Consider the following 57,445-nt stretch of genomic DNA (forward strand, 5'->3'; position numbering starts at 1 on the left):
GACACGGGGTTCGTGGCCATGCCGTGGGCGGGAGACGCCGTGAGCCGCTCGTGGTACATGACGCCGATGTCCCGTGCTCCGCTGAGCAGGTGTGCCCGCCCGCGCGGGGGCGAGATCAGCTGGGTCACGGACGCCTCCTCCAGGCCGCGGATCTGCGGGGCCCAGTGGCGCAGGTCGCGGGTGCCGTAGAGGGTGGCGCCGGTGCCGTACACGAGGTGCTCCGAGTCGTACGTGTCGACGGCGACGGCCTGGATCCACCAGCCGAACTTGGGCTGCTCCTCACCCCACTTCAGGTACGGGGTCTCGGAGACGTCGAGGACGGCCGAGTCCTTCAGGGACGTCCAGGTGCGGCCGCCGTCGGTGGTCCGGTACAGGGTGTCGACGGCCGCCCAGCGGTTGTTGGTGGAGACGACGGCGGTGCCGGGGCGGCGGGCGTCGACGGCGACTCCGCCGTAGCCGAAGGTGTCGGCGCCGCCCGGCTCGACGGGCGTGACGTCGGCCCAGCCGTCGTCGGTCGTGCGCAGCTTGTGCACGCTGCCGGTGGACTGGCCGTTCGGGCCCGGTGCGTCGGCGTAGGTCACGTACAGCTCGCGGGTGTGCCGGTCGCAGGCGGCACGGACCGGGACCCTGGCCGCGCTGCCGGAGGGCTGCCCGGGGACGGACTCCCAGGTGGTGCCGTCGGTCGTGCGGAACAGGTTCGGTGCGGTGCCGTCGGCGTCGCCCCAGCCGGCGTAGAGGGTGCGGCCCGCGGCCACCAGGAGGGTGACGCCCTGACCGGTGGGGGTCGGGGCGGCGGGGAAGCCGGGGGCGGCGGCCCAGGTGACGCCCCGGTCGGTCGACCGCCACAGGCCGTCGTGCCGGGTGCCCAGCCACAGGGTGTCGCTGTCGCGCGGGTCGACCAGGAGCCGCTCGCCGGTGCCCCGGCCGTCCTCGTTGGCGCCGAGCTTCACGGGGAGGTCGGTGCGCTGCCAGGTCCTGCCCCGGTCCTCGGAGCGCAGGATCGCGCCGTTCGCCGACCACGCCTGGGTGTAGGTGCCGCAGGCCAGGTGGAGCCGGTCCGGGTGGGCGGGGTCGACGGCCATCGCCTCGACGCCGAGCAGGTTCCAGTCGTCCCAGCCGAGGTGGTCCAGGAGCGGGATCCAGCGGTCGGCGCGGTCGTCCCAGCGGTAGGCGCCGCCGATGTCGGTACGGGCGTAGGCGAGCCCGCGGACGCGGGGGTGGAACAGGACACCGGTGATGAAGCCGGTACCGCCGATGACGACGTTGCGCCAGCGGTAGGCGGGGGCGGCGTCCGCCGTGTCCTCGGCGGCGTGTGCGCGCCCGGGAGCGAACGGAACGGCGGTGAGCGCGGCGGCGGCCGCGGTCCCGGCGAGTACGGCGCGCCGGCTCGGGCTGCGTGACACGGACGCATGCATGACATACCTCGTTCTGTGCGGCTCGGGGCGGATGTGTACGGGGCCGGAGGGGAGGGCGTCAGCCCTTCACCGCGCCGGTCAGCATGCCCTTCTTGAAGTGGCGCTGGACGAAGGGCGACAGCACGGCGACGGGCAGCAGGGCCATGACCATGACGGCCATCTGCACGGCCAGGCCGGACAGCTCGCCGGTCTTGATCGCCTGGCCGAGGCCGACCGGCGCCTCCTGCTTCTGCACGAGCTGGATCATGACGTTCTGCAGCGGCAGCATGTCCTGGTCGTTCAGGTACAGGGAGGCGTTGAACCAGGCGCTCCAGTAGCCGACGGCGTAGAACAGGGTGATGACCGCGACGACCGCGCGGGACAGCGGCAGGACGATCTGCCACAGGATGCGCAGGTCCCCGGCACCGTCGATGCGGGCGCTGTCGATCAGTTCCTGCGAGATGCCCATGAAGAAGCCGCGCAGCACCAGGATGTTGAAGACGCTGATCGCGCTGGGCAGGATCAGCGCGAGGTAGCTGTCCGTCAGGCCCAGGGACTGCACCAGCAGGTAGGTCGGGATGAGTCCCGCGCTGAAGAACATCGTGGCCAGCAGCACCATGAGGATCCAGCGGTGGCCCAGCGAACCGCTGCGGGACAGCCCGTAGGCGCACAGCACCGACACCGCCATCGAGAAGAGGGTGCCGACGAGGGTGATGCCGACGCTGACGAGCGCGGCGCGGGTGACCTGGCCGCCGCTGAGCAGTTCCTGGTAGGCGACGAAGGTGATGTCCGTCGGGATCATCACCAGTCCGCCGGCCTCGTCGATGGCCTTGCGCGAGGAGAGGCTGGTGACGACGACGATCCACAGCGGGAACAGGATGGCCAGGCAGGCCAGGAGCAGGACCAGGCCCTTGCCGGCGAGCCCGGCCCGGCTGGGTTTCTCCTCCCACACCGGCCGGGGCGGGGCCGCCCACCGGCTCGGCCTGCGCGCGGGCCCGCCGGTCGCTTCCCGCGCGGCGGTCGCTTCTTGCACGGCGGTCACTTCTTGTACACCCCCTGCTCGCCCATGAGGTGGGCCACCTTGTTCGCTATCAGGACCAGGCCGAGACTGATCACGCCCTTCACCAGCCCCGCGGCGGCGGCGTAGCCGAAGTCCTGGTTGCGCACGCCGTTCCACCACACGAAGGTGTCGAGGACTTCGGCGGCTCCCGGTCCGACGGCGCCGCGTTGCAGGAGGATCTGTTCGAAGCCGACCGTCAGGGCGTCGCCGACGCGCAGCACCAGCAGCAGGGCGATGACCGGACGCAGCGCGGGCAGCGTGACGTGCCACATGCGGCGCCAGCGGTTCGCGCCGTCCATCGCGGCGGCCTCGTACAGGTCGGGACTGACGGAGGCGAGCGCGGCGAGGAAGACGATGATCCCCCAGCCGGCGTCCTTCCACACGCTCTGCGCGGTGACCAGGAACTTGAAGGTGTCCGGGTCGGTCATGATGCTGAGCCCGTCGTACCCGTGGTCGCGCAGCAGCTGGGAGAGGAGTCCCGCGCCGCCGAACATCTGCTGGAAGACGGCGATGACCAGCACCCAGGAGAAGAAGTGCGGCAGGTAGAGGATGGCCTGCGAGATCGCCCGGACGCGGGGCCGGACCACGCTGTTGATGAGCAGCGCGAGCAGGATGGGGACGGGGAAGTAGAGGACCAGCTGGAGCACGAAGAGCACCAGCGTGTTCTGCACCGCGTTCCAGAAGGCGGAGTCCTCGAAGATCCGCTGGAAGTTCTCCAGCCCCACCCAGGGGCTGTGCAGGATGGAGACGATCCCGTTCTCACTGATGTAGGGGTCGTACTCCTGGAAGGCGACGACGTTGCCGAGGATCGGAACGTAGTTGAAGAGCAGCACCAGCAGGACGGCCGGCAGTGTCATCAGCAGCAGTACGCGGTCGCGCCGGAACCTCAGCCGCAGACTGAGCTTCCCCGTGTTCGTCTTGCCCTTCCCCGAGCCGGTGGCGTCGCCGGACGCCACCGGGGTCTTCTTCGTCGTATCGGCCTCGGTCCTGGTCCGAGGCACCGTGCTGTTCGACACGGCCGTTCTCCTCGCCTCGGTACCGGTCAGCCCGCCGCCGTGCCGTTCTCGTCGAGCAGCTTCTTGTACCAGTCGCGCAGTTTGTCGCCGCCCTTGCTCCGCCAGTCGGAGACGGCCTGCTGCACGTCGCCGATCTTCTTGCGGCCGCGGACGACGTCGTCCTCCAACTGCTCGAAGTCGTTGGAGAGGTTGGTCCAGCGGGCGGGCTCGACGATCTGCATGCCGTAGAAAGTGGGCTTCTTGGTGAAGGCGCCCATGCGCTGCTGCCACTCCACCTGCCCCTTGGCGACCTCGGGGAAGTCGGGGTGGGCGATGGTCGGAGCGGGGCTCGCGATCATCACGTAGGCGTTCATCACGTCGATGTTGCCCTGCTCGGTCTTGGTGGGCACGCCGTCCTCGACGGTGTAGTGGGTGCCCTCGACGCCGTAGTTGGTGGCCATGTACTCCTTGGTCCCGTACGGCGCGGCGGTGACGTTGGCGACGGCCAGCACGTCACGGACCACGGACTCCGGGGCGTCCTTGTTGACGAAGGCGAAGATGCCCGCCGGGTTCTGCGCCCACAGGGTCGGGTCGCCGCCGTCGTGTCCCCAGATGTCCATGCCCCAGATCTTGAACTCGGGGTTCTGGGTGGCCTGTTCGGCGGTGCGGCTCCACCACTGCGAGGAGTCCTGGTTGTAGACGAGGAACTCGCCGGCCGCGAACTTGGGCCCGGGGTCGGCGGCGTTGGACTTGCCGAGCCTGGCGTCGGGGTGCACGACCCCGGCGGCGAACAGTTTGCGCGTCCACTCCAGGGCCTCGAGGTACTCCTCGGTCTCGATGCGGTAGACCAGTTTGCCGTCGGCCTCGTTCCAGCCGAGCGACTTCTCGTTGCCGGAGAGCACACCGAAGGCGTTGAAGGCGGTCCACTTCATGTCCAGGCAGGCCCAGCGCTTGGCCTTCGCGTTGGTGGCGTCCTTGGCGAACGCCATGAACTCGTCGCAGGACCGGGGGACGTCGTAGCCCTCCTTCTCGAAGACGTCCTGCCGGTACAGCGGCACGATGCCGGTGACGTACGAGGCCGGCATCGGCAGGCCGCGCAGTTTGTCGCCGAAGATGGACCGCCGCCAGGCGTCGGTGGGGATCGCCGCGAGGTTGGGGTACTCCTTGACGGCGTCCCCGGACAGGTACGGGCCGAGGTCGGCGAACTTGCTGATGATGGCGCTGGGTATCCTGCCGGTCATGTTCCAGCCGGGCACGACCACCACGTCGGGCACCTCGCTGGAGGCGAGGACCGCGCCGAGCTTCTGGTCGTAGGTGTTGCCGTCCTGGTTCTGCCAGACCACGTCGACGCCGATGAGCTCGTTCATCGCCTTGTAGTAGGCGTTGCCGTCCTTCGGCGGGGAGCCCCAGAACGGCGACATGACGGTGACCTCGCCGCCCTTGCCGAGCTTCTTGGGCACCGAGGTCTTCAGGTCCGCGAGGTCGAGCTTGCCGGTGAAGCCGACCGCGGAGCCGTTCTTGCTGGGGATGTCGGGGGTGACCACGTTGCCGGCCACGTACGCCGGCAGCAGCTTCTTCGCGTCCTTGCCCGACGTGGTGCCGTCGCGCGAACCGCCGTCGGACCCCCCGCCGCAGGCGGAGAGCAGCGGCATTCCTCCCGCCACCGCTGCGGTGACGGCCGCGGAGGAGGCGAGGAATTTTCTCCGGCTGGGACCGGAGGCGGCGTTCGGCGTCATTGCGTCAACCCTTCATGGCGCACCAGGACACCCGGCGGTGGCCGTCGGCTGCGGTGTCTTCACTGGAACTGGCTGAGCTGAAGCGGTCGTCGGAGGAATACGCGGTTCCGGATGCACCTACGGGTGCGTCCTTGGGTCACCGCCCCGTAGTCGAAGCGCTTCGATGTTGCTGCGAGGTTAGGTGAACCCCTGGGGCCGCACAAGGGTCGCTTCCAAGATTCCCTGACGTCTTGACACCCACCCATGCGGCGAATGAGCATCGAAGCGCTTCGAAAGCGTTCGCCGCTCCATCGCAAGGGGAACCTCACGTGACCGCACCCACGCCGCCCACGCCGCCTTTCCGCGATCCGCACCTGCCGTTCGGGAAGCGCGTCGACGACCTGCTGTCGCGGCTGACGCTCGATGAGAAGACCGCTTTCCTGCACCAGTTCGCCCCCGCCGTCGAACGCCTCGGCATCGCCGCGTTCCGCACCGGCCAGGAGGCCCTGCACGGAGTGGCCTGGATGGGCCCGGCGACCGTTTTCCCGCAGGCCGTGGGCCTGGGCGCGACCTGGAACGAGGGCCTGGTGCGCCGCGTCGGCGAGGCGGTGTCCAAGGAGGCCCGCGCGATGCGCGCCCGGGACGAGCGCGTCGGCCTCAACGTCTGGTCCCCGACCGTCAACCTGCTGCGCCACCCCCTGTGGGGCCGCAACGAGGAGGGCTACTCCGAGGACCCGAAGCTGACCTCCGCCATCGCGACCGCGTACACCCGCGGCCTGCGCGGCGACCATCCGGTGTACTGGCGCACCGCACCGGTCCTCAAGCACTGGCTCGCGCACAACAACGAGACCGACCGGGACACGTCCTCGGCGTCCGTCCGCCCGCGCGTGCTGAACGAGTACGACCTGCGCGCCTTCCACGAGACGGTCCGGGCGGGCGCGGTGGCCGGAGTGATGCCGGCGTACAACCTGGTCAACGGCCGCCCGAACCACGTCTCCCCGTACCTCGGGCGCCACCTGCGCACCTGGACCGAGGACGACCTCCTGGTCTGCTCGGACGCGGGCGCGCCCTCCAACCTGGTCGACTCCGAGCACTACTTCGACACCCACGAGGAGGCGACCGCCGCCGCGCTGCGGGCCGGCGTGGACAGCTTCACCGACCACGGCACGGACTCCTCGAAGATCGTCGCGCGGGTCCGGGGCGCCCTGGAGCAGGGCCTGCTGACCGAGGCCGACATCGACGCGGCGGTGCGCCGGCAGCTCTCGGTCCGGTTCCGGCTCGGCGAGTTCGACCCGGCGCGGGACCCGCACGCGGGCACGGACGACTTCGACACCCCGGGACACCGCGCGCTCGCCCTGGAGGCAGCCGAGCAGGCGGTCGTCCTGCTCGCGAACGACGGTGTGCTGCCTCTCGCCCCCGACACCCGGATCGCCGTCGTCGGTCTGCTCGCCGACGAGTGCAAGCTCGACTGGTACAGCGGCACGCTCATCCACCGCTCGACTCCGCTGGAGGGCCTGTACGAGCGGTTCGGCGCCGAACGCGTGAGCTTCGCGGAGGGCGTGGACCGGGTCCGGCTGCGCACCGGTGCCGGCAGGTTCCTGCACGTGCTCCCGGCGGAGGACTCGGCGGACTCCCCCGCCGGGTCCCCGGGCTCCGAGGGTGCCCTCGACCCGGCGCTGCTCGCCGGCCGCACCGACCTGCCGCCCCTCACCACCGACGCCGACGGCACCGAACTCGCGCTGGCCGACTGGGGCGAGGGCGTCCTCACGCTGCGCGCACCGGACGGCCGGTACCTGTCCGTCGCCGAGGACGGCTTCCTGCGCGCCTCCGCCGACCAGCCCGGCGGCTGGGTCGTGCAGGAGACCTTCCGGCTGGAACCGCATGGGAACGGTCACCTCCTGAGGCACTTGGGAACGGGGCGCCCCGTCTGTGTCGCCGCCGACGGCGTGAAGGTTGCCGCCGACGACGCGGGCGGCGCAGACGGTTCGGGCGCCGAGGTCTTCGAGCTGGTCGTCGCCGAGCGCGGCGAGGACGCGGTGGCGCGGGTGGCGGCGGAGGCGGACGTGGTCCTGGTGGTGGCGGGCAACGACCCGCACATCAACGGCCGAGAGACCGAGGACCGTACGACGCTGCGGCTGCCCGCCCACCAGGAACGACTGCTGCGCGCCGCCCGCGCCGCCAACGACCGCACGGTGCTGACGCTGGTCTCCGCCTACCCGTACGCCGTCGACGCCGACGCGCTCCCGGCGGTGCTGTGGACCGCGCACGGCGGCCAGGCGGCCGGCACCGCGCTGGCCCGGATCCTCGCCGGCGACGCCTCCCCCGCCGGGCGGCTCCCGCAGACCTGGTACGCCGACGACGCCGACCTGCCCGGTCTGCTCGACTACGACGTGATCGGGAGCCGCCAGACCTATCTCTACTTCGAGGGGACCGCGCTGTTCCCGTTCGGGCACGGCCTGTCGTACGCGTCCTTCGGCTACGCGGACCTCTCCGCCCGGGTGGGGGACGACTCGGTGCGCGTCTCCTTCACCGTCACCAACACGGGGGACGTCACCGCCGACGAGGTGGCGCAGCTCTACACCCGCGCCGAGGAGCCCTCGCTCCCGCGCCCGCGCCGGGAGCTGCTGGCCCACCGGCGGCTCACGCTGGCCCCGGGGGCGACGGAGGAGGTGTCCTTCGAGGTCCCGCTGTCCGCGTTCGCGTTCTGGGACGTGGCCCACGGCCGGTGGCGGCTGGAACCCGGCCCGTACGCGCTGCTGGTGGGCGCCTCCAGCGAGGACGTACGGCTGACGGCGACCGTGCGGCTCGACGGAGACCCGGCCGCTGCCCGCCCGGTACGCGAACACGGCCTCGACGCGGCCGACTTCGACGAGCAGAGCGGCACGGAGATCGTGGACCGCACGAAGGTGGCGGGCGACGCGGTGACACCCGTGACGGGCGGCTCCTGCGAACTCCTCTACCGCTCCTGCGACTTCGGCCGGGGCGTCGCGGGGGTGACCGTGACGGTGGCGGGCGAGGGCAGCGTGGAGATCGCCCTCGACGGCGGCCCGTCGGTGGCGGTGCTGTCCCCGGACACGCCGACGCCGGGCCCGTACGACTACGTGGAGACCGGCGCCGTGATGGCCGCCGAGGGCGTGCACGACCTCCGCATCACGCTGCGCGGCGCCCTGCGGCTCGCGCACGTCGGCTTCTCCGGTTGAGGGTCCGGAGCAGGCCGGCGCGGTGAAGGGGCCCAGTGCCGGTGGCTACCGGTGCCGGGCCCCGGACTCGCCGCCCGGGTCTTCCACCTCTCGGTGCCCGGCATCCGGTCCGGACCAGGTACGGCCTTGGGCCACCGCCCGGTGATCCTCTGCACGGCCCGGCTGGTCCCGCGCAAGGGACAGGACACCCTGATCAGGGCGTTGCCCTGGGTGCGCAGGGCGGTCCCCGACGTGGTGCTCCTCCTGGTCGGCGACGGCCCGTACGCCCCCGCGCTGCGCCGGCTCGCGCTGGACGAGGGGGTCCTGGACTCGGTCGTCTTCGCCGACGGCCACCCCCACCACGCGCTCCCGCCGTTCTACGCCGCCGCCGACGTCTTCGCCATGCCCTGCCGGACCCGGGGCGGCGGCCTGGAGGTGGAGGGCCTGGGCATCGTCTACCTGGAGGCCGCCGCTTCCGGGCTCCCGGTCGTGGCGGGCGACTCGGGCGGTGCCCCGGACACCGTGCGGGAGGGCGAGACGGGGCACGTAGTGGACGGCCGCCCACCGGCGGCGACGGCGGACCGGCTGATCCGGCTCCTGCGCGACCCCGGGCTCACCCGCGCGATGGGTGCGAGGGGACGCGACTGGGTGCGCTCGGAGTGGAGTTGGGACCGCTACTGGGCGGTGTTGCGGGACCTGCTGTCGGGGGAGCCGGCGCGTTCCGGCACAGTTGACCCTCCGCCCCCGCCCGCACACCGGCCGGCGGCTGACGACTGACGGCCGACGGCTCCGCGCCGCCCCGCACCTGACGAAGGCAGGACGATGACCACGCAGCTCCACCCCGTCGACCAGGAACTCGTCGAAGCCGCGGCCCACGTGGCCCGCACCCGTTGCCGGGGCGACAACCACACCATGGCGGCCGCGGCCCGCGCCCGGGACGGCCGGATCGTCACGGCGGTGAACGCCTACCACTTCACCGGCGGGCCCTGCGCCGAGCTGGTCGTCATCGGCGCGGCGGCGGCCCAGGGCGCCTACGAGCTGGACACGATCGTCGCCGTGGGCGACCGCGACCGGGGCATCGTCCCGCCGTGCGGCCGGTGCCGCCAGGTCCTCCTCGACTACTTCCCCACCCTGAAGGTGATCGTCGGCGGCGGCGACCGTGCCCGGGCCGTTCCCGTCGCCGAGCTGCTCCCGGAGACCTACGTCTGGGCCGACCACCAGCTGGACGCCGGCTGAACGCCGCCGCTCGTCACCGGAACACGCCGGCGGCCCGAACCCCCGCACAGTGGGTTCGGGCCGCCGGCCTTCTCGGGGTGGGTCAGAGGGCGAGGCCCGTCAGGACCAGCACCCGCTCGTAGGTGTAGTCGTCCATCGCGTACTTGACGCCCTCGCGGCCCACGCCGGACTGCTTGGCGCCGCCGTACGGCATCTGGTCGGCGCGGTAGGAGGGGACGTCGCCGATGACGACGCCGCCGACCTCCAGGGCGCGGTGGGCGCGGAAGGCGGTCTCCAGGTCGTGGGTGAAGACGCCTGCCTGAAGGCCGTACTTGGAGTCGTTGACGGCCGCGAAGGCCTCGGCCTCGCCGTTCACCTTCTGCACGCTGAGGACCGGGCCGAAGACCTCCTCGCAGGCGAGGGTGGTGCCGGCCGGCAGGTCGGTGAGGACGGTCGGCGCGTAGGAGGCGCCGTCGCGCTTGCCGCCGGTGTGGAGGGTGGCGCCCGCGGCGACCGCCTCGTCGACCCAGGACTCCACGCGCTCGGCGGCGGCCTCGCTGACCAGCGGGCCGACGTCGGTGGCGGCGTCGTTCGGGTCGCCGGTGACCTGGGCCTCGACGGCGGCGACGACGCGCGGCAGCAGGCGGTCGTAGACGGCGGCGTCGGCGATCACACGCTGTACGGAGATGCAGGACTGGCCGCCCTGGTAGTTGGAGAAGGTCGCGATGCGCTGCGCGGCCCGGTCCAGGTCCGCGTCGCTCGCCCAGTCGCCGAGGACGACGGCCGCGCCGTTGCCGCCCAGCTCCAGGGTGCAGTGCTTGCGCGGGACCGAGTCCATGATCGCGTAGCCGACGGTCTCGGAGCCGGTGAAGGAGATGACCGGCAGGCGCTCGTCCTGGACGAGGGCGGGCATCTTCTCGTTCGGCACCGGAAGGATGCTCCAGGAGCCGGCGGGCAGCTCGGTCTCGGCGAGCAGTTCGCCGAGGATCAGGCCGGAGAGGGGGGTGGCGGGGGCCGGCTTGAGGATGATCGGCGCGCCGGCGGCGATCGCGGGGGCGATCTTGTGGGCGCACAGGTTGAGCGGGAAGTTGAAGGGCGCGATGCCCAGGACGACGCCCTTGGGGAAGCGGCGGGTGAGGGCGAGGCGGCCCTGGCCGCCGGCGTCGGTGTCCAGGCGCTGGGCCTCGCCGCCGTTGAAGCGGCGGGCCTCCTCGGCGGCGAAGCGGAAGACGGAGACGGCGCGGCCGACCTCGCCCCGGGCCCACTTGATCGGCTTGCCGTTCTCGGCGGAGATCAGGCGGGCGATCTCCTCGGTGCGCTCGGCCAGCCGGCGGCTGACGTGGTCCAGGGCGGCGGCGCGGGTGTGGGCGGGGGTGGCGGCGAACTCGTCCCGTACGGCGTACGCGGCGGCCACGGCCTCTTCCACCTGGGCGTCGGTCGGGAGGCTCACCGTGCCGACGTGGCTGCCGTCCCAGGGGGACGTGACGTCGAAGGCGGCGTCGCCGGTGGCCTGGCGGCCGGCGAGCCAGAAGGCGTGGGTGGAAGTCATCGTGGAGTCCCGGCCCTTCCGCGTTGGGGGTGTGCGTACGTCTGTACGGGGTGCGGGGTCCACGGTAGGGCGGGGGGCGGTGGGGGGTGTTTGTCCGGGGTGTAGTGGTGGGGGTGGGTTGTTCGACGCGGTGGCCAGGTGGAGGTCGGCGGGATGTGAGGAGGGGTCGTCCTCGAACGCGGGCGGGGCCTCACGACCCCGCGTCGGCCTGCCGCCCTCGGTCGGCCGAGACCCGGGCCACTTCGGCGTCGTACTGACCGGCGTCGAAGTGGAAGGCCGAGGGACGCACCTCGCCGTCGGGGACCTGCCAGTCGGACCACTCCACGATGCCTCCGTGCCGTTGCACGAACACGGAGAGACAACCGCAGCATCCGCCCGTGCACTCGGGCTCTCCCAGCACCACACGCCGCCCTCGCTCGGTCGCCCACAGGAGGCTGGGACCGTCGGCGGGCAGGATCTCGTGCGCCAACGGGCCGCGTCCGCCCTCGCCGACCGCCTCCGCGACCACGTCTTCGCCGTCGACCCGCACCTGCCACTGGGCAGCCCATCGGGGGCCCGGCGGCAACGCGCCGATCTGGAGTCGATTGAGCATCCGCTCACCCTACGGGCGCGGCGGCCCCGGCGACTCGGGCTGCACGCACGACGACACGGAAGTTCTAGTCGGTCGAGGTTGCCTTCAGAGCGAGCCACAGCTCCATCCGCACGTCCGGGTCGTCCAGGGAGCGGCCGAGGATCTCCTCGACCCGGCGCATGCGGTAGCGCAGGGTGTGGCGGTGGACGCCGAGGTCGGCGGCGGCCGCGTCCCACTGGCCGTGGCGGGAGAGCCAGGCGCGCAGGGAGGCCACCAGGTCGCCGCGGCCGGTCGCGTCGTGGTCCCGCAGGGCGCGCAGGAGTCCGTCGGCGAAGGCGCGTACGGCGTCGTCGGCGAGGAGGGGGAGGACCGAGCCGGCCGCCAGGTGTTCGTGTTCCACACAGACGCGTCCTCGGCGGCGGGCCACCGAGAGGGCCTGTTCGGCCTGTTTGTAGGCGGTGGAGGCGGCGATGGGCCCGGAGGGCGCCGAGAGGCCGACGACCAGGCCGTCGACGTCGCCGTTCGGCATCGGTTCGGGTGCCGGGCGGGCGGTCTCCAGCGCCGTCGCGTACTCGGCGCAGGCGGCGACGGCCGCGCCCTCGTCCGTGGCCAGCACCACCAGCCGCTCGCCCTCGGGGACGACGAGCACCGCCTCGCCGGAGCGGGCGGCCGCCGACTCCACGACCTCGGCGAGCGCGCCGAGCGGGTCACCGTCGGTGTCGGCGGCGGGTACGCGAGCCTGTGGACCGGCGTGCGCCCGTGCGGCGGACGCCGAGGCCGGCTCGGCGACGATGATGCGGAAGGGGGCGTCCAGCAGGCCGCCGTAGAGGTCACCGGCGACCGTGCGGGCGTGGTCGGGTTCGCCGGCCAGCAGCATGCGCAGGACCGCCGCGTCGATGCGCAGCCCGGCCTCGTGGAGCGAGCGCGAGCGTTCGGTGGTCAGGGTCAGCAGGGCGATGGCCGAGTGGACGGCGTACCGCTCGGCGGTGCCGGGGGCGGCGGCGGTGCCGACGGCGAGGGCGGAGCGGGGCCTGCGGGAGGTGCCGAGGGAGTGGAGTTCGACGCGGTCGGCGTTCTCCGGGTGGTCCGAGGACTCGGCCCCGCCGACGACGGAGGAGGCGGGGGCCGGGCGCTCCCGCAGCCGCTGGACGTCGGCCGTGAGGCGTGCCGCCCGGCGGCCGGCCCACTCCGGGGCCGCGGCGACGACGGCGCCCGAGGCGTCGTAGAGCGCCGCCCAGCCGTCGACCTGGGCGGCGAGCGCGGCCAGCAGCCCTTCGGGGCCGTCGGTGAGCGCCTTCCTGGTCAGTTCGCGCTGGGCCGCGAAGCCCGCCGTGACCGCCCGGTACTGGTCGGCGGCGATCGCGGCGGACACGGCCTTGCTGATGGCGAGGAAGGGGGTGCGGCGGGGCACCTCCAGCAGCGGCAGCCCTTCCTTGCGGGCCGCTTCGACCAGTGCCTCGGGGATCTCGTCGTAGTTGACGCCGACGGCGAAGCCGAGCCCCACCACTCCGGCACCGGCCAGCCGCTTCACGTACCGGTGCATCGCCTCGGGGTCCCCGGCGTCGAGCTTGAGCGCGGTGATCAGCAGCAGTTCCCCGCCCTCCATGTAGGGCACGGGGTCGGCGAGCTCGCTGACGTGGGCCCAGCGCACCGGTACGTCGAGGCGGTCCTCGCCCGCGCGCACGGTCAGCTTGAGCGCGGAGTGGTGGACGAGCGAGGCGAGCGTGGGGGGCATGGGGGCCTGGGCCTTCGGGTCTGCGTCGGTGGGAAGGGCGGGGCGGGGTGGGCGTGCGGTGAGGCGTCTGTGATCTTTTGGCCGTCGCGTATGAACGACCTGTGCCGATTCTGCCTCACTGTACGGTCCCCGGGCGCCCGCCCCGGACGGGTCACCCGCGCAGGTCCACCAGGAGCGGCGGCGTGTGCTCGCCCTTGACGCTGGTCAGTGACAGCACGGCGTGTCCGGCGGGCACGGCGTGCGCCAGCTCGGACGCCGACCAGCGTTCCCGTTCGACCTGGCGCACGGTGACGGCCTCGGTGGTCACCGCCTTGCCGGTGACCAGCTTGCGCAGGGCGTGCATGGCACGCGTGATCGGCTGGTCGGCGAAGACGGTGTGCTGGGCCACCTCCGTCGTCTCCACCCACTCGGTGCCCCAGGCCTCCGCGAAGGCCCGCCCGTCCCAGGTGGTGACACCGGAGAACACCGCCCGGCAGCCGACCGCTCCCAGCAGGGGCCCGTGCAGCGCCTCGGGAACCTCACTCAGGCTGCGCAGACCGAGCACGACACCGGCGTTGTCCGACCGAAGCCGCTGAACGGCCCGTACCGTGCCCGGGGTGACGGCACCGGAGGCGTCGTCGAGCACGAGGCAGACGAAGTGCGGGCGGTCGCCGCTGGAGCGGGCCACGGCGAGGAACTGGGCCAGCACCAGCCGGGCCAGCATCTGCGCGGCCTCGTCGTGCCCGTGTCCGGGCAGATCGATGCGCACCCGCAGGGGATGGTGGCGCAGCGCCCGCAGGGAGAACGGGCGCTCCGTGTCCTCTCCGGCCTCCGCCGCCCCCACGCCGAGGAAGTCCCTGAACGCCGGACGGTCCAGGCGCGAGAGCCGGTCGGCGAGAACGGAGCCGACGTCGAGCGCGGTGCCGGTCCGCCGCACCCAGGGGTCCAGCTCCCGGCGGAGCGTGGGCGCCTCCTCGGGCGGAAGCGCCTCCAGCAGCGCGGAGACGGCCTCAGGGCGTCCTTCCAGGAGTTCCCGCAGGGCCGGCACGGCGGGAAAGTGACCGTGCGCGGCCTGGTACGGGCCGAGGAGCTGGGCCAGCACCGTGGCCGCCCGCCCGGTGTCGAAGCCCTGGAGGTCGCCGACCAGGCACTCGGCGAGGACGGCCGCCGCGTCGTCGGGGTCGGTGGTCTCGCCGTACAGGTGCAGGTCGTACGGGGAGGCCGGGTCCCCGGGGCTGATCACCACGTCGAACGCCCCGTCGGGACCCGCGGGGCGGCCGGGCCCGCTCACCGCGACCAGCGCGCAGGCGCCGGTGAGCGCCTCGAGGGCGAGGGATTCGACGACCGGCGCGGTCAGCCGCTCGCTCCTCCCGGATTCCGGCGGCCCGACGGCGAGCAGGGACGTACCGAGTGCCGCGAGGTCGAGCGCCACTCCCGCGCCCCGGTACGGGGCGGGGGTCCCCTCCTCGGTGCCACAGCGTCCGATGCGTACCTGGCCGGCCAGCAGGTCGTGTGTCGAGGTACGCAGTGGCAGGTCGCGGCAGCCCGAGGGATGCGTCCAGGCAGCGGCACCGTGACGCCGCACCGTGTCGGTGAACGTGGCGAGACGCCCTTCGCCCCGCAGTACGTCCCAGGCCCGGCGGACCCGTGCGCAGTCCACGTCGTTCATCCGCCCGGTGAGGACTTCGGCGGTCAGCAGGTCCGCCTCGTGCGTGTTCCCCGCCGCCCGCAAGAGCGGCCACTGGGAGGGAGGGGCCGTGGCGGCGGGCTCGTCCTTGGGGCGGGGCCCGGCCCGGCGGGCGGCCTGCCACTGCCGGAACAGCGGAAGCCAGTCGCCCCAGCGCGCGCACGGCACCACGACCGCGAGGGTGATGCAGGCGTCGACCAGGAACATGGCCACTGGCGATCCCAGTACGTCCCAGCCGCCGTTGAGCAGGGCGATGACGACGACGACCGTGGTGTAGACGGGGAGCGGGTCACTGTCGAAAACGGGGAAGACCAGGAGCAGGCCGAGCACCGCACCCGCGGCGGTGGCGGCCGCACGGGTCGGCTGCTGCCAGCGGCCGAGCCAGTGACGGACCAGGGTGGGCCAGCTTCCCAGGTAGCCCATGGTGCACAGGAGCAGGACGAAGACGGTGTTGTCGATGGCCATCAGGGCGTACCTGGCCTGCCACACCGAGTCGACCGGCCACAGGGTCCCCGGGTACCACCAGTCGTCGGGGGTGACGAGTCCGACCAGCACCGTCTTGTAGGGGAACACGCCCTGGACCCACATGGACCACAGCACGATTCCGATGACCAGGGGGATGGCGGCTCCCGCCACCGACGCCGGGGCCAGTTTCGGCCTCCGCGTGGCCAGCTTCGGCGGGACGTGGCCGAACCGCCAGACTCCGGTCGCGGCGTCCGGCCTGGGAGCGTCGAGCCACGCCGCCAGGGACGGCGACGCCTGCGGGGCCCGCTCGGCCGGCGGCGCCACCGAAGGAGGCCCCTGCGGCATCGGCGGCGGACCGCTTGCCGGGCGCGGTACCGCTCGCCGCGTGCCCCGCGCGTCCCGCATCCCGTCGCTGTCCATCGCCCTTTCCCCCTGACCAGCCGCTACGTCCACCGTCCGCGAGCCAATCTAACGCCCTCCCAGGGGGAGTTCACCGCTTACGCGGCCGAGCCCGCGCCGACGTGTCCACAGGCCGCCGTGTCCGCCACATGTCCATCACGGACAACGGACACCGCGGACAACGCCCACATGGAGCATGCCCGCTCCCCCGTCCCGGTCCTAGCCTGCGAGAAAAGAAGGCAAGCGTCCGTAAGATCCCGCAGATCGCGCAAGACCCAGGAGCCCCCATGACCGCACTTGAGCAGGAGCGCCGCGTCGTCACCGCCATCCCCGGCCCGAAGTCGCAGGAGCTGCAGGCCCGCCGCACGGCCGTGGTCGCGCAGGGTGTGGGCTCCACGCTTCCGGTGTTCGTCACCCGCGCCGGCGGCGGCGTCATCGAGGACGTCGACGGCAACCGCCTGATCGACTTCGGTTCCGGCATCGCCGTGACCTCCGTCGGCGCCTCCGCCGAGGCCGTCGTACGCAAGGCGTCCGCGCAGCTCGCCGACTTCACCCACACCTGCTTCATGGTGACGCCGTACGAGGGCTACGTCGCCGTCGCCGAGGCGCTGGCCGAGCTGACGCCGGGCGACCACGCCAAGAAGTCGGCGCTGTTCAACAGCGGCGCCGAGGCGGTCGAGAACGCCGTCAAGATCGCGCGTGCGTACACCAAGCGGCAGGCGGTGGTCGTCTTCGACCACGGCTACCACGGCCGCACCAACCTCACCATGGCGCTGACCGCGAAGAACATGCCGTACAAGCACGGCTTCGGTCCCTTCGCGCCCGAGGTGTACCGCGTCCCGGTCGCCTACGGCTACCGCTGGCCGACCGGCGCCGAGAACGCCGGCCCGGAGGCCGCCGCCCAGGCGATCGAGCAGATCAGCAAGCAGGTCGGCGCGGAGAACGTGGCCGCGATCATCATCGAGCCGGTGCTCGGCGAGGGCGGCTTCATCGAGCCGGCCAAGGGCTTCCTGCCCGCGGTCCGCCAGTTCGCCGCCGACAACGGCATCGTCTTCGTCGCCGACGAGATCCAGTCCGGCTTCTGCCGCACCGGCCAGTGGTTCGCCTGCGAGGACGAGGGCATCGTCCCGGACCTGATCACCACTGCGAAGGGCATCGCGGGCGGTCTGCCGCTCGCCGCCGTCACCGGCCGCGCCGAGATCATGGACGCCGCGCACGCGGGCGGCCTCGGCGGCACCTACGGCGGCAACCCGGTGGCCTGCGCGGGTGCGCTCGGCGCCATCGAGACGATGAAGGAGCTGGACCTCAACGCCAGGGCGAAGAACATCGAGGCGCTCATGAAGGCGCGCCTGTCCGCCATGGCCGAGAAGTTCGACGTGATCGGCGACGTCCGGGGCCGCGGCGCGATGATCGCCGTCGAGCTGGTCAAGGACCGTGCCACCAAGGAGCCGAACCCGGAGGCGACCGCCGCGCTGGCCAAGGCCTGCCACGCCGAGGGCCTGCTGGTCCTGACCTGTGGCACCTACGGCAACGTGCTGCGCTTCCTGCCCCCGCTGGTGATCGGCGAGGACCTGCTCAACGAGGGCCTCGACATCATCGAGCAGGCCTTCGCCCGCGTCTGAGCGAGCACCCCGGGAAGGGCGCCGGGCGCGCACGTGCGCGAGGACCCGAACGCGCATCTGAGCTGCGTTTCGCACGCCTGGCGCGGCGAACCGCAGAGCGTGTGAAGAACGTGTGCGGGGTGGATGGCAGGACGCCTATGGCCCTGTCCTCGGCCCACCCCCTGCCGTAGGTTCTACGCAGATGAGAGATACACCCGCCCACAGGGGACTGTGGGCGGATCTCAGGACGAGGCCTCCCCAGCTTCGACCTGGTCGTGCCTCGCGCACACAACCGGAACCCGCGGGTTCCGGGTCTCCTCACCGATCGGACGGTCGCCCGCCCCAAACCCCCCGGGGCGCGCGGCGTTCCGGTCAGGACGGCCGCCTCGGCACCCGGGACGGTGGTTCACCGAAGGGCCGGCACACTCCCCCCCTTGTGCCGGCCCTTCGGTGCGTCCGGCGGGCCTGCGAAGCTGGGCGTCATGCCGGTCTCCCCACCTCGCGCGCTGCCCGCCCTCCTCGCGCTGCCCGTCCTCCTCTTCGCGCTGATCACCTGGCAGGTCCTCGCCGACGGCCCGCTGATCGGCGTGGACGAGCGGCTGAGCAGGGCGCTCGTCCACCCCGACCGGCTTTCCGAGCTGCTGGCCGACCTCGGCAACGTGCCGGTGGCCGTGCCCGTCCTCGCCCTCGCGCTGGCGTACGTCGCGTGGCACGGGCGCGCCCATGGTGTGCACCGCTGGTGGCTGCCTCCGCTGGCCGGGGCGGTGGCGATGGCCCTGGTGCCGGCGCTGGTCGCCCCGCTGAAGGCGTGGACCGACCGCCCTGGCACGCCGGCGGTGCCGCCGGCCGTCGGCTACTACCCCTCCGGCCACACGGCGACCGCGGTCGTCGCGTACGGCGCGGCGACGCTGCTGCTCCTGCCGCTGCTGCGCTCGCCGGCCGCCCGCCGGGTGCTGGTGGCGCTGTGCGCGGCCCTCGTCCTCGGCGCCTCCTACGGGCTGGTGCGCCGCGGCTACCACTGGCCGCTGGACGTGGTGGCGAGCTGGTGTCTGGGCGCGGTGCTGCTGGCCGGGGTCGCGCTGACGGCCGGCCGCACCGCGCCGCCGGTCACCCGAAGTACGCGTCGAAGTTCTTCTGGAACTCCCAGTTCGAGTAACGGTCCCAGTTGATCGACCACGTCATCAGGCCGCGCAGGGCCGGCCAGGTGCCGTGGGTCTCGTACGAGCCGCAGTCCGTCTTCTTGGTCAGGCAGTTCAGCGCCTTGTTCACCTCGGCCGGGGGGACGTGGCCGTTGCCCGCGTTGGTGGAGGCGGGCATGCCGATGGCGACCTGGTCCGGGCGCAGGGGCGGGAAGACGTTGGCCGTGTCGCCCGCGACGGGGAAGCCGGTGAGGAGCATGTCGGTCATGGCGATGTGGAAGTCGGCGCCGCCCATGGAGTGGTACTGGTTGTCCAGGCCCATGATCGGGCCCGAGTTGTAGTCCTGGACGTGCAGCAGGGTCAGGTCGTCGCGCAGGGCGTGGATGACGGGCAGGTAGGCGCCCGCCCTCGGGTCCTGGCCGCCCCACTTGCCGGTGCCGTAGTACTGGTAGCCGAGCTGGACGAAGAAGGTCTCGGGGGCCATCGTCAGCACGAAGTCGTCGCCGTACTGGGCCTTCAGCGTCTTCAGGGCCGAGATGAGGTTGACGATGACCGGGGTGGTCGGGTTCTTGAAGTCGGTGTCGTCGGCGTTCAGGGACAGCGAGTGGCCCTCGAAGTCGATGTCGAGGCCGTCGAGGCCGTACTCGTCGATGATCGCGGAGACGGACGAGACGAACTTGTCGCGGGCGGCGGTGGTGGTGAGCTGCACCTGGCCGTTCTGACCGCCGATGGAGATCAGCACCTTCTTGCCGGCCGCCTGCTTGGCCTCGATCGCCGCCTTGAACTCGGCGTCGGACTCCACGTTCGGGCACTCGGTGACCGGGCAGCGCTCGAAGCGGATGTCGCCGGAGGTGACCGAGGTGGGCTCGCCGAAGGCGAGGTCGATGACGTCCCAGCTGTCGGGTACGTCGGCGAGGCGCGTGTAGCCGGAGCCGTTGGCGAAGCTGGCGTGGAGGTAGCCGACCAGGGCGTGGGCCGGGAGGTCGGAGCCGCCGCCGTCCGACTGCTCGGCGGTGGTCGCGGTGACCGTGGCCGAGCGCGCGGACTCCCCGGCGTCGTTGACGGCCGCGACCTGGAAGGCGTACGCCGTCGAGGGCGTCAGGCCGGTGACGGTCGTGGAGGTGCCGGTGACGGTGCGGACCTTGGTGCCGTCACGGTAGACGGCGTAGCTCGTCGCGCCCGGGACGGGCGACCAGGACAGGGCGACGCTGGTGGAGGTGACCGAGCCGGTCGCCAGGCCGTCGGGGGCCGCCGGGGGCTGTCCCGTCTCCCCTCCCGGGCCGGTCAGCGAGATGTCGTCGGCGTGGTAGGCGCCGGTGCCGTACCAGCCGTGGGTGTAGATGGTGACCCGGGTGGTGGACGGGCCGGTGCGGAAGCCGGTCGTGAGCCGCTGCCAGTCGGGGGCCGACTGGGCCCAGGTGGAGACGTCGGTGGTGCCGGTGCCGCTCGCGCCGAGGTAGACGTAGGTGCCGCGCACGTGGCCGGTCAGCGTGTACTGGGAGTCCGGTTTCACGGTCACCGTCTGCGCGCAGCGGGCGTTGTCGGCGCCGGCCGGGGTGGCCTCGAGGGCGGCGGTGCCGCCGTGGACGGGCGCGGTCACCGTCTTGCCCGCCGTGCAGGTCCAGCCGTCGAGGCCGGACTCGAAGCCGCCGTTGCGGGCGAGGTCCGCGTCGGCCGCACGGGCGGCCGACGAGAGCGCGGTCATGCCGGACGCGGCGAGCGCGGCGGCGGTGAGCAGGGTGATGAGCGGGCGACGGGCGAACGGTCTGGAGCGTTCCACAAGTGCCTCCGGACATGGGGGAGATGGGGAGGGTGGAGCGCGCCCAACTTGGTCCAGACCAATTCCGTTGTCAACCCCTCGCGCACCTCACCCGCCGCCGTCCTCCACCGCGAGAGCCGCCGCCGCCTCGTGCATGGCCAGTTCGAGCAGCGACGGATCGGTGAGGGTGCCGGTCCCGTCGGGCGGGATCAGCCAGCGGACGCCACCGGACGGCACACCTCCGGGGTACGGCACCACGATCCAGGTGCCGAGCCCGGCCGTGCGGACCCCGGTGCCGAGCCAGCGGGCCGCCGTGCCGGCCGGCACGAAGAAGCCCGTGCGCGCGTCGCCGAAGTCGACCAGCACCGGGCCCGGTTGGTCCAGGACGCGGGAGAGCACGTCGAGGGTCGGATAGCCGAGCCGGCTCGGCACGATGAGCACGTCCCAGGCCTTGCCGGCGGGCAGCAGCGCGACCCCGAGGGGGTTGCGCTCCCACTCCCGCCGGCAGGACTCGGGATCCGGTGCGACGGATGCCAGCCACGCGACCGCCGTCTTCGCACCAGGCATATGAAGACCTCCCTCTCACTCGTGGACGCGGGGTGCGTCACGAGGGAGAGGGAGGTCTCCGGCGTGCATTACGCCGGTTGTGGCGCCTCGTCGGGGTGAACCGGGTCACACCCGCCCCCGGGTTCAGCTGTCGAAGCCGAGCCCCAGCCTGTCCATGGTCCGCAGCCACAGGTTGCGCCGGCCGTCGTGCGCGTCCGCGCGGGCCAGCGACCACTTGGTGAGCGCGATGCCGGTCCAGGCGAAGGGCTCGGGCGGGAACGGCAGCGGCTTCCTGCGGACCATCTCCAGTTCGGTGCGCTCGGTGCGCTCCCCCGACAGCAGGTCGAGCATCACCTCGGCGCCGAACCGGGTCGCGCCCACGCCCAGGCCGGTGTACCCGGCCGCGTACGCCACCTTCCCCTGGTGGGCGGTGCCGAAGAACGCCGAGAAGCGGGAGCAGGTGTCGATCGCGCCGCCCCAGGCGTGGGTGAAGCGGACACCCTCCAGCTGCGGGAAGCAGGTGAAGAAGTGCCCGGCGAGCTTGGCGTAGGTCTCCGGTCGGTCGTCGTACTCGGCGCGCACCCGGCCGCCGTAGGGGTAGATGGCGTCGTAGCCGCCCCACAGGATCCGGTTGTCGGAGGACAGCCGGAAGTAGTGGAACTGGTTGGCGCTGTCGCCGAGGCCCTGCCGGTTCTTCCAGCCGATCGAGTCCAGTTGCGCGTCGGTGAGCGGCTCGGTCATCAGGGCGTAGTCGTAGACCGGGACGGTGTACGAGCGCACCCGCTTGACCAGGTTCGGGAAGATGTTGGTGCCGAGCGCGACCGTGCGGGCGCGGACGCCGCCGTACGGGGTGCGTACGGCCATGCCGGCGCCGTACTGCCGCAGGGTCAGCGCCGGGGTGTTCTCGTGGACGCGGACGCCGAGGTCGAGGCAGGCGCGCTTGAGGCCCCAGGCGAGCTTGGCGGGGTTGACCATGGCCACGCCCCGGCGGTCCCACAGTCCGGCGCGGAAGGTCGGGGAGTCGACCTGTTCCCGTACGGCCTCGGCGTCCAGGTACTCGACGCCGTCGGCCAGGCCCTTGCCGCTGATCTCCTCATACCAGTCCTTCAGCTCCCGGGCCTGGTACTCCTCGGTCGCCACGTCGATCTCGCCGGTGCGCTCGAACTCGCAGTCCAGGGAGTGGCGGGCGACCGCCTCCTCGATGGCGTCGAGGTTGCGGACGCCCAGCTCCTCCAGCTGGTGGATCTCGTCGGGCCAGCGGGTGAGTCCGTTGGAGAGGCCGTGGGTGAGGGACGCGGCGCAGAAGCCGCCGTTGCGGCCGGAGGCGGCCCAGCCCACCTCGCGGCCCTCCAGCAGCACCACGTCCCGCCCCGGGTCGCGCTCCTTGGCGATCAGCGCGGTCCACAGTCCGCTGTACCCGCCGCCGACGACCAGCAGGTCGCAGGTCTCGGGGCCGGTGAGCGCGGGCTGCGGGCGGGGGCGGCCGGGGTCGTCCAGCCAGTACGGGACCGGCTGGGCGTCGGAGAGGGATTTCGTCCAGTCGTTGCTGCGGCTCATGGCGCTCGGGGCCATGATTTCAACTCCCTACGAATACACAGATGTGCTTTATGCCTTGCGGCGGTTTCGGCGGTTGCCGATGACCATGGAGGCCAGGACGAACAGTACGGCGATCACGAACATGGCCGTACCGATCACATTGATCTGGACGGGCGTGCCACGCTGGGCCGATCCCCACACGAACATGGGGAAAGTGACGGTGGAGCCCGCGTTGAAATTGGTGATGATGAAATCGTCGAAGGAGAGGGCGAAGGCGAGCAGCGCGCCGGCGGCGATTCCGGGGGCGGCGATGGGCAGCGTCACCCGGACGAAGGTCTGGAAGGGACCGGCGTACAGGTCCTGCGCGGCCTGTTCCAGCCTCGGGTCCATCGACATCACGCGTGCCTTGACGGCCGTCACGACGAAGCTGAGGCAGAACATGATGTGGGCGATCAGGATCGTCCAGAAGCCCAGCCGGGCACCCATGTTGAGGAACAGGGTGAGCAGCGAGGCGGCCATCACGACCTCGGGCATCGCCATCGGCAGGAAGATCAGCGAGTTGATCGCGCCGCGCGCCCGGAAGCGGTAGCGGACCAGCGCGAAGGCGATCGCCGTGCCCAGCGCGGTGGCGCCCAGCGTCGCCCAGAGGGCGATCTGGAGACTGATCGACAGGGAGCCGCACAGTCCGGAGACGCCGCAGGGGTCCTTCCAGGCGTCCGTGGAGAACTGCTGCCATTCGTAGTTGAAGCGCCCGTTCGGTTTGTTGAACGAGAAAATCGTGACGATGACATTGGGCAGCAGGAGATAGGCGAGCGTCAGCAGTCCGGCGATGACGACCAGATTGCGCTTGAGCCAGTTTACGAAGGCCATCTAAACCAGATCCTCCGTGCCGGACTTGCGGATGTAGAAGGTGACCATGGCGAGGATCGCGGCCATCAGGACGAAGGAGAGCGCCGCCGCCGTCGGATAGTCCAGCACCCGCAGGAACTGGGACTGGATGACGTTGCCGATCATTCCGGTGTCCGCCGATCCCAGCAGGGAGGCGTTGACGTAGTCACCGGTGGCCGGGATGAAGGTCAGCAGGGTGCCGGAGACGACACCGGGCATCGACAGCGGGAAGGTGACCTTGCGGAAGACCGTGGAGGGCTTCGCGTACAGGTCGCCCGCCGCCTCGTGCAGCCGTCCGTCGATGCGCTCCAGCGACGTGTACAGCGGAAGGATCATGAAGGGGAGGAAGTTGTACGTCAGACCGCAGACCACCGCGAGCGGTGTGGCCAGCACGCGGTCGCCGGCCGTCCAGCCGAGCCAGCTGGTGACGTCCAGGACGTGCAGGGTGTTCAGGACGCCGACGACCGGGCCGCCGTCCGCGAGGATCGTCTTCCAGGCCAGGGTGCGGATCAGGAAGCTGGTGAAGAACGGCGCGATCACCAGGATCATGATCAGGTTCCGCCAGCGGCCCGCGCGGAAGGCGATCAGGTAGGCGAGCGGGTAGCCGAGCAGCAGGCACAGCACGGTGGCGGAGGCGGCGTAGGCGACCGAGCGCAGGAACTGCGGCCAGTACTCGGACACCGCGTCCCAGTAGGTCACGAAGTGCCAGGTGACCTTGTAGCCCTCCTCCAGCGAGCCCGTCTGCACGGACGTGGAGGCCTGGTAGACCATCGGCGCCGCGAAGAAGACGACCAGCCACAGGATGCCGGGCAGCAGCAGCCAGTACGGCGTCCAGCGGCCCCGCTTGCGCGGGGGCTTCTGTTCCGGGGCGGGCGGGGAGAGCGGCGGTGGCGCCTCGGTGAGGGTGGACATCAGGCGGCCTCGCCCTCGGCCACACCGGCGTCGATGTCCTGGGCCGCGTCGAGGCCGAAGGTGTGCGCCGGGTTCCAGTGCAGGACGACGTCGGCGCCGGGGGCGAGGCGGGCGTCGCGGTCGATGTTCTGGGCGTACACCTCGAACTCGGGGCAGGCCGCGCAGTCCACGACGTACTGCGTGGAGACGCCGATGAAACTGGTGCTGCTGATCTTGCCGGTGATGCGGTTGCGGCCCTCGGGGATGGAGCCGGCCTCGTCGGCGTGGGCGATGCTGATCTTCTCGGGGCGCACTCCGACCAGTACCTTGTCGCCGGCCTGGGAGGGCGCGGAGCAGCGGGCGCGGGGCAGGACGAGCTTGTCGCCGGCCGCCTTCACGACGACGTCGTCGCCGCTGCGGGTGTCGACCTCGGCCTCGATGAGGTTGGAGGTGCCGAGGAAGTTGGCGACGAACGTGGTCCGCGGGTTCTCGTACAGGTCGGCGGGGGCGCCCAGCTGCTCGACGCGGCCCCCGTTCATCACGGCGACCTGGTCGGCCATGGTCATGGCCTCCTCCTGGTCGTGGGTGACGTGCACGAAGGTGATGCCGACCTCGGTCTGGATGCGCTTGAGCTCCAGCTGCATCTGGCGGCGCAGCTTGAGGTCGAGGGCCCCGAGCGGTTCGTCGAGGAGCAGCACCTTGGGGTGGTTGATCAGGGCGCGGGCCACCGCGACGCGCTGCTGCTGGCCGCCGGAGAGCTGGTGCGGCTTCTTGCGGGCCTGCTCGCCGAGCTGGACCAGGTCGAGCATCTCCCCGACCTGCTTCTTCACGCTCTTGATGCCGCGCCGGCGCAGGCCGAAGGCGACGTTCTCGAAGATGTCGAGGTGCGGGAAGAGGGCGTAGGACTGGAAGACCGTGTTGACCGGCCGTTTGTACGGTGGCAGCGCGGTCACGTCCTGGTCGCCGAGGTGGACGGTGCCGCTGCTGGGCTCCTCCAGTCCGGCGATCATGCGCAGGGTGGTGGTCTTGCCGCAGCCGGAGGCGCCGAGCAGGGCGAAGAAGGAGCCCTGGGGCACGGTCAGGTCGAGCGGGTGCACGGCGGTGAAGGAGCCGTAGGTCTTGCTGATGCCGGAGAGGCGGACGTCCCCGCCGTGCTCCGTCGAGTCTGTGGTGGTCTTCATCGTCGTCACGCCCCAGTGAGCTTCGCGAACTTCTCTTCGTAGGCCGTCTCTTCCTTCTGGCTCAGTGAGCGGAAGGCGCGGGAGAGGGCCTGCATGGCCTGGTCGGGAATGATCAGCGGGTTGTTCGCCGCGTCCGCGTCGATCTTCGCGAGCTCGTCCTTCACCCCGTCCACGGGACAGACGAAGTTGATGTAGGCGGCGAGCTGTGCGGCGGGCCCCGGCTCGTAGTAGTAGTCCATGAGCCGCTCGGCGTTGGTCTTGTGGCGCGCCTTGTTGGGGACCAGCATGTTGTCGCTGGACGTGATGTAGCCGCTGTCCGGGATGACGAAGTCGACGTCCGGGTTGTCCGCCTTGAGCTGGACGACGTCCCCGGCCCAGGCCAGACAGGCCGCGAAGTCGCCCTTGCTGATGTCGGCGGTGTAGTCGTTGCCGGTGAAGCGGCGTATCTGGCCGCTGTCGACGCCCTTCTGGAGCCGGGCGATCGCCGCGTCGTAGTCGTCGTCGGAGAAGCGGGCCGGGTCCTTGCCCATGTCGAGCAGCGTCATGCCGACGGTGTCGCGCATCTCGGTGAGGAACCCGACCCGCCCCTTGAGCTTCGGGTTGTCGAGCAGGTCGGAGACCGACTTCACCTCGACGCCGTCCAGCGCCTTCTTGTTGTAGGCGATGACGGTCGCGATGCCCTGCCAGGGATACGAGTAGGCGCGGCCCGGGTCCCAGTCCGGGTTGCGGAACTGCGGCGACAGGTTGGCAAAGGCGTGCGGCAGGTTGGCCGGGTCCAGTTTCTGGACCCAGCCCAGGCGGATCAGCCGGGCGGCGAGCCAGTCGGTGAGCACGATGATGTCGCGCCCGGTCTCCTGGCCCGCCGAGAGCTGCGGCTGGATCTTGCCGAAGAACTCGCTGTTGTCGTTGATGTCCTCGGTGTACTTGACCTTGATGCCGGTGCGTCTGGTGAACGCCTCCAGCGTCGGGTGCCGCCGGCCGCTCTCGTCGACGTCCATGTACTCGGTCCAGTTGGAGAAGGAGACCTCCTTCTCCTCCTTGGACCGGTCGTCGGAGGACACGCCGCCCTCGGTCTTGCCGGCCGGCGGGATGCCGCAGGCGCTCAGCGTGCCGAGTCCGCCGACCGCGAGCGCGCCGCCCGCGGAGGCGCGCAGCAGTGAGCGGCGGGTGAGGGCGGCCCTGCCGCTGGTGAAACTGCGCCGCATGGCGGCCACTTGGGCCGGCGACAGGCGGTCGGGCTCGTACTGCTCCATGCGCGTGGTTGCCCTTTCGGGTGGGTCGGCCGTGGTCGGCGGCCTCTCGTCGTGACTATCGGTCCCCGAAGACGGTGCGGTGCCAGTCCTTGGCCGCCACCGCGGTGTTGTCGAACATGACGTGCTTGACCTGCGTGTACTCCTCGAAGGAGTAGGCGGACATGTCCTTGCCGAAGCCGGACGCCTGGTACCCGCCGTGCGGCATCTCGCTGATGATCGGGATGTGGTCGTTGACCCACACGCAGCCCGCCTTGATCTCGCGGGTGGCGCGGTTCGCGCGGTACACGTCCCGGCTCCAGGCGGAGGCGGCGAGCCCGTACGGCGTGTCGTTGGCCAGCCTGATGCCCTCGTCGTCGGTGTCGAAGGGCAGGACGACCAGGACCGGCCCGAAGATCTCGGACTGGACGACCTCGCTGTCCTGCGCCGCGTCGGCGATGAGGGTCGGCCGGTAGTAGGCGCCGTCCTTCAGTTCGCCCTGCGGTGCCGCGCCGCCGCACACCACGCGCGCGTAGGAGCGAGCCCGGTCGACGAAGCCGGCGACGCGGTCCCGCTGGACGTGGCTGACCAGCGGGCCGAGGTCGGTGCCCGGGGCGAAGGGGTCGCCGACGCGGACGGTGTCCATGAGGGCGGCGGTCTTCTCGACGAACGCGTCGTACAGGGGCCGCTGTACGTACGCGCGCGTGGCGGCCGTGCAGTCCTGGCCGGTGTTGATGAGGGCGCCCGCGACCGCGCCGTGGACGGCGGCGTCGAGGTCGGCGTCGTCGAAGACGAGGAAGGGCGCCTTGCCGCCGAGCTCCAGGTGGAGGCGCTTGACGGTGGCGGTGGCGACCTCGGCGACGCGCTTGCCGACGGCGGTGGAGCCGGTGAAGGAGGTCATGGCGACGTCCGGGTGGCCGACGAGGTGCTCGCCCGCCTCCCTGCCCGTGCCGGTGACGATGTTGATGACGCCGTCCGGGATGCCGGCCTCGGTGGCGGCCTGGGCGAACATCAGAGAGGTCAGCGGGGTGATCTCGGCGGGCTTCAGCACGATGGTGTTGCCCGCGGCGATCGCCGGGAGGATCTTCCAGGCGGCCATCTGGAGGGGGTAGTTCCAGGGCGCGATGGACCCGACGACGCCGATCGGCTCGCGGCGCACGTACGAGGTGTGGTCGCCGGAGTACTCCCCCGCCGACTGGCCCTGGAGGTGCCGGGCGGCGCCGGCGAAGAAGGCCGCGTTGTCGATGCTGCCCGGCACGTCGAACTCGCGGGTCAGCTTCAGCGGCTTCCCGCACTGCAGCGACTCCGCGCGGGCGAATTCCTCGGCGCGGTCGGCGAGGACGGCGGCGAACCGGTGCAGGGCGTCGGAGCGCTCGCCCGGGGTGGCGCCGGCCCAGCCGGGGAACGCCTCCCGCGCGGCGGCGACGGCCGCGTCGACGTCGTCGGGACCGGCGAGTGCGTAGGTCAGGACCTCTTCGCCCGTCGCCGGGTCGACGACGGTGTGCGTGCGTCCGGAGGTGCCCTTCGTCAGACGGCCCGCGATGTACTGGGCGCCGTCCGCGAAGCGGTCCTGGGCCGGGAATCGGTCCGGGGTGTCGTTGCCCGGGTTGTGCATGTCGGCTCTCCTCGGTCTCCCCATGGCGGGGGCCGGCGTGGCTCAGGCTCGATGTGAGTGCCGATCCTGACAGAGCACTAGGCCTCCAACAAGTGATTCCGTTGTTGCCATTTGGTTACGCGACGGAATCTGTCGACCAGGTGTCGAGTCGCCACGGAAAAGGCCGGACGGAGTGTCAGTGGCGCGTGCCAGACTCGCGTGCATGGAGAAGATCACGGGGCACAGCAGAGAGGCGCTGGTCGGGCGGGTCCGGGCCGGCGAGCGGATCAAGTACCTCTGCTTCTGGGGCCACCGGCCGCGCCCCGACGGCCGGATCGGCCCGAGCTGTCTGAGCCAGTGGTGGCCGTCGCCGTTCACCGTCGCGGGGGTGGAGTACGCGACCGCCGAGCACTGGATGATGGCGGGCAAGGCCAGGCTCTTCGGCGACGCGGAGGCGGAGCGCCGGGTGCTGGCGGCGGAGCATCCGGCCGAGGCCAAAAAGGCCGGGCGGCTGGTGCGCGGCTTCGACGAGGCGGTGTGGGAGCGGGAGCGCTTCTCGATCGTCGTCGAGGGCGGCGTCCACAAGTTCGCCTCGGACCCCGGGCTGCGCGGGTTCCTGCTGAACACGGGCGACCGGGTGCTGGTGGAGGCGAGCCCCGTGGACCGGGTGTGGGGCATCGGCCTGGCCGCGGACGACGAGGCGGCGACGGACCCGGAGCGGTGGCGGGGGCCGAATCTGCTGGGGTTCGCGCTGATGGCGGCGCGGGAGCGGCTGCGCGAAGGCGGCTGACGCCCGCGGGAGGGCCGTCGGGCGTCAGCCGCTCAGCTGCTCAGCCCTGCGCCTGCGCCTGGGCCGCCACGGAGACCGCCGCCGGGCGCGGGGCGCCGTAGTAGGGGTCCTCGTACTCCGAGTCCTCGTTGATCGCGGCGATGATGCCGACGGCGATCAGGGCCATCACGGCGATGCCGAGGACGATGCCGATGATGCCCATGATGAAGCCGGCCTGGGCCTGTCCGTGGTTGTTGGCCTCGCCGCGCTCGGCCTTGCGGCGTCCCTTGACGCCGAACACCACGGCGAGGATGCCGAGCACCAGCGAGACGATGCCGTAGGCGCAGAACATGCAGCAGGCCAGGATGCCGAGCACCATCGCAGCCGTGCCCATGCCGTTCTGCGGGGGCAGCGGGGCGGCGCCCCAGCCGTAGCCGCCCTGGGGGTAGGCGGGGTAGCCGTACCCGCCCGGGACACCGGGACCGCCGGGCGCGATCGGCGGTGGCGGCACCGCGGACTCGGGCGGGGGGAAGCCGGCCGCGGGCATCGAGACGACGGTGGCCTGGTCGTGCACGGACGGCGGCTGCGCGGACGGCGGCGGCTGCCAGGGCGGCACGTCGCCGGCGGCGGGCGGGACCGGCTGCTGCGGCACTCCCGTGGCGGCGTCACGGTTCTTGTCCAGCGAGGGCCTGCTCTCCGGGGGCGCCCAAGGATCGTTGGCGCCGTTTGAGTCCCCGCCCGGCCGTGTCGCGTCCGTCATTTTCCGTCCCCCTGGGTCGATCGTGCCCGTCATGGTACGGGCCCCGCCCGTCCGGCGTGAGACCGGCCTACGATGATCCCCGTACCACCGATCAGCCGATCACCCGCGTCCCGCCGCCGCCCGCGCGGCCCGGGGCGCCGTTCCGGGGAGGAACCCTTGACCGAGCACCTCGTCGACCCCGCCGTTCCGCGCGATCTGCACGCCTTCATCGCCGGGCTGCCCAAGGCCGAACTGCACGTCCACCACGTCGGCTCCGCCTCCCCGCGCATCGTCTCGGAACTGGCCGCGCGCCACCCCGACTCCAAGGTCCCCACCGACCCCGAGGCCCTGGTCGACTACTTCACCTTCACCGACTTCGCGCACTTCATCGACGTGTACCTGTCCGTCGTCGACCTGATCCGCACCCCCGAGGACGTCCGGCTGCTGACGTACGAGGTGGCCCGGGACATGGCCCGGCAGCAGGTGCGGTACGCCGAGCTGACCATCACCCCGTTCTCGTCCACCCGGCGCGGCATCGACGAGGGCGCCTTCATGGACGCGATCGAGGACGCCCGCAAGGCGGCGGAGTCCGAGTTCGGGACCGTACTGCGCTGGTGCTTCGACATCCCGGGCGAGGCCGGTCTGGAGTCCGCCGAGGAGACGGCACGGCTCGCCACCGACGACCGGCTGCGCCCGGAGGGCCTGGTCTCCTTCGGGCTCGGGGGGCCCGAGATCGGGGTGGCCCGGCCGCAGTTCAAGCCGTACTTCGACCGCGCGATCGCCGCCGGGCTGCACTCGGTGCCGCACGCCGGCGAGACCACCGGCCCGCAGACGGTGTGGGACGCGCTCACCGACCTGCGTGCCGAGCGCATCGGGCACGGCACCAGCTCCGCCCAGGACCCGAAGCTGCTGGCGCACCTGGCCGAGCACCGCATCCCCCTGGAGGTCTGCCCGACCTCCAACATCGCCACCCGCGCGGTGCGCACCCTGGACGAGCACCCGATCAAGGAGTTCGTACGCGCCGGGGTGATCGTGACGATCAACTCCGACGACCCCCCGATGTTCGGCACCGACCTCAACAACGAGTACGCCGTCGCCGCCCGGCTCCTCGACCTCGACGAACGGGGCCTCGCCGACCTGGCGAAGAACGCGGTCGAGGCGTCGTTCCTGGACGCGCCGGGCAAGGCGCGGATCAGGGACGAGATCGACACGTACACCTCCGCCTGGCTCGCCTCCTGAGCCGGGTGCCCGCCATGAGTCCCGCACGCGACCTGACCGCCGTGGCCCACCGCGGCGACCCGTACCGGTACCGCGAGAACACGCTCGACTCGCTGCGCTCCGCGCTCGGCCGCGGCGCGGACGCGGTCGAGACCGACGTACGGCTCACCCGCGACGGCGTGCCCGTGCTGCTGCACGACGAGACGCTGAAGCGGCTGTGGCAGCACGACCGGCCGCTGCGGTCCCTGTCGGCCGAGGAGGTGCGCGGGCTGACGGCGGGCAGGGTGCCGACGCTCGCCGAGGCGCTTGCCGCGACCGACGGCAGCCGGCTGATGCTGGACCTGCCGGGCGGTCCGGGCGAGCGGGCGGTGCGGCGCGTCGTGGACGTCGTCCGGGCGTGCGGGGCCCAGGACCGCGTGTACTACACGGCGGGCCCCGCGGCCATGCTCGCCGTGCGCGCCGCCGACCCCTCCGCCGAGATCGCCATGACCTGGACGACGGCGGCACCGCCGCGGCCCGCGCTGCTCGCGGCGGTGCGGCCGAAGTGGCTGAACTACCGGTTCGGGCTGGTGAACAGGGTCCTGGCCGAGCGGGTCCACGGCGACGGCTGCCTGCTGTCGGTGTGGACCCCGGACACCCGGCGCTCCATGCGCCGGCTGATCGCGCTGGGCGTCGACTCGATCACCACCAACCGCATCGACACGCTGTGCGCGCTGCGCGACGGCGGCGGGGCCGTCCCGGCCCCGTAAGGGATGCCCCGCACAACACGCCTTTCCCATAAGGGCGTTCCCTGATCCCGGCTACGGGGCGGGCGCCCTACTCACCGACGATCCGCCATGGGGCGCGGCGCACAAGGATGATCAACGATCCTTCCCGCCGCAGCCACCTTTTCCTGGAGCAGTCGATGCGTGCCCGAACCTCCTCCGTCCTCGCCGCCTCCCTCGTCCTCGCCCTGGCCGCCGGTCCGTTGGCGGCCCCGGCGTTCGCCTCGCCGTCCGCCACGGCCACCGGCTCCGTCGACCGGGACGGGCCGGACGGGAAGGCCCTGCGCGACGAGCTCTCCGTCGTCCCGAACCGGCACGCCACGGCCGCCCTCGTGCGGGTCGGCGACCCCGACGGCGACTGGCACGGCAGCGCGGGCGTGCGCGACCTGGCCGGTGTCCGGCCGGCACACCCCCATGCCCGCTTCCGGGCCGGTTCGGTCACCAAGGTCGTCACCGCCGCCACCGTCCTGCGGCTCGCGGCCCAGGACGAGATCGACCTGGACGCACCGGTACAGGGCTACCTCCCCGACCTGTTCACGCCGGAGTTCGAGCAGCCGATCAGCGTGCGCCAACTGCTGAACCACACCAGCGGCATCAAACCGGGGGACGGTCTCGGCGACGACTTCGCGGAGGTGTACGCCAACCGCTTCGAGACCCTCAGCCCGCAGGAGGTCGCGGCGTCGGCGATCGCCAAGGGACCGGAGGACTTCACTCCGGGGACGCGGCAGCAGTACCTGAACATCAACTACACGATCCTCGGCCTGCTGATCGAGAAGGTGACGGGGCACTCGTACGCCTCCGTGGCCACGCGCCTGGTCCTGCGCCCGGCCGGCATGCACCACACGTACTTCCCCGGTACCGACCCCCGCATCCGGGGCCCGCACAACCGGGGCTACCAGGCGGTGGAGCAGCCGGACGGCACGGTGAGGCTGCTCGACGTGACCGAGTGGAACCAGGCGGACCGCTGGGCGGCCGGCGACATGATCTCCACCACCGCCGACCTGGAGAAGCTGCTCACGAAGCTGTTCCGGGGAAGAATCGTGCCGAAGCCGGAGCTGGAGGAGATGTTCACGACCCCGGCGGGCGTTCCGGGCGCGCGGCGCAGCGCGGGGCTGGAGTACAAGGACGTCGACGGCGAGATCTTCTGGGGCAAGTCGGGGTCCCGCTACGGCTACAGCGCCCTCATCGGCGGCACCCGCGACCTGAGCCGCACCGTCGTCTGCTCGGTCAACTCCACGGACGCCAAGAGCGCGGGTCCGAAGCCGGTCCTCGACGGGATCACCATGGCCGCGCTGAAGTAGCCCCCGGTCAGGCGCCGTGCCCCGTCAGCCGCCGCGCCACCGCGTGCGCCCCGACCGTCGCCGCGGCCGCGAGGCCGAGCCCGACGGCGAGGTCGCGCGGGCGCGTGGCGCGCAGGACGCCGGCGCGGCGCAGCCGGTGGCGGGCCCAGAGCGTGAACGGGACGACGACGAGCGGCGAGGTCGCGGACCCGGGCGTGTAGCCGCGTACCGCCACCGCCTGGGCGAGGTGGACCAGGCCGTGCAGACCGAAGGCGTTCAGCGCGGTCTGGTACGCCGCCGACCGGCCGCCGGTCAGCCGTCCCGCGGCGGACGCGGCGGCCACGAGCGCGGCCATCGCCCCGACCGCCACCGCGAACTCCCGCCCGTCGACCGACCCGGCCCGCCGCCACACGGCCTCCGGCACGGTGGGGAACCGCTCGCGCAAGGCGGGCAGCTCACGCCGCCACCAGCCCGGCACGGTCGCCAGTTCCTCGGCGTCGTGCAGCGCCCAGGCGGCCAGCAGCCCGAGCGTGACAGCCGCACCCACCTTTTCATCGACCGGTGAATTCATCACGACGGTCAGTCTGCTACACGCCGACGATCCCGTTCCACCGCTTCGCGAACTCCGACCGCTCCCCCGCCGCGATGTCCCGCGCGATGGCGAGCCGTTCGCGCATCGCCGCGTCCGGGAAGATCAGCGGGTCCTCGGCCAGCGCGGCGGTCTCCTCGTCGGCGGAGGAGGCGAGCACGTCCCGGGCGGCGGGGACGGGGCAGACGTAGTTGACCCACGCGGCCAGCTCGGCGGCGACCTCCGGCTGGTAGTAGAAGTCGATGAGCCGCTCGGCGTTGGCCTTGTGGCGGGCCAGGTTGGGGATCATCAGGGACTCCGACCACAGCTCGGCGCCCTCCTCGGGGACGACGAACTCGATGTCCGGGTCGTCCGCCTGGAGCTGGATCACGTCGCCGGAGTAGGCCTGGCAGGCCAGGACGTCACCGCTGGAGAGGTCCTTGATGTAGTCGTTGCCGGTGAAGCGGCGGACCTGGCCCTTGGCCACCTGCTTCTCCACCTGGTCGCACATCGTGTGGAAGTCGTCCGCCGTCCAGTCGGTGATGTCGACGCCGTTGCCCTGCATCAGCAGCGCGAACGCCTCGTCCATGCCGGACAGCAGGGTCACCCGCCCTTTGAGGTCGTCCGCCCACAGGTCGGAGACGTGCCGGACCTCCCGACCGAGCCGGCGGCGGTTGTAGGCGATGCCGGTGATGCCGGACTGCCAGGGCACGGTGAACTTCCGGCCCGGGTCGAAGGCGGGCGAACGCAGCAGCGGATCCAGGTACTCGATGACGTTCGGCTGGCGGGAGCGGTCCATCTCCTGCACCCAGCCGAGCCGTACGAACCGGCCGCACATCCAGTCGCTGATGACGATCAGGTCGCGGTCGATGGGCTGGTGGTTCATCAGGGACGGGCTGATCTTGCCGAAGAACTCGTCGTTGTCGTTGATCTCCTCGATGTACTCGACGGAGATGCCCGACTCCTTCTCGAACCCCTCCAGCGTGGGCCGCCGGTTCGGACGCTCGTCGTCGGTGTCGATGTACAGCGGCCAGTTCGCCCAGGTCAGCCGCCTCTCGGTGGCAGATCGGTCGGTTGCGGCGCGGTCACCCGGTGCGACATAGGCGGCCGGTACTCCGCAGCCGGCCAGGGCGCCGAGCGCGGCGGAACCGCCCAGGCCGCGCAGCAGGGTACGGCGGGACAGGGACAGCGCGGGCGTCTTCGGGAGCGGGGGCATGGCCGCAGGATGCCGCGCCCGCGCTCACCGGGACAATCGACGCTGCGTCGAGCGGGCCCGGCCAGGCCCGACACCCTGTCGACCGGGGCGAGTTCGCGCCTTCGCCCTGCACGCGGCGCGGCCCCGGACGGGGGGGGTTCCCGTCCGGGGCCGCACACGTGGAGCCGGGTCCGTCACGCGTCCAGGGACGTCATCACGTGCTTGATCCGCGTGTAGTCCTCGAAGCCGTAGCCCGACAGGTCCTTGCCGTAGCCGGACTTCTTGAAGCCGCCGTGCGGCATCTCGGCGACCAGCGGGATGTGGGTGTTGATCCACACGCAGCCGAAGTCCAGCCGCTTGGACATCCGCATGGCGCGGCCGTGGTCCTTGGTCCACACGGAGGAGGCGAGGGCGTACTCGACGCCGTTGGCCCACTCGACCGCCTGGTCTTCGTCGCGGAAGGACTGGACGGTGATGACGGGGCCGAAGACCTCCTTCTGGATGATCTCGTCGTCCTGCTTGAGGCCCGAGACGACGGTCGGGGCGTAGAAGTAGCCCTTGTCGCCGACCCGGTGGCCGCCCGCCTCGACCTTGGCGTGGGCGGGCAGGCGCTCGATGAACCCGGTGACCTGCTCGAGCTGGTTCGGGTTGTTGAGCGGGCCGTACAGGACGTCCTCGTCGTCCGGCTGACCGGTCTTGATCTCGGACGCGGCCTTCGCGAGCGCGCTCACGAACTCGTCGTGGACCGACTCGTGGACCAGCACGCGGGTGGCGGCGGTGCAGTCCTGGCCGGCGTTGAAGTAGCCCGCCTCCGAGATGCCCTCGACGGCCTTGGGGATGTCGGTGTCCTCGAAGACCACGACCGGCGCCTTGCCGCCGAGCTCCAGGTGGACCCGCTTGAGGTCCTTGGACGCCGACTCGGCGACCGACATGCCGGCCCGCACCGAGCCGGTGATGGACGCCATCGCCGGGGTCTCGTGCTCGACCATCAGGCGGCCGGTGTCGCGGTCGCCGCAGACGACGTTGAAGACGCCCTTGGGCACGATCGAGCCGATGATGTCGGCCATCAGGGCCGTCGAGGCGGGGGTGGTGTCGGACGGCTTGAGGACGACCGTGTTGCCCGCGGCGAGGGCCGGGGCGAACTTCCACACGGCCATCATCATCGGGTAGTTCCACGGCGCGACCTGCGCGCAGACGCCGATCGGCTCGCGGCGGATCATGGAGGTCAGGCCCTCCATGTACTCACCGGCGCTGCGGCCCTCCAGCATCCGGGCCGCACCCGCGAAGAAGCGGATCTGGTCGACCATCGGCGGGATCTCCTCGGAGCGGGTCAGCCCGATGGGCTTGCCCGTGTTCTCCACCTCGGCCGCGATCAGTTCCTCGGCCCGCTCCTCGAACGCGTCCGCGATCTTCAGCAGGGCCTTCTGGCGCTCGGCCGGGACCAGGTCCCGCCAGGCCGGGAAGGCCGCGGCGGCGGCCGCCATGGCGGCGTCGACGTCCGCCTGCCCGGACAGGGGGGCGGTCGCGTAGGCCTCGCCCGTGGCGGGGTTGACCACCTCCGTGGTCCGTCCGTCGGCGGCGTCCCGGAACTCACCGTCGATGTAGTTGCGCAGACGACGCAGCTCGGTGCTCACTGCCGGCCCTCCAAATTCGGTGTCTACTTCGGCTCTCCGGTTCGGACCTCGCCGCTGTCGCGCGTGTCCAAACACTGAGACACCCACCCTAGACGGAGACCCCACGTTTTCAACACCCCCAGTCGCCTCCGTGTTGCGAAATCCGTCGAGTCCGACCTCTCAGACAACGAATTTCATCGATCCGGGCTTGCGAAACTGTCGATACGTCGTGCACAGTGAAGCCGTGGCCAGTCGAAGCGCAGACCAGAAGGACTCCCGCGAGTCCAGGAACGGCGGACCCCAGTTGGACGCCGTCTCCCTCGCCATCATCGAACAGCTCCAGGAGGACGGCCGCCGGCCGTACGCCGCGATCGGCAAGGCCGTCGGCCTGTCGGAGGCGGCCGTGCGCCAGCGCGTCCAGAAGCTGCTCGACCAGGGCGTGATGCAGATCGTCGCCGTGACGGACCCGCTCACCGTGGGCTTCCGCCGCCAGGCGATGGTCGGCGTCAACGTCGAGGGCGACGTGGAGTCCGTCGCCGACGCGCTGACGGCCATGTCCGAATGCGAGTACGTGGTGATGACAGCGGGCTCCTTCGACCTGATGGTGGAGGTCGTCTGCGAGGACGACGACCACCTTCTGGACGTCATCAACAAACGCATCCGGGCCGTCCCCGGAGTGCGCTCCACCGAGAGCTTCGTCTACCTCAAGCTCAAGAAGCAGACCTATATGTGGGGAACCCGATAATCGTGAGCACCGACAGCAAGGACCTCAGCAGGACCGCCTACGACCACCTGTGGATGCACTTCACCCGCATGTCGTCGTACGAGAACGCCCCCGTCCCCACCATCGTCCGCGGTGAGGGCACCCACATCTACGACGACAAGGGCAAGCGCTACCTCGACGGTCTCGCCGGCCTGTTCGTCGTCCAGGCCGGGCACGGCCGCCAGGAGCTGGCCGAGACCGCCTCGAAGCAGGCTCAGGAGCTCGCCTTCTTCCCGGTGTGGTCCTACGCCCACCCCAAGGCCGTCGAGCTGGCCGAGCGCCTGGCGAACGAGGCCCCCGGCGACCTCAACAAGGTCTTCTTCACCACCGGCGGCGGCGAGGCGGTCGAGACCGCCTGGAAGCTCGCCAAGCAGTACTTCAAGCTGACCGGCAAGCCGACCAAGTACAAGGTCATCTCCCGCGCGGTCGCCTACCACGGCACCCCGCAGGGCGCCCTGTCCATCACCGGCCTGCCGGGGCTGAAGGCCCCCTTCGAGCCGCTCGTGCCCGGCGCGCACAAGGTCCCGAACACCAACATCTACCGCGCCCCGCTCTTCGGCGACGACCCCGAGGCCTTCGGCCGCTGGGCCGCCGACCAGATCGAGCAGCAGATCCTCTTCGAGGGCCCGGAGACGGTCGCCGCCGTCTTCCTGGAGCCGGTGCAGAACGCGGGCGGCTGCTTCCCGCCCCCGCCCGGCTACTTCCAGCGGGTGCGCGAGATCTGCGACCAGTACGACGTGCTGCTCGTCTCGGACGAGGTCATCTGCGCCTTCGGCCGCCTGGGCACGACGTTCGCCTGCGACAAGTTCGGCTACGTCCCGGACATGATCACCTGCGCCAAGGGCATGACCTCGGGCTACTCCCCGATCGGCGCCTGCATCATCTCCGACCGCCTGGCCGAGCCGTTCTACAAGGGCGACAACACCTTCCTGCACGGCTACACCTTCGGCGGCCACCCGGTCTCCGCCGCGGTCGGCATCGCCAACCTCGACCTGTTCGAGCGCGAGGGCCTCAACCAGCACGTCCTGGACAACGAGGGCAACTTCCGCGCGACGCTGGAGAAGCTCCTCGACCTGCCGATCGTCGGCGACGTCCGCGGCAACGGCTTCTTCTACGGCATCGAGCTGGTCAAGGACAAGAACACCAAGGAATCCTTCAACGAGGAGGAGACCGAGCGGATCCTGTACGGCTTCCTGTCGAAGGCGCTCTTCGACAACGGCCTGTACTGCCGTGCCGACGACCGCGGCGACCCGGTCATCCAGCTCGCCCCGCCGCTGATCTCCAACCAGGAGACCTTCGACGAGATCGAGCAGATCCTGCGCGCCACGCTGACGGAGGCGTGGACGAAGCTCTGATCATCCTTCCAGAGGATCATCACCCGGCCCCGGTGCCGCCCGTTCGAGTGAGAAACGGCGGCCCGGGGCCGCGTGCTGTCCGGCCTCCCCACGGCGACTGCCTACGGTGCCCAGTGACCGATCGGCCCCGCCTTCGTTCGCCCGTACGGGGGACGCGAACGGGGAAACACGGATCAGAACCGAGGTGTATGCCCATGGAGGCTCCGCCGGACAACGACGTGCTGTGGGCCCGCGCCCTGCACTTCACGCACCACGACGGCTCCCCCGCGCTGCAAGGCGTGTCGGTCGGCGTCCGCGAGGGTGAGATCCTCGCCGTGAGCGGCCCGCGCGGCAGCGGCAAGACCACGCTGCTGCGGTGCCTGTCCGGCATGGTCCGGCCGCAGGACGGCGAGGTCTGGTTCAACAGCCTGCCGGTGCACACCATGGGCCCGCTCAAGCGCGAGCGACTGCGCCGCGACCGCTTCGGCTGGATCGACCCCGCCCCGGTGCTCGTCCCGGAACTCAGCGCCTGGGAGAACGCCGCCCTGCCCCTCATGCTGCGCGGCGCCGGCCGGCGCCGGGCCAAGACCGCCGCCATGGAGTGGCTGGACCGCCTCGACGTCGGCGGCCGGACGGCCCGCAGGCGCCCGCACGAGCTCCAGCAGGCCGAGCGGCAGCGCGTGTGCATCGCCCGCGCGCTCGCCGTCGCGCCCGCGGTGCTCTTCGCCGACGAGCCGACGGCGCCGCTGCACCGGGTCGACCGCGCGCACGTCCTGCGCACGCTCACCACCGCGGCCCGCTCGCACGGCATCACCGTCCTGCTCGCCACCGGCGACGCGCAGACCGCCGCCCTCGCCGACCGCACGGTGTCTCTGCTCGACGGGCGGCGGGTGCGGACCGTGCACCTGCCGCCGGTCGCGGAGACCACGGTGGCCACCGGGCCCGGCGGAGCCTCCGGCACCCCCGGAACGGAAGGCCGGGCGGCGTGCTCGCTCTCCGCCTGACCCGCGCCGCCCGCCTCGCCGTCCAACTGCGCCGCCTGCTGGTCGCGGTGGCGTCGGCGGGCACGGGCTTCCTGCTGCTGTGCGCCCTCGGCCACGCGCTCACCCACCCGGACACGCCCGGCTCCTCCGCCCTCCGCCTGGCCTGGTGCGCGGCGCCGCTGGCCGCCACGGTGTACCTTGCCGTCGCCGTGGCCCGCACCGACCCCGGCACGCGTCCCCGCCCGGGGCTGTCGGCGATCGGCCTGGGCCCCGGCCGGCTGATGGCGGTCTCGGCGACGACCACGGCCCTGTCGGCGGCCCTCGGCTCGGTGGCGGCCCTGTCCGGCTTCCTGTACGTGCGCGGGGACCTGACGGGAACGCCGGTCGACGGTGCCGTGACCGAGGCACTGGCGCTCGGCCAGCGTCTTCCCGCCCCGGCCGTGGTGACCCTGCTGACCCTGGTCCCGGCCGCCGCGTCCGCCGCCGTCGCCCTGAGCCTCCGCCCCCGCGACCCGAGGCCCGCCGCCGCCACCGGCCCCCGCCGCTACGGCCGTTTCGGCGCGTACGGCTGGGGCGCGGCCCGCGAAACCTTCGGCACCTACGGCCGCTACGGCGCCCGCCTGGCATCGGCCTCCGCCCAGCCTGCGGGCAGTAGTGCCGCTGGAGGTCCCCCCTCTGGGGGAGGCACCCTGCTGGCGCAGGCGAGCGACACCCAGCCCCCAGCCGCGACGGACGGCCCCCCGCCCACCTCCGACGCCGCACCCGACCCCACCCCCGCCACTCCCCGCCCCCACACCACCACCCTCCCCTGGGGCATCGCCGTACTCACCGCCGGCCTGGCCGTGGAGACCTACGCCGGCGACACCGCCTCCCCGGGCACCACCCCCTCCGCCGTCGTCCTCCTCGGCTGGTCCCTCACCGTCCTCGGCCTCGCCCTCGCCGGCCCCGGCCTCACCCACCTCTGCGGCCGCCTGCTGCAGGCAGCCCGCCCCGGCGCCCTGCGCCTCCTCGCCGGCCGCGTCCTCATGCAGGAGTCGCACCGCATCGGCCGCCCCCTCGGCGTCGTCTGCGCCGTGGCCTGTGCCGCCTACGCGGCCACCACCCTCTACGACACGGACGGCCCCGACTTCGGCCCGCTGAGCACCCTCGGCGCTCTCGTCGTGGCCGGCTGCACGGTGGCCACCCTCCTCACCGCCGCCGTCGAGGCCAAGCACGCCCGCACCGACACCACCGACGCCCTGCTCCGGCTGGGCGCTCCCCAGGCGACGCTGCGCGCCGCGGCGGCCGTACGCGCCGGTGCGCTGCTCGCCCTGTTCGCCCCGCTGACCCTGGTCGTCGCCCAGTTGGCGTCCCTGCCACTGGCCCGCTGAGGGCGCTGGAGAATTTCCTCGAAAAAATCTCCGATCCGGCGATGAGTTCCGCACTCCCCGCGCGTCTAACCTCTCGAACGGCACGACAGCAGCAGGACACCGACGGGAGAGGCCCCCATGTACCAGCAGATGATCTTCGTGAACCTGGCCACCAACGACCTCGACGCCTCGAAGAAGTTCTTCACCGGGCTCGGCTACGAGATCAACGCCCAGTTCAGCGACGACTCCACCGCGTCGATCCCGTTCAGCGACACCATCGTCGTGATGGTGCACACGCCGGAGAAGTACCGCCAGTTCACGAAGAAGGACATCGTGGACTCGACGAAGTCCAGCGAGGTGCTGGTCGCGCTGAGCGCCGAGAGCCGTGAGAAGGTCGACGAGCTGGTCGACAAGGCGGTCGCGGCCGGCGGTTCCGTCTCCGGCGAGACCCAGGACCTTGGCTTCATGTACGGCCGTGCCTTCGACGACGTCGACGGCCACACCTTCGAGGTCGTCTGGATGGACCCGGCGGCGGTCCAGGGCTGAGCCAGGCGCACGCCTAGCATGGGCGGGTGGATTCGACGACACCCGCCCAGCCCGGCCCCCAGTCCCGCCAGTCCCACCACGCCTCGCACGACCGGGAGATCGAGAGCCTCGCCGAGTTCGACGACGTCGTCTCGGCGCACGGCACACTCGCCCATTACCGCGTCCAGGCCGTCGACCTGACGGCCCGTACGGACGCCCTGATGTCCGCGGACCCCACGGGTGCCGTCTTCCTCGGCTGCCCGATGGACGCTGAGGCAGCTGCCCGGGTCGCCGCGGCCGGCGCCCTGGTCTTCCCGCCCATACCGGGCCTGCCCTTCGAGCCCTACCGGGCGCACGTCTACACCCCGGACGCGCTGTACGCCTCCCTCGACGAGGGCTACGAGGCGACCCCGGACGCCCTCGCCTACGACTGGTTCCAGCAGACCAAGGCGGACGGCGACGTGTTCGCCTCCATGCTGCGCGCGATCCACGACGACGCCGTCTCCGACGCGGTCGACGAACTCCTGGTCGGCGCACGGGTGGTCGGCGTCATGGGCGGTCACGCCATGGCGCGCGGCACGAGCGCCTACGCGGGCGCCGCGCGTCTGGGCCGCGAACTGGCCCGCGCCGGCTTCACCGTGGCCACCGGCGGCGGGCCGGGAGCGATGGAGGCGGCCAACCTCGGCGCGTACGCGGCCCCGTTCGACGACGGGATGCTGGAGGCGGCCCTGCTGCTCCTCGGCAAGGTCGCCTCGTTCACGCCGTCGGTCACCGACTGGGCGCGGTCCGCGTTCGAGGTGCGCGAGCGCTGGCCCGGAGGCGGTGCCTCGGTCGGCATCCCGACCTGGTTCTACGGCCACGAGCCGCCCAACGCCTTCGCGGCGCACATCGCCAAGTACTTCGCCAACGCCACCCGCGAGGACGGCCTGCTGGCCCGTTCCAACGCGGGCGTGGTCTTCCTGCCGGGCGCCGCCGGAACCGTGCAGGAGGTCTTCGACAACGCGACGCCGAACTACTACGAGTCGCGGGGCGAGCCCACGCCGATGGTGCTGGTGGACCGGCGGCACTGGACGGAGAAGCTGCCCGCGTGGCCGCTGCTCACCTCGCTCGCCGGGGGGCGGACCATGGAGTCCCGGATCGCGCTGGTCGACCGGATCGAGGAGGCTCCCGAGGCGCTGAAACGTCTCGGCGGTTAATAAGAGGGCAAAGCCAACACCCTTGACGGGCTTACGCGTTGACACTGCTTATGCACCGCTTATAGACCAGTGAGGCTCATGGGTGTGCTGAGGCCGCGTCATCGGGCGTCAGCACTCCTCTCACCCCCCGCATCTGCGCTCCCGTAAGGACAAACGTGGCAGTCCTGTCCATAATCAGAAGCACGGCATCGCGCCGTGGTGTTCGCGCCCTCGGTGTCGCCTCCGCCTCGGTGGCCCTGGCGATCGGCGCCGCCGGCAGCGCTCTCGCCTGCGACATCAGCGAGTTCTCCGCCGCCGCCGAGTGCGAGGGCGACAAGGGCGTCATCACGGTCACCGACGTGGACCCCGCCGGCATCCCCGCCACCGTCAGCGTGTACCTGCAGAACAACGGCGCCGACGCGAAGAAGGTCGGCGAGCAGGTGGTCAAGGGCTCGAGCGAAGGCACCACCATCACCTTCACCGAGGACTGGAAGCCGAACGCCGAGTACCGCATCCACGTCAAGGCCGACACGTACGTCGACGAGGACATCAAGCCGAACCTCGTGACCCCGGCGACCGCCTGCGAGACGGAGGAGACGGAGTCGCCCTCCCCGACCCCGTCGGAGAGCTCCCCTGTCCCGTCCGACACCCCCTCCGACGAGACGGAGACGCCGGGCCCGGCGCCCTCCACGTCCGCCCCGGCGCCGTCGGGCAGCGAGAGCACCGCTCCGGCGGACACGCCGGGCAACGCCCCGTCCCCGGCGGCCGGTGAGTCCAACCTCGCCGAGACCGGCGCCAACTCCAACACCGGCGTGATCGTCGGCATCGCTGCGGCCCTGGTCGTCGTCGGTGGCGGCGCGGTCTTCCTCGGCATGCGCCGTCGCGGAGCCAACGGCAAGGGCTGACGCCCCTCAGGCCCACAGGCCGTACGCGACATCGTGGCCCGTCCCCGGCCGGGGGCGGGCCACCGCCGTGCCGGCTCATCCGAACGTCGCCTTCTCCAGCCAGAGGTCCAGCAGCTTCCGGTCACCGAGCACCTCGAGCCCCGGCGCGTCCGGGGGCAGCCGCCGGTAGAAGGCCAGCAGCACGTCCGTGAGCGGTCCGCGCAGCGCCACGTCCGCCTTCTCGTGGCCGCGGCGCCAGGTGACGCCCTCCTCGGCCAGCTCGACGACCCACTCGGCGTCCAGCTCCGCCGGCGCGTCGGTGGCGTGCAGGTGGATGCTCCGGCCCGGCGCCCGCGGTGTCCTCGCCGGCCCGTCGGGGAGGGCCCGCTGCACGGACTGCACGAACTGCACGATCTGCAGCCACTCGTCGACGGCGTCGGCCGCCACCTCGGGCGCGACCGCCTCGAACGGCCGGCCCGCCGCGAGCGCCGCGTCCGCACCGTGCACGACGAGTTCGTGCGTCATCCGGCGCGCCCAGAAGCCCGAGGTGTCGATCCCGGCCCACGACCACGCCTGCGCGTCCGGGCCCGCCTCCCGCAGCGCCGCGACGACCGTCCGGCCGGACTCCGCCAGCCAGGCGTCGAGCGCGGCCACGTCGCCCCGCGTGCCGGGCCCCTCGGAACCCGGCGCCCGGTCCAGCGGGACCCTCCTCGGCGCGGGTCTCCACGATCAGCCCGGTCCAGCGCAGGGCCCGGCCCACGTGGAGCACCAGGTCCTCCAGGGACCAGTCCGGGCAGGTCGGCACGGTGGCGGCCGGGTCGGCGCCGGAGGTGAGGACGTCCCTCAACCTGTCCACCTGGACGGTGATCTCGTCGCAGTAGCGGTCATGCGCAAGGAGTGTCATGGCCGTCACCCTAGGAGCGGAAGGATCACCCGAGCACCACGATTTCCGCCACGTCGAACTCCACTCCGACCACGTCCCCGACCTCCGGCGCCGCCCGCAGCGCGCACGCCGCCTCCAGGCGCGGGGCGTCCTCGGGCTGGAGGTGGACGGCGACGTGGGTGCCGCGGAAGGTGCGGGCGGTGACCGTGCAGCGCAGGCCCGCGTCGGCGGCCGTCAGCCGCACCCCGGCGGGGCGGACGAGCAGGGTGCGGGCGCCCTGCGGGGCGTCCTCGGGAACCGGCACCTTGCCCCACGGGCTGTCGGCGGCCTGCCCGGTGACGGTCGCGTCGACCACGTTGTCGAAGCCCAGGAAGCGGGCCACGAAGGCGTCGGCCGGCCGCTGCCACACCTGGAGCGGCGTCCCCGACTGCGCGATCCGCCCGTCCCGCATCACCACGACCCGGTCGGCGAGCGCGAAGGCCTCGCCCTGGTCGTGCGTCACGGCGAGCACCGTGGTGCCCAGCCGGCCGAACAGCTCCCGCAGTTCCACCACCAGGCGCTCCCGCAGCGAGCGGTCCAGCTGGCCGAGCGGCTCGTCCAGCATGAGCAGCCGGGGCCGGGACGCGAGGGCGCGGGCCAGCGCCACCCGCTGCTGCTCACCGCCGGAGAGTGCGGCGACGGACCGCCGGGCGGCGTCGGGCAAGCCCACCAGCTCCAGCAACTCCGCCACCCGCTCCTGCTGTTCGGCACGGGACGCGCCCCGCATCCGCGGCCCGAAGGCGACGTTCCCGGCCACGTCCCGCTGCGGGAACAGCTGGTGGTCCTGGAACATCAGCCCGAGCTCGCGCTTGTGCGCGGGCACCCCGGCCTGGTCCCGCCCGTCCAGCGTCACCCGTCCGGCGTCCAGCGGCTGGAGGCCGGCGACCGCCCGCAGCAGCGTCGACTTGCCACTGCCGCTGGGGCCGAGCACGCACACCACCTCGTGCTCGGCGACATCGAGGTCGACGGCGTCGAGCACGGCGCGTCCGCCGAAGCGGACCGTCGCGCTCTCAAGGCTGAGCAGCATCCCTAGAACTCCCCGCTCCGGTCGGTCCGCAGTCGCTCCAGCACCACCAGGGCCACGGCGCACACCAGCATCAGAATCGTCGAGAGGGCCATCGCCTGGCCGTAGTTCATCTCCCCGGGCCGTCCCAGCAGCCGCGCCACGGCCACCGGCAGCGTCGGGTTGTCGGGGCGCGCGATGAACACGGTCGCCCCGAACTCCCCGAGCGACACCGCGAACGCGAACCCGGCGGCCACCAGCAGCGCCCGCCGCACCATCGGCAGGTCCACCTCGCGCCACGCCCGCCACGGCGACGCCCCGAGCACCGCCGCCGCCTCCCGCAGCCGTACGTCCACCGCCCGCAGCACCGGCAGCATGGTCCGTACGACGAAGGGGACGCCGACCAGTGCCTGCGCGAGCGGCACCAGGATCCAGGAGGCGCGCAGGTCCAGCGGGGGTTCGTCCAGCGCGATCAGGAACCCGAAGCCGACGGTCACGGCGGACACCCCGAGCGGCAGCATCAGCAGGGCGTCGAAGCCGCGCACGAAGCGGCCCGCGTCGCGGCGGGTGAGCGCGGCGGCGGCCAGAGCGCCGATCACCACGGCGATGGCGGTGGCGGCGACGGCGTACTGGAGGGAGTTGCCGATCGCCTCGATCGGCGGGACCAGGAAGGTGCCGCCGTCCGCGCGGGTCAGCGCCCGGTAGTAGCCGAAACCGGGTGCGTCCAGCGAGCGCTGGACCAGTACGGCCAGCGGCAGCAGGATCAGTGCGGCGACGGTGACCAGGACCCCCGCCAGCAGCGCCCACTGCCCGGTGCCGCGCGGGCGGCGCGCGGTCGTGGCCGCGTCCACCAGCCGCAGGGCCGTCTCCCGCCGCCGTACCGTCCAGGCGTGCACGGCGAGGACGGCGGCGACCGCCACGAACTGGATCAGCGTCAGTACGGCGGCCGTGGACAGGTCGAAGACCTGGGAGGTCTGCCGGTAGATCTCCACCTCCAGGGTGGAGAAGGCGGGCCCGCCGAGGATCTGGACGACGCCGAAGGAGGTGAAGGTGAACAGGAACACCATCAGCGCGGCGGCGGCCACGGCGGGCGCGAGCGCGGGCAGCGTCACCTGCCGCCAGGCCGTCAGCCGCGAGGCGCCGAGCATCCGCGCGGCCTCCTCCTGGCGCGGGTCGAGCTGCGACCAGAGGCCGCCGACGGTGCGGACGACGACGGCGTAGTTGAAGAAGACGTGCGCGAGCAGGATCGCCCACACGGTGGTGTCCAGCCGCAGGCCCCACAGCTCGTCGAGCAGCCCGCCGCGGCCGACCAGCGCCAGGAACGCCGTGCCGACGACGACCGTCGGCAGTACGAACGGCACGGTCACCACGGCCCGCAGCACCTGCTTGCCGGGGAAGTCGAGGCGGGCGAACGCGTAGGCGCCGGGCAGGGCGATCAGCAGGGTGAGCGCGGTGGAGGCCAGCGCCTGCCAGGTGGTGAACCACAGCACCTGCCGGACGTCGGACTGCGCCAGCACTTCCCCGATCCGCCCGAGCTGCCAGGCCCCGTCGGCCTTGAGCCCGCGCGCGACGATCGCGGCGACGGGGTAGGCGAAGAACGCCGCGAAGAACGCGACGGGCACGGCCATCAGACCGAGCCGCGCCGCGCTCCCGCGCGCGGTCCTCACCCGTTCCACCCGCTTCACCTCACTACGAGCGAGGTCCACGACTTGACCCACTGGTCACGCTTGTCGGCGATCTTCGCCGGGTCCATGGTCCGCGGGTCCTCGGCCGGCGGCCCGAACTTCCGGAAGGACTCGGGGATCGCGGCGTCCTCGCGCACCGGGTACACGAACATGTTGAGCGGCAGGTCCTCCTGGAACTGCTTGCTCAGCATGAAGTCGAGGAGCGCCTTGCCGCCCTCCGGGTTCGCGGCGTTGCTCAGCAGGCCGGCGTACTCGATCTGGCGGAAGCAGGTGCCCTGGGCGACGCCCGTCGGCGCGGTGTCCGGCTGCGGGTCGGCGTAGATCACCTCGGCGGGCGGGGAGGAGGCGTAGGAGACGACGAGCGGCCGGTCGCCCTTGGCCTTCTTGCCGCCGGACGAGCCGGAGAACTCCTCGTTGTACGCCTGCTCCCAGCTGTCGACGACCTTGACGCCGTTCGCCTTGAGCTTCTTCCAGTAGTCCTGCCAGCCCTCGTCGCCGTACTCGGCGGCGGTGCCGAGCAGGAAGCCGAGGCCGGGCGAGGAGCCGGCCGCGTTCTCGGTGACGAGCAGGTCCTTGTACTCGGGCTTGGTCAGGTCGTCGAAGGAGACGGGCGGGGTCAGTCCGTGCTCGCTGAAGTAGGCCTTGTCGTAGTTGACGCAGATGTCGCCGGTGTCGACGGGCGTGACCTTGTGATCGGTGTCGGTCCGGTACGCGGCGTGGACCTGGTCGAGGCCCTTCGCCTCGTACGGCTGGAACAGTCCGTTGTCGAGGGCGCGGGACAGCAGGGTGTTGTCGACGCCGAAGAAGACGTCGCCCTGCGGGTTGTCCTTGGTGAGGATGGCCTTGTTGACGGCCTGCCCGGCGTCGCCGTCCTCCAGGACCTCGACCTTGTAGCCGGAGCTCTTCTCGAAGGCGGCGACGACGTCCTTCGAGACGGCCCACGAGTTGTGGCTGACGAGGGTCACGGTCTTGGAGTCGCCGGAACCCCCGCCGTCCCCGTCGGACGACGATCCGCACGCGGCGAGGCCGCCGGCCATGCCCAGCCCGACGGCGAGGGCGGTGACCTTCTTGGTGATGCTCACTGAATTCCTCCTGGGTGACCAGGAGAAGACGCGGCCCTGCCCGGAGCCCCTGGCGAGGGTCCCGGGCAGGGCGCAACAGCTCGAGTGGTGACCGATCTCCCTACCCAGAATGACCTGGGCCAGGTTCGGAGGGTCTGCGGCCGGTGCCGCACTCTCAGCGCTGTGGCGCTCCCCTGTCGGAATATGAAGATGTGATTTCTGTCAGGTCGTACTTCCGCCGGTCAGGTTACCTCTCGCTCGCGGCGAGCTGACCGCACGCCCCGTCGATCTCCTGGCCACGGGTGTCCCGGATGGTCACCGGCACACCGTGTGCCGCGATCGCCTCGACGAAGGCCTTCTCGTCCTCGGGCCGGGAGGCGGTCCACTTGGAGCCGGGCGTCGGATTGAGCGGGATCAGGTTGACGTGCACGGGCCTGCCCTTGAGCAGCCGTCCGAGGCGGTCACCGCGCCAGGCCTGGTCGTTGATGTCGCGGATCAGGGCGTACTCGATGGACAGCCGGCGTCCCGACGTCGCCGCGTACTCGAATCCGGCGTCCAGCACCTCGCGCACCTTCCACCGCGTGTTCACGGGGACGAGGGTGTCGCGCAGCTCGTCGTCGGGGGCGTGCAGGGAGATGGCGAGGCGGCACTTGAAGCCCTCGCCGGTGAAGCGGTGGATGGCCGGGACGAGGCCGACCGTGGAGACGGTGATGCCGCGCTGGGACAGGCCCAGCCCGTCGGGCTCCGGGTCGGTGAGGCGGCGGATGGCGCCGACGACCCGGTTGTAGTTGGCGAGGGGCTCGCCCATGCCCATGAACACGATGTTGCTGAGCCGGGCCGGCCCGCCGGGGACCTCCCCGTCCCTGAGCGCCCGCATGCCGTCCACGATCTGGTGCACGATCTCGGCCGTCGACAGGTTGCGGTCCAGGCCGGCCTGGCCGGTGGCGCAGAACGGGCAGTTCATGCCGCAGCCCGCCTGGGAGCTGATGCACATGGTCACCCGGTCCGGGTAGCGCATGAGCACGGACTCGACGAGCGTCCCGTCGAACAGCTTCCACAGCGTCTTGCGGGTGGTGCCCTGGTCGGTCGACAGGTGCCGCACGACCGACATCAGCTCGGGCAGCAGCGCCTCCCGCAGCCCCTCGCGGGAACCGGCCGGGATGTCGGTCCACTGCTCGGGGTCGTGCGCGTACCGCGCGAAGTACTGCTGCGAGAGCTGCTTGGCGCGGAACGGCTTCTCGCCGATGGCGGCGACGGCCTCCTTGCGCTCGGCGGGCGTGAGGTCGGCGAGGTGCCGCGGCGGCCGCTTCGCTCCGCGGGGTGCGGCGAAGGTCAGCTCACCGGGGGCTGGACGGGCCACGGTCGGACAACTCCTCATGACGGCGGGCCTTGGCAACAACCCCCGCGGTCGGCGGGGAGAACGGCAGAGCCATGCCGAAGCCAGGAGACCTCACTGGATCATCCCCGCGTCGGCGGGGATACACGGAAGGGCCCGCGGCCACACGCCGCAGGCCCTTCCAGGCTACCCGATGACCGTCAACCCGAGCCGACGAAGATCACCAGCAGCAGCCACACCACCGGCGCCGTCGGCAGCAGGGAGTCCAGGCGGTCCATGATGCCGCCGTGCCCCGGCAGCAGCGTGCCCATGTCCTTGATGCCGAGGTCCCGCTTGATCATGGACTCGCCGAGGTCGCCCAGCGTGGCGCTGACGGCGACCGCGAGGCCGAGGAGCAGGCCCTGCCACCAGGTGCCGCCGTCGATCGCGAACTGCATGCACAGCGCGCCCGCCGCCATCGCGAAGGCGACCGCGCCGAGCAGGCCCTCGCGGGTCTTGCCGGGGCTGATGCGCGGGGCGAGCTTGGTCCTGCCGAAGCGCCAGCCGACCGCGTACGCCCCGGTGTCGCTGACCACGGTGAGGACCAGGAAGGTCAGGACGCGCCAGGCGCCGTCGTCCGCCATCAGCATCATCGCGACGAACGTGGCGAGGAACGGCACGTAGAACGCGGCGAACAGGCCCGCGGTGACGTCCTTGAGATAGCCCTCCGGCGGTTCGGTCATCCGCCAGACCAGGACGGCCAGCGCCGTGAGCGCCATGGCGACCCACGCGCCCTCGGAGCCCCGTACGTACCCGGCGACGACCATCGCCGCGCCGCCGACGGCGAGCGGCACGAGGGGCGCCTTGATGCCCTTGCGCTCGTCGAGCCGCTTGGTCAGCTCCCACAGGCCCACCACGACGGCGACCGCGATCACGCCGACGAAGACGGCCTTGACGACGAACAGCGACGCGATGATCACCGCGCCGAGTCCGAGGCCGACCCCTATCGCGGCACCCAGGTCGCGCCCCGCGCTCTTCTTCGGCGGCTGCGGCTGCGCCGGCTGCGGGGCGTCGGGCATGGGCTCCGGATTCCGCGGCGCCGCCGCATACGGCTGCGCCGACTGGTGCTCGTCGAACAGGGGACCGCTCAGCCGAGCGGTCCCCTGGTCGTGGTCCTGGTCACCGCCGTGTTCGGGTACGTCGGGCACGATGGGCATGGGGCGAGTCTGCTGCGCGTAGTGCGCATCGTACGCGGGACCCGCCGGGGCAGCGCCCTGGACAGGTCCCCGGTCGGACGGCCCCCAGTACCCGGCTTGTGGCGGCGCTCCCCAGGAAGAGTCGTTCATCAGACCTCGAGCAGCTCCGCTTCCTTGTGCTTCAGGAGCTCGTCCACCTGGGCGACGTACTTGGCGGTGGTGTCGTCGAGCTCCTTCTCCGCACGGCGGCCCTCGTCCTCGCCGACCTCGCCGTCCTTGATGAGCTTGTCGATGGCGTCCTTGGCCTTGCGGCGCACGGAGCGGATCGAGACCTTGGCGTCCTCGCCCTTGGCCTTGGCGACCTTGATGTAGTCGCGGCGGCGCTCCTCGGTGAGCTCGGGGAACACCACCCGGATGATGTTGCCGTCGTTGCTGGGGTTGACGCCCAGGTCGGAGTCGCGGATCGCCTGTTCGATGTTGCGCAGGGCGCTCTTGTCGAAGGGGGTCACCACGGCCATGCGCGGCTCGGGCACGGAGAACGAGGCCAGCTGGTTGATCGGCGTCAGCGCACCGTAGTAGTCGGCCACGATCTTGTTGAACATCGCCGGGTGCGCACGGCCGGTGCGGATCGCGGCGAAGTCCTCCTTGGCGACCACGACGGCCTTCTCCATCTTCTCCTCGGCCTCGAGGAGGGTCTCTTCGATCACCACTTGCTCCTGCATGTCTTGAGTAGGCCCGGCTGCGGTCCCCTGTCGGAGCTGCGGCCGGCTGCGTCGCGTTCTTCCTGCACGGTTCCCGACCGGCGGGACATTGTCCATCCCCCGGCCCGGTCCCGTCCCGTCCGTCCCCCGGACAGGTGGCGTCCACGGACGGGGGGTGCTGCGCCGGTCAGTCCCGGCTGTCCTGGTCACCCACAAGCGTGCCGATCTTCTCACCCTTGACGGCGCGGGCGATATTGCCCTCCTTCAGCAGCTCGAAGACCACGATCGGGAGGCTGTTGTCGCGGCAGAGCGTGACGGCCGTCGCGTCGGCGACCTTCAGGTCGCGGGTGATGACCTCGCCGTAGCCGAGCGCGTCGAACTTCACGGCGTCCGGGTTGGTCTTCGGGTCGGAGTCGTAGACCCCGTCCACGCCGTTCTTGCCCATGAGCAGCGCCTCGGCGTCGATCTCGAGGGCGCGCTGGGCGGCGGTGGTGTCGGTGGAGAAGTAGGGCATGCCCATACCGGCGCCGAAGATGACCACGCGGCCCTTCTCCAGGTGGCGCACGGCGCGCAGCGGGATGTACGGCTCGGCGACCTGGCCCATGGTGATGGCGGTCTGCACGCGGCAGTCGACGCCCTCCTTCTCCAGAAAGTCCTGGAGGGCCAGGCAGTTCATCACGGTGCCGAGCATGCCCATGTAGTCGGAGCGGGCGCGGTCCATGCCGCGCACCTGCAGTTCGGCGCCGCGGAAGAAGTTGCCGCCGCCGATGACGACGGCGATCTGGGCGCCGTCGCGTACGACGGCCGCGATCTCGCGGGCGATGGCGTGCACCACGTCGGGGTCGACGCCCAGGCCCCCGCCGCCGGAGAAGGCCTCTCCTGACAGCTTCAGCATGAAGCGGCCGCGTACTTTGCCGTCGTCGCTCTTCTCGGCATTGGTGGTCATGGAGCTCTCGCCTCTTTTACGTGGTCACACACACGAAGAAGGCCACTGCCGGTGGGGGCGTGTTTCGCATCCCGTACGCGGCAATGGCCTCCTCGTCAGATCTGCTGTCGTCCGCCGCCGCGCGCGCGTGCGCCACGGCAAGCGCGTACGGCGCCGACGACTTGCGTCGACCCTACCGGGGTCGCGCGTCCGTCGCGGTACGGACTCAGATGCCGACCTTGATGCGCGAGAAGCGCTTCAGGGTGACACCGGCCTCTTCCAGCACCTTCTGGACGGACTTCTTGTTGTCCAGGGCGTAGGGCTGGCCGAGCAGGGTGGCGTCCTTGAAGAAGCCGTTGAGGCGACCCTCGACGATCTTCGGCAGGGCGGCCTCGGGCTTGCCCTCGGCGCGGGTGGTCTCCTCGGCGACGCGGCGCTCGGACTCGACGACCTCGGCCGGGACCTCGTCCTTGGAGAGGTACTTCGGCGCGAACGCGGCGATGTGCTGGGCGACGCCCTTGGCGATCTCGGCGTTCGGCTTGTCCAGCTCGACGAGGACACCGATCTGCGGGGGCAGGTCGGGCATCGTGCGGTGCATGTACGCGGTCACGAAGCCGCCGGAGAACTGCGCGAAGCGGTCCAGGACGATCTTCTCGCCGAGGTTGGCGTTGGCCTCGTCCACGAACGCCTGGACGGTCTTGCCGGGCTCGATCTCGGAGGCGAGGAGTGCCTCGATGTCGGCCGGGGCGGCCTTGGCGACGTGCTCGGCGATGGCCGTGGCGACGTTCTGGAACTTCTCGCCCTTGGCGACGAAGTCCGTCTCGCACTTCAGCTCGACGATGACACCCGAGGTGTTGTCGTCGGCGATGAGCGAGACGACGGCGCCGTTCTCGGCGGAGCGGCCCTCGCGCTTGGCGACGCCCTTCTGGCCCTTGATACGGAGCGCCTCGACGGCCTTCTCGACGTTGCCCTCGGCCTCGTCCAGCGCCTTCTTGCAGTCCATCATGCCGGCGCCGGTGAGCTCGCGGAGCTTCTTGACGTCGGCGGCGGTGTAGTTCGCCATGATTCCGGAATCTCTCTCGAAGTCTGAAGATCTACGGGCGCCGGACGGCGGGGGCTTCGTGGGCCCCCGCCGTCCAGAACCCGAAGGTGGTGAGGGGTCAGGCCTGCTCGGCGTCCGCGGCAGGAGCCTCGGCGGCGGGCGCCTCGGCGGCCGGGGCGGCCTCGGCGGCCGGAGCCTCGGCGGGCTTCTCGGCCTCGGCGGCGGGCGCCTCCTCGGCCTTCTTCTCGCCCTCGAGCAGGTCGCGCTCCCACTCGGCGAGCGGCTCGCCCGCGGCCTTGTCACCCTCGGCGGCCTTGCCGGCACCGGAACGGGCGATGAGGCCCTCGGCGACGGCGTCGGCGATCACGCGGGTGAGCAGGGTGACGGAGCGGATCGCGTCGTCGTTGCCCGGGATCTTGTAGTCGACCTCGTCGGGGTCGCAGTTGGTGTCGAGGATGGCGACGACCGGGATGTTGAGCTTCCGGGCCTCGCCGACCGCGATGTGCTCCTTCTTGGTGTCCACGATCCAGACGGCGCTGGGCACCTTGGACATCTCGCGGATACCGCCGAGGGTCTTCTCCAGCTTGGCCTTCTCGCGGGAGAGGACCAGCAGCTCCTTCTTGGTGAGGCCGGAGGCGGCCACGTCCTCGAAGTCGATCTGCTCGAGCTCCTTCAGGCGCTGCAGGCGCTTGTAGACGGTCGAGAAGTTGGTGAGCATGCCGCCCAGCCAGCGCTGGTTGACGTAGGGCATGCCGACGCGGGTGGCCTGCTCGGCGATGGCCTCCTGCGCCTGCTTCTTCGTGCCGACGAACATGACCGTGCCGCCGTGGGCGACGGTCTCCTTGACGAACTCGTAGGCGCGGTCGATGTACGACAGCGACTGGAGCAGGTCGATGATGTAGATGCCGTTGCGCTCCGTGAAGATGAAGCGCTTCATCTTCGGGTTCCAACGACGGGTCTGGTGACCGAAGTGGACGCCGCTTTCCAGCAGCTCCCGCATCGTGACGACGGCCATGGCCGTATCTCCTTGGTGTTCTCGGTTGTGCCGCGCGAGCCGGACGGCTCCCGCGCCTGACGCCCGCGACGCGCCTGCCACAAGGGACCGAGGGGCGCTGACACGAGCCTTGACCGGCCTCGTGTCGGGGCGTGCGAAGTCGACCCGGTGACCCGGATCGCCATCAGAAGTGTACGGGACCCGCGGGGTACCGGGTGACGCGGCTGTCCACAACCGGGGAACGGTCCACAGGACGGACCGGCGACCGGCCGGAGTGCGGGACGGTTCCGGGCATGCGAACGAGGCGATGGGCGAGTGCGGGTGTGTGGCTGGCGCTGCTGCTGACGGTCGTGGCCCCGGGGCCGCCGCGACCGGCGCCGGCGGCGGGACCGGCCGCGACGGCCGTGGCGGCCGCGAGCGAGGTCCGGCCTCCCGACGCCGGGGCCTCGGAGCCGGGGCTGCGTGGTCCACAGGCGCCGGAACCCGAGGCGCCGGGACATGAGGAGCCGGATTCGGGCGCGCGGGGACCGGAGGCGTCGGGAGCGGGCGGTCCGGACCTCGGAGCGCGGGAGGCGGGGGTGCCGGCCGTGGCGCGTGGCTGGCCGGTCGGTGACCGGCCGGCGGTGCTGCGGGGCTGGGAGCCTCCGGCGACCCCGTACGGCCCGGGGCACCGCGGCGTGGACCTCGCCGCGCCGGCCGGGGCACCGGTTCGGGCGGTGGCGGCCGGGACGGTGTCGTTCGCGGGGCGGGTGGCGGGGCGGGGCGTCGTCTCGGTCGAGCTGACGGGCACGGGGGAACCACCGCTGCGGACGACGTACGCACCGGTGGCGGTCTCGGTGTCGGTGGAGGAGGGGGACGAGGTCGCGGCCGGGGAGGTGCTCGGCACGGTGGAGCCCACGGGCTCGCACTGCACGGGCTGCCTGCACTGGGGCCTGCTGCGCGGCGACGTCTACCTGGACCCGCTCTCCCTGCTCCCGCCCTGGCTGCTGGACGGAGGGCCCCCGGTGCTGCTGCCGGTCCTCGGGGTACCGGAGCCCGCCCGGCCACGGGGGTAGGGGCGGCCTCCGGGCGTCACCCTCCGGACCGGGCCGTCAGCCCCGTACGCCGCGCAGGGCCATGGAGACCGCCGCCTCGGTGATCGCCGTCGGTTCCTCCGCCGCGCCCAGCTCGATCCGGCGTACGGCCGCGTCCACGACGCCCTGGAGCAGCATCGCCGCCAGCCGGGGCTGGTCGTGCCCCATCTGCCCCAGCGCCTCGACGATCATCGCGATCAGCCCGCCGTGTGCCGCCCGGATCTTCTCCCGCGCGCCGGCGTCCAGCTCGCTCGCGGAGATCGCCACGACGGCCCGGTGCCGCCGGTCCCCGACGAGGTCGAGCTGCTTGCGGACGTACGCCTCGACCTTGCCCTCGGGGCTCGCCTCGCGCTCCATCGCCGCCTCGACCTCCGCGGCCCAGACCGGGAAGTCGACGGCGCACAGCTCCTCGACGACAGCGGCGCGCGACCGGAAGTACTCGTAGACCGACGACCGGGCCAGGCCCGTACGCTCGGCGAGGGCGGGGAAGGACAGCGCCTCCGTCCCGCCCTCGGACAGCAGGGAGCGGGCCGCGTCCAGCAGGGCGGCACGCTGCATCGACCGGTGCTCGGCCACGGAGGCCGCTCGAATCCTTGGCACCCCACCACTTTACGGACGCGGGCCCGCGTACGGGAGTCGCTCACCCGCCCGCACGACCGCCGACCGTGTCACGGGGAGCGCCGGCCGGCGGGCGCGAGCGCGGCTCAGCGGCCGAATCCGGCGAGCTTCGCCCGCAGTTGCAGCACCGACTTGGTGTGGATCTGACTGACCCGGCTCTCCGTCACACCCAGCACGTTCCCGATCTCGGCGAGCGTGAGCCCCTCGTAGTAGTACAGGGTGACGACGGTCTTCTCCCGCTCGGGCAGCGTGTTGATCGCGCGCGCCAGGAACCGCCGCAGCTCCCGGTCCTCGGCGACCTCCACCGGATTGTCGGCGGCGGTGTCCTCCAGCGTGTCCATGAGGCTCAGCCGGTCCCCGCCCTCGCCCCCGGCGTGCAGCAACTCCTCCAGCGCCACCACGTTGGCCAGCGACAACTGGCTGAACACGGCATGGAGGTCCTCCACCGCGATCCCCATCTCGACGGCCACCTCGCTCTCCGACGGGGTGCGGCGCAGCCGGGCCTCCAGCGTCGCGTAGGCACGCTCGACGTTGCGGGCCTTCTGCCGCACCGACCGCGGGATCCAGTCCAGCGCCCGCAGCTCGTCGATCATCGCGCCCCGGATGCGGGTGATCGCGTACGTCTCGAACTTGATCTCCCGGTCGACGTCGAACTTCTCGATCGCGTCGATCAGTCCGAACACGCCGGAGGAGACGAAGTCCGCCTGCTCGACGTTGGGCGGCAGCCCCACGCTCACCCGGCCCGCCACGTACTTCACGAGGGGCGAGTAGTGCAGGATCAGCTGTTCCCGCAGCCGCTCGTCCCCCGTCGCCTTGTACGACCGCCACAGCTCGTCGAGCGTCGAGGGGGCGGGCGGTCGCACGCTGCCACCGTCGCGGGCGGCTGGGGGGATCGCCGCCCGGTCGGGCCCGGAGGTGTGCTGGGGCATTCGTCGCCTTGTGCCGTTCTGCCGTGATCTGTGTGCCTGGTGAGGCCGCCGGTCTGCTGTCTGGTTGTCGCCTGTTGTCCGTGTTCTGCGTGGGGGTCCTCGTGAGCGTAGCGTGACTGGACTGTCGCGGTGCGCGAAGAGGACAGGGAGGGCGGTGCGCAGATACGTTCCGCTGAACGCTCTACAGGGGGGACGATGATCGCTCTGCGTGATCACTCGAATACCTCAACTGCCTGAATTCCCAAGGGCGTCGGGGTTCCCCCGGACGGCCGAACACGGAGGGTCAGGACGGAGACCGGGCGCCGCGGACCGAGATCATCGCCTGGCGTGTCAACTTCCAGCCGTCGCTGTGTCGTTCGACGTAACCAAGTGCTCGAAGCTCGTACAGTCTCGCGATCGCGTCGTCCTGTGTGGTCTGGGCCCGGCGTGCGACCTCGGCGGCCGTCGCCGCTCCGCGCGCGGGGAGCCCGGCCAGCACCTGACGGGTGCGGGATTCCAGCAGGTCGGTGGGGAGC

49 protein-coding genes, 2 pseudogenes and 1 riboswitch (2 of these 52 only partly in view) are annotated in these 57,445 nt (G+C 71.8%); of the genes and pseudogenes, 17 read left to right on the forward strand and 34 right to left on the reverse strand.

The genetic code is table 11. The annotated features are described in order from the left end of the window. The 4 genes in view from AMK11_RS31465 to AMK11_RS31480 are tightly spaced (at most 58 nt apart) and all read right to left on the reverse strand, a layout consistent with a single transcriptional unit that may run on beyond the window. Positions 1-1,415, reverse strand: partial view of a sialidase family protein gene (locus AMK11_RS31465; protein ID WP_073731530.1) — the 5' portion only. It extends 796 nt beyond the left edge of the window; the window shows 1,415 of its 2,211 coding nt (coding positions 1-1,415); the start codon lies at positions 1,413-1,415; its stop codon lies beyond the left edge, outside the window. Between the two features lie 58 nt (positions 1,416-1,473). Next, a complete protein-coding gene (locus AMK11_RS31470) occupies positions 1,474-2,436 on the reverse strand; it encodes a carbohydrate ABC transporter permease (protein ID WP_073731531.1) in 963 nt (320 codons plus the stop codon). Beyond that, a complete protein-coding gene (locus AMK11_RS31475; RefSeq protein ID WP_073731532.1) occupies positions 2,433-3,470 on the reverse strand; it encodes an ABC transporter permease in 1,038 nt (345 codons plus the stop codon). The genes AMK11_RS31470 and AMK11_RS31475 overlap by 4 nt, the downstream gene beginning before the upstream one ends. 26 nt (positions 3,471-3,496) lie before the next feature. After that, positions 3,497-5,185, reverse strand: coding sequence for an extracellular solute-binding protein (locus AMK11_RS31480; protein ID WP_073731533.1), 1,689 nt, complete (start codon positions 5,183-5,185; stop codon positions 3,497-3,499). A gap of 308 nt (positions 5,186-5,493) precedes the next feature. On the opposite strand from AMK11_RS31480, the gene AMK11_RS31485 reads away from it, so the two are divergent. The 3 genes and pseudogenes from AMK11_RS31485 (at position 5,494) to AMK11_RS31495 (ending at position 9,579) form a co-directional block, all read left to right on the forward strand. Continuing rightward, on the forward strand, positions 5,494-8,364 hold the full coding sequence (locus tag AMK11_RS31485) for a glycoside hydrolase family 3 C-terminal domain-containing protein (RefSeq protein WP_073731534.1): 2,871 nt from the start codon (positions 5,494-5,496) through the stop codon (positions 8,362-8,364). Between the two features lie 38 nt (positions 8,365-8,402). Further along, positions 8,403-9,120, forward strand: a pseudogene (locus tag AMK11_RS37660) (glycosyltransferase family 4 protein); the annotation flags it as partial. A 45-nt stretch (positions 9,121-9,165) separates the two neighbouring features. Then, positions 9,166-9,579: a cytidine deaminase gene (locus tag AMK11_RS31495; protein WP_073731535.1), complete on the forward strand. Its 414-nt coding sequence runs from the start codon at positions 9,166-9,168 to the stop codon at positions 9,577-9,579. 82 nt (positions 9,580-9,661) lie between these two features. Here the strand turns inward: AMK11_RS31495 and AMK11_RS31500 are convergent, their stop codons facing one another. From AMK11_RS31500 to AMK11_RS31515, 4 genes are all read right to left on the reverse strand, one after another. Continuing rightward, positions 9,662-11,107 (reverse strand): aldehyde dehydrogenase family protein, encoded by a 1,446-nt coding sequence (locus AMK11_RS31500; RefSeq protein WP_073731536.1) that lies wholly within the window; start codon positions 11,105-11,107, stop codon positions 9,662-9,664. A 190-nt stretch (positions 11,108-11,297) separates the two neighbouring features. Continuing rightward, positions 11,298-11,699, reverse strand: coding sequence for a hypothetical protein (locus tag AMK11_RS31505; protein WP_073731537.1), 402 nt, complete (start codon positions 11,697-11,699; stop codon positions 11,298-11,300). 64 nt (positions 11,700-11,763) lie between these two features. Then, positions 11,764-13,413, reverse strand: coding sequence for a PucR family transcriptional regulator (locus AMK11_RS31510; RefSeq protein WP_073731538.1), 1,650 nt, complete (start codon positions 13,411-13,413; stop codon positions 11,764-11,766). 151 nt (positions 13,414-13,564) lie between these two features. Next, positions 13,565-15,964, reverse strand: a complete 2,400-nt coding sequence (locus tag AMK11_RS31515; RefSeq protein WP_073731539.1) for an ATP/GTP-binding protein — start codon at positions 15,962-15,964, stop codon at positions 13,565-13,567. A 266-nt stretch (positions 15,965-16,230) separates the two neighbouring features. On the opposite strand from AMK11_RS31515, the gene gabT reads away from it, so the two are divergent. Together gabT and AMK11_RS31525 are read left to right on the forward strand one after the other, a co-directional pair. Continuing rightward, the gene (gene gabT, locus AMK11_RS31520; protein ID WP_073731540.1) at positions 16,231-17,565 is read left to right on the forward strand and encodes a 4-aminobutyrate--2-oxoglutarate transaminase; all 1,335 of its coding nucleotides are present in this window, start codon (positions 16,231-16,233) and stop codon (positions 17,563-17,565) included. 461 nt (positions 17,566-18,026) lie between these two features. Next, the gene (locus AMK11_RS31525) at positions 18,027-18,713 is read left to right on the forward strand and encodes a phosphatase PAP2 family protein (RefSeq protein WP_073731541.1); all 687 of its coding nucleotides are present in this window, start codon (positions 18,027-18,029) and stop codon (positions 18,711-18,713) included. Here the strand turns inward: AMK11_RS31525 and AMK11_RS31530 are convergent. The 8 genes from AMK11_RS31530 to AMK11_RS31565 all read right to left on the reverse strand — a co-directional run bounded on the left by AMK11_RS31530 (position 18,652) and on the right by AMK11_RS31565 (position 28,328). After that, the gene (locus tag AMK11_RS31530) at positions 18,652-20,463 is read right to left on the reverse strand and encodes a chitinase (RefSeq protein WP_073731542.1); all 1,812 of its coding nucleotides are present in this window, start codon (positions 20,461-20,463) and stop codon (positions 18,652-18,654) included. The two genes, AMK11_RS31525 and AMK11_RS31530, sit on opposite strands and share 62 nt — an antisense overlap. 87 nt (positions 20,464-20,550) lie before the next feature. Next, positions 20,551-21,009: a hypothetical protein gene (locus AMK11_RS31535; protein ID WP_073731543.1), complete on the reverse strand. Its 459-nt coding sequence runs from the start codon at positions 21,007-21,009 to the stop codon at positions 20,551-20,553. A gap of 123 nt (positions 21,010-21,132) precedes the next feature. Next, positions 21,133-22,560, reverse strand: coding sequence for an NAD(P)/FAD-dependent oxidoreductase (locus tag AMK11_RS31540; RefSeq protein WP_073731544.1), 1,428 nt, complete (start codon positions 22,558-22,560; stop codon positions 21,133-21,135). Positions 22,561-22,593: 33 nt separating this feature from the next. Then, the gene (locus AMK11_RS31545) at positions 22,594-23,394 is read right to left on the reverse strand and encodes an ABC transporter permease (RefSeq protein ID WP_073731545.1); all 801 of its coding nucleotides are present in this window, start codon (positions 23,392-23,394) and stop codon (positions 22,594-22,596) included. Continuing rightward, on the reverse strand, positions 23,395-24,324 hold the full coding sequence (locus tag AMK11_RS31550) for an ABC transporter permease (protein ID WP_073731546.1): 930 nt from the start codon (positions 24,322-24,324) through the stop codon (positions 23,395-23,397). Continuing rightward, a complete protein-coding gene (locus tag AMK11_RS31555; protein WP_107429766.1) occupies positions 24,324-25,484 on the reverse strand; it encodes an ABC transporter ATP-binding protein in 1,161 nt (386 codons plus the stop codon). Before AMK11_RS31555 ends, AMK11_RS31550 begins: the two co-directional genes overlap by 1 nt. Positions 25,485-25,489: 5 nt before the next feature. Beyond that, the gene (locus AMK11_RS31560; RefSeq protein WP_073731548.1) at positions 25,490-26,737 is read right to left on the reverse strand and encodes a polyamine ABC transporter substrate-binding protein; all 1,248 of its coding nucleotides are present in this window, start codon (positions 26,735-26,737) and stop codon (positions 25,490-25,492) included. A 55-nt stretch (positions 26,738-26,792) separates the two neighbouring features. Next, on the reverse strand, positions 26,793-28,328 hold the full coding sequence (locus tag AMK11_RS31565) for a gamma-aminobutyraldehyde dehydrogenase (RefSeq protein ID WP_073731549.1): 1,536 nt from the start codon (positions 28,326-28,328) through the stop codon (positions 26,793-26,795). A 202-nt stretch (positions 28,329-28,530) separates the two neighbouring features. Here AMK11_RS31565 and AMK11_RS31570 point away from each other — a divergent pair, with 202 nt between their 5' ends. Continuing rightward, positions 28,531-29,097, forward strand: coding sequence for an NADAR family protein (locus AMK11_RS31570; RefSeq protein ID WP_198941506.1), 567 nt, complete (start codon positions 28,531-28,533; stop codon positions 29,095-29,097). 40 nt (positions 29,098-29,137) lie between these two features. On the opposite strand, the gene AMK11_RS31575 is transcribed toward AMK11_RS31570, so the two are convergent. After that, on the reverse strand, positions 29,138-29,836 hold the full coding sequence (locus AMK11_RS31575) for a DUF4190 domain-containing protein (protein WP_073731551.1): 699 nt from the start codon (positions 29,834-29,836) through the stop codon (positions 29,138-29,140). Positions 29,837-29,992: 156 nt separating this feature from the next. Between AMK11_RS31575 and AMK11_RS31580 the strand changes: the two genes are divergently transcribed. From AMK11_RS31580 to AMK11_RS31590, 3 genes are all read left to right on the forward strand, one after another. Then, positions 29,993-31,054 (forward strand): adenosine deaminase, encoded by a 1,062-nt coding sequence (locus tag AMK11_RS31580; protein WP_073731552.1) that lies wholly within the window; start codon positions 29,993-29,995, stop codon positions 31,052-31,054. Positions 31,055-31,068: 14 nt separating this feature from the next. Continuing rightward, positions 31,069-31,782 carry a glycerophosphodiester phosphodiesterase gene (locus AMK11_RS31585; RefSeq protein WP_073731553.1) on the forward strand — a complete coding sequence of 238 codons (714 nt, stop codon included), beginning with the start codon at positions 31,069-31,071 and terminating at the stop codon, positions 31,780-31,782. A 155-nt stretch (positions 31,783-31,937) separates the two neighbouring features. Then, the gene (locus AMK11_RS31590; protein WP_073731554.1) at positions 31,938-33,098 is read left to right on the forward strand and encodes a serine hydrolase domain-containing protein; all 1,161 of its coding nucleotides are present in this window, start codon (positions 31,938-31,940) and stop codon (positions 33,096-33,098) included. A gap of 7 nt (positions 33,099-33,105) precedes the next feature. On the opposite strand, the gene AMK11_RS31595 is transcribed toward AMK11_RS31590, so the two are convergent. The 3 genes from AMK11_RS31595 to AMK11_RS31605 all read right to left on the reverse strand — a co-directional run bounded on the left by AMK11_RS31595 (position 33,106) and on the right by AMK11_RS31605 (position 36,474). Continuing rightward, entirely contained in the window at positions 33,106-33,648 is a 543-nt protein-coding gene (locus AMK11_RS31595) for an HXXEE domain-containing protein (protein WP_241847121.1), read from the reverse strand. A gap of 16 nt (positions 33,649-33,664) precedes the next feature. After that, complete coding sequence (locus AMK11_RS31600) at positions 33,665-34,861, reverse strand: extracellular solute-binding protein (protein ID WP_073731556.1); 1,197 nt, start codon at positions 34,859-34,861, stop codon at positions 33,665-33,667. Between the two features lie 173 nt (positions 34,862-35,034). Then, complete coding sequence (locus tag AMK11_RS31605; protein ID WP_073731557.1) at positions 35,035-36,474, reverse strand: gamma-aminobutyraldehyde dehydrogenase; 1,440 nt, start codon at positions 36,472-36,474, stop codon at positions 35,035-35,037. 208 nt (positions 36,475-36,682) lie between these two features. Between AMK11_RS31605 and AMK11_RS31610 the strand changes: the two genes are divergently transcribed. From AMK11_RS31610 to AMK11_RS31640, 7 genes are all read left to right on the forward strand, one after another. Continuing rightward, a complete protein-coding gene (locus AMK11_RS31610) occupies positions 36,683-37,198 on the forward strand; it encodes an Lrp/AsnC family transcriptional regulator (protein ID WP_073731558.1) in 516 nt (171 codons plus the stop codon). 2 nt (positions 37,199-37,200) lie between these two features. After that, complete coding sequence (locus AMK11_RS31615; protein ID WP_073731559.1) at positions 37,201-38,571, forward strand: aspartate aminotransferase family protein; 1,371 nt, start codon at positions 37,201-37,203, stop codon at positions 38,569-38,571. A gap of 194 nt (positions 38,572-38,765) precedes the next feature. Next, positions 38,766-39,554 carry an ABC transporter ATP-binding protein gene (locus tag AMK11_RS31620; protein WP_073731560.1) on the forward strand — a complete coding sequence of 263 codons (789 nt, stop codon included), beginning with the start codon at positions 38,766-38,768 and terminating at the stop codon, positions 39,552-39,554. Next, on the forward strand, positions 39,536-40,903 hold the full coding sequence (locus AMK11_RS31625; RefSeq protein WP_073731561.1) for a hypothetical protein: 1,368 nt from the start codon (positions 39,536-39,538) through the stop codon (positions 40,901-40,903). Before AMK11_RS31620 ends, AMK11_RS31625 begins: the two co-directional genes overlap by 19 nt. A 117-nt stretch (positions 40,904-41,020) precedes the next feature. Beyond that, complete coding sequence (locus AMK11_RS31630) at positions 41,021-41,428, forward strand: VOC family protein (protein WP_073731562.1); 408 nt, start codon at positions 41,021-41,023, stop codon at positions 41,426-41,428. Between the two features lie 26 nt (positions 41,429-41,454). Beyond that, a complete protein-coding gene (locus AMK11_RS31635; RefSeq protein ID WP_073731563.1) occupies positions 41,455-42,603 on the forward strand; it encodes an LOG family protein in 1,149 nt (382 codons plus the stop codon). A gap of 155 nt (positions 42,604-42,758) precedes the next feature. After that, entirely contained in the window at positions 42,759-43,487 is a 729-nt protein-coding gene (locus AMK11_RS31640; protein WP_073731564.1) for an LAETG motif-containing sortase-dependent surface protein, read from the forward strand. A gap of 75 nt (positions 43,488-43,562) precedes the next feature. Here the strand turns inward: AMK11_RS31640 and AMK11_RS39280 are convergent, their stop codons facing one another. From AMK11_RS39280 to rpsB, 11 genes and pseudogenes are all read right to left on the reverse strand, one after another. Further along, a complete protein-coding gene (locus AMK11_RS39280) occupies positions 43,563-43,991 on the reverse strand; it encodes a hypothetical protein (RefSeq protein ID WP_383579866.1) in 429 nt (142 codons plus the stop codon). A 21-nt stretch (positions 43,992-44,012) separates the two neighbouring features. Next, positions 44,013-44,370, reverse strand: a pseudogene (locus tag AMK11_RS39285) (maleylpyruvate isomerase N-terminal domain-containing protein); the annotation flags it as partial. A 25-nt stretch (positions 44,371-44,395) separates the two neighbouring features. Then, the gene (locus AMK11_RS31650) at positions 44,396-45,415 is read right to left on the reverse strand and encodes an ABC transporter ATP-binding protein (protein WP_073731565.1); all 1,020 of its coding nucleotides are present in this window, start codon (positions 45,413-45,415) and stop codon (positions 44,396-44,398) included. A gap of 2 nt (positions 45,416-45,417) precedes the next feature. Then, a complete protein-coding gene (locus AMK11_RS31655) occupies positions 45,418-47,097 on the reverse strand; it encodes an ABC transporter permease (protein WP_073731566.1) in 1,680 nt (559 codons plus the stop codon). Continuing rightward, complete coding sequence (locus AMK11_RS31660; RefSeq protein ID WP_073731567.1) at positions 47,073-48,158, reverse strand: thiamine ABC transporter substrate-binding protein; 1,086 nt, start codon at positions 48,156-48,158, stop codon at positions 47,073-47,075. The genes AMK11_RS31655 and AMK11_RS31660 overlap by 25 nt, the downstream gene beginning before the upstream one ends. A 79-nt stretch (positions 48,159-48,237) precedes the next feature. Continuing rightward, a riboswitch (TPP riboswitch) is annotated at positions 48,238-48,343 on the reverse strand. A 41-nt stretch (positions 48,344-48,384) separates the two neighbouring features. Then, positions 48,385-49,497, reverse strand: coding sequence for a 23S rRNA (adenine(2503)-C(2))-methyltransferase RlmN (gene rlmN, locus AMK11_RS31665; RefSeq protein WP_241847117.1), 1,113 nt, complete (start codon positions 49,495-49,497; stop codon positions 48,385-48,387). 176 nt (positions 49,498-49,673) lie between these two features. Continuing rightward, on the reverse strand, positions 49,674-50,798 hold the full coding sequence (locus AMK11_RS31670; RefSeq protein WP_073731569.1) for a phosphatidate cytidylyltransferase: 1,125 nt from the start codon (positions 50,796-50,798) through the stop codon (positions 49,674-49,676). Next, positions 50,798-51,355: a ribosome recycling factor gene (frr, locus tag AMK11_RS31675; protein ID WP_073731690.1), complete on the reverse strand. Its 558-nt coding sequence runs from the start codon at positions 51,353-51,355 to the stop codon at positions 50,798-50,800. Before frr ends, AMK11_RS31670 begins: the two co-directional genes overlap by 1 nt. A 181-nt stretch (positions 51,356-51,536) precedes the next feature. Next, positions 51,537-52,295 carry a UMP kinase gene (gene pyrH, locus AMK11_RS31680; RefSeq protein ID WP_043379389.1) on the reverse strand — a complete coding sequence of 253 codons (759 nt, stop codon included), beginning with the start codon at positions 52,293-52,295 and terminating at the stop codon, positions 51,537-51,539. 205 nt (positions 52,296-52,500) lie between these two features. After that, the gene (tsf, locus tag AMK11_RS31685; RefSeq protein ID WP_073731570.1) at positions 52,501-53,337 is read right to left on the reverse strand and encodes a translation elongation factor Ts; all 837 of its coding nucleotides are present in this window, start codon (positions 53,335-53,337) and stop codon (positions 52,501-52,503) included. A 97-nt stretch (positions 53,338-53,434) separates the two neighbouring features. After that, the gene (gene rpsB, locus AMK11_RS31690; protein WP_073731571.1) at positions 53,435-54,331 is read right to left on the reverse strand and encodes a 30S ribosomal protein S2; all 897 of its coding nucleotides are present in this window, start codon (positions 54,329-54,331) and stop codon (positions 53,435-53,437) included. 557 nt (positions 54,332-54,888) lie between these two features. Between rpsB and AMK11_RS39160 the strand changes: the two genes are divergently transcribed. Continuing rightward, positions 54,889-55,365: a murein hydrolase activator EnvC family protein gene (locus tag AMK11_RS39160; protein ID WP_073731691.1), complete on the forward strand. Its 477-nt coding sequence runs from the start codon at positions 54,889-54,891 to the stop codon at positions 55,363-55,365. Positions 55,366-55,401: 36 nt separating this feature from the next. On the opposite strand, the gene AMK11_RS31700 is transcribed toward AMK11_RS39160, so the two are convergent. The 3 genes from AMK11_RS31700 to dprA all read right to left on the reverse strand — a co-directional run. After that, the gene (locus AMK11_RS31700; RefSeq protein WP_073731572.1) at positions 55,402-55,959 is read right to left on the reverse strand and encodes a TetR/AcrR family transcriptional regulator; all 558 of its coding nucleotides are present in this window, start codon (positions 55,957-55,959) and stop codon (positions 55,402-55,404) included. A gap of 128 nt (positions 55,960-56,087) precedes the next feature. Next, a complete protein-coding gene (gene whiG, locus AMK11_RS31705; RefSeq protein ID WP_073731573.1) occupies positions 56,088-56,930 on the reverse strand; it encodes an RNA polymerase sigma factor WhiG in 843 nt (280 codons plus the stop codon). A 283-nt stretch (positions 56,931-57,213) separates the two neighbouring features. After that, positions 57,214-57,445, reverse strand: partial view of a DNA-processing protein DprA gene (gene dprA, locus AMK11_RS31710; RefSeq protein WP_073731692.1) — the end only. Its footprint extends 968 nt past the window's final position; the window shows 232 of its 1,200 coding nt (coding positions 969-1,200); the start codon falls outside the window, past its right edge; it ends in the stop codon at positions 57,214-57,216.

It is taken from the genome of Streptomyces sp. CB02414, from assembly GCF_001905385.1.
GTDB lineage: Bacteria > Actinomycetota > Actinomycetes > Streptomycetales > Streptomycetaceae > Streptomyces.

Coding starts and splice junctions, on each gene's coding strand:
- AMK11_RS31480 (WP_073731533.1), bottom strand. CDS start 5,185: ATGACGCCGAACGCCGCCTCCGGTCCCAGCCGGAGAAAATTCCTCGCC.
- AMK11_RS31495 (WP_073731535.1), top strand. CDS start 9,166: ATGACCACGCAGCTCCACCCCGTCGACCAGGAACTCGTCGAAGCCGCG.
- AMK11_RS31500 (WP_073731536.1), bottom strand. CDS start 11,107: ATGACTTCCACCCACGCCTTCTGGCTCGCCGGCCGCCAGGCCACCGGC.
- AMK11_RS31505 (WP_073731537.1), bottom strand. CDS start 11,699: ATGCTCAATCGACTCCAGATCGGCGCGTTGCCGCCGGGCCCCCGATGG.
- AMK11_RS31510 (WP_073731538.1), bottom strand. CDS start 13,413: ATGCCCCCCACGCTCGCCTCGCTCGTCCACCACTCCGCGCTCAAGCTG.
- AMK11_RS31515 (WP_073731539.1), bottom strand. CDS start 15,964: ATGGACAGCGACGGGATGCGGGACGCGCGGGGCACGCGGCGAGCGGTA.
- gabT (WP_073731540.1), top strand. CDS start 16,231: ATGACCGCACTTGAGCAGGAGCGCCGCGTCGTCACCGCCATCCCCGGC.
- AMK11_RS31525 (WP_073731541.1), top strand. CDS start 18,027: ATGCCGGTCTCCCCACCTCGCGCGCTGCCCGCCCTCCTCGCGCTGCCC.
- AMK11_RS31535 (WP_073731543.1), bottom strand. CDS start 21,009: ATGCCTGGTGCGAAGACGGCGGTCGCGTGGCTGGCATCCGTCGCACCG.
- AMK11_RS31540 (WP_073731544.1), bottom strand. CDS start 22,560: ATGGCCCCGAGCGCCATGAGCCGCAGCAACGACTGGACGAAATCCCTC.
- AMK11_RS31545 (WP_073731545.1), bottom strand. CDS start 23,394: ATGGCCTTCGTAAACTGGCTCAAGCGCAATCTGGTCGTCATCGCCGGA.
- AMK11_RS31550 (WP_073731546.1), bottom strand. CDS start 24,324: ATGTCCACCCTCACCGAGGCGCCACCGCCGCTCTCCCCGCCCGCCCCG.
- AMK11_RS31555 (WP_107429766.1), bottom strand. CDS start 25,484: ATGAAGACCACCACAGACTCGACGGAGCACGGCGGGGACGTCCGCCTC.
- AMK11_RS31560 (WP_073731548.1), bottom strand. CDS start 26,737: ATGGAGCAGTACGAGCCCGACCGCCTGTCGCCGGCCCAAGTGGCCGCC.
- AMK11_RS31565 (WP_073731549.1), bottom strand. CDS start 28,328: ATGCACAACCCGGGCAACGACACCCCGGACCGATTCCCGGCCCAGGAC.
- AMK11_RS31570 (WP_198941506.1), top strand. CDS start 28,531: ATGGAGAAGATCACGGGGCACAGCAGAGAGGCGCTGGTCGGGCGGGTC.
- AMK11_RS31575 (WP_073731551.1), bottom strand. CDS start 29,836: ATGACGGACGCGACACGGCCGGGCGGGGACTCAAACGGCGCCAACGAT.
- AMK11_RS31585 (WP_073731553.1), top strand. CDS start 31,069: ATGAGTCCCGCACGCGACCTGACCGCCGTGGCCCACCGCGGCGACCCG.
- AMK11_RS31590 (WP_073731554.1), top strand. CDS start 31,938: ATGCGTGCCCGAACCTCCTCCGTCCTCGCCGCCTCCCTCGTCCTCGCC.
- AMK11_RS31595 (WP_241847121.1), bottom strand. CDS start 33,648: ATGAATTCACCGGTCGATGAAAAGGTGGGTGCGGCTGTCACGCTCGGG.
- AMK11_RS31600 (WP_073731556.1), bottom strand. CDS start 34,861: ATGCCCCCGCTCCCGAAGACGCCCGCGCTGTCCCTGTCCCGCCGTACC.
- AMK11_RS31620 (WP_073731560.1), top strand. CDS start 38,766: ATGGAGGCTCCGCCGGACAACGACGTGCTGTGGGCCCGCGCCCTGCAC.
- AMK11_RS31630 (WP_073731562.1), top strand. CDS start 41,021: ATGTACCAGCAGATGATCTTCGTGAACCTGGCCACCAACGACCTCGAC.
- AMK11_RS39280 (WP_383579866.1), bottom strand. CDS start 43,991: ATGACGCACGAACTCGTCGTGCACGGTGCGGACGCGGCGCTCGCGGCG.
- AMK11_RS31650 (WP_073731565.1), bottom strand. CDS start 45,415: ATGCTGCTCAGCCTTGAGAGCGCGACGGTCCGCTTCGGCGGACGCGCC.
- AMK11_RS31670 (WP_073731569.1), bottom strand. CDS start 50,798: ATGAACGACTCTTCCTGGGGAGCGCCGCCACAAGCCGGGTACTGGGGG.
- pyrH (WP_043379389.1), bottom strand. CDS start 52,295: ATGACCACCAATGCCGAGAAGAGCGACGACGGCAAAGTACGCGGCCGC.
- tsf (WP_073731570.1), bottom strand. CDS start 53,337: ATGGCGAACTACACCGCCGCCGACGTCAAGAAGCTCCGCGAGCTCACC.
- rpsB (WP_073731571.1), bottom strand. CDS start 54,331: ATGGCCGTCGTCACGATGCGGGAGCTGCTGGAAAGCGGCGTCCACTTC.
- whiG (WP_073731573.1), bottom strand. CDS start 56,930: ATGCCCCAGCACACCTCCGGGCCCGACCGGGCGGCGATCCCCCCAGCC.